The sequence below is a fragment of the Vogesella urethralis genome (assembly GCF_007644045.2).
Classification (GTDB): domain Bacteria; phylum Pseudomonadota; class Gammaproteobacteria; order Burkholderiales; family Chromobacteriaceae; genus Vogesella; species Vogesella urethralis.
Window position 1 is genome coordinate 1 of record NZ_VMDW02000054.1, and the last position, 55,808, is coordinate 55,808.

Sequence of the window (55,808 nt, forward strand, 5' to 3'; positions counted from 1 at the left end):
CAAACGGTCCGCATGGGATAGATCTGCCCGGGGATTGGGGTAGCTCGACCTGCAGCTGATTTGTGCAACAAAGCCCTGCCGTGGCGGCACTGAAGGCGCACATCAGCGGTGTACCCAATGTGCTGGCCGATCCGGGTGTCGAGGTGGAAATCCTCGAGTTCAACCTGGTCGGCCCGGTACTGGCCGTCCGTCCGTACTGCCATAACGACCACTACTGGCAGGTGTACTTCGACACCAACAAGGCCATTCGCGACACGCTAGGCAGCCAGGACTTCCCGGCACCGATGCCAGCCCAGGTGGTCTACGTCAAACAGTAAGCCCCCGTCGCCGGCCTGCCCCGCAGGCCGGCTTTGCAAGCCGGCGCTTTACACGCAAAATGGCAATAAACTGATTGCCATGCTCATGCGCTACCCGACACTGCTCCCGCTTTCCCTCATCATCCTGCTTGGCCTGGCTGGCTGCGCCAGCAACAAGGCCCGCGAAGAAGCCGACCGCGCCCGCGTGCAGCTGTCTGCCGACGGCAAACGCCTGATCTACAACGGCAAGATCAAGGCGGCCACCGTCGACGAGGCGCTGGCGCTGTACAAGGCGGCCAACCCCAAACCCGACACGCTGGACATCTCCAGCCAGGGCGGCAGCCTGTACGACGGCATCCGCCTGGGCACCCTGGTATACAAGCAACAGCTGGACGTGCGCATTTTTGGCGAGTGCGCGTCTTCGTGCGCTAACTACATTTTCCCTGCCGGCAAGCGCAAGTTCCTGCTGCCCAACAGCCGCCTGCTGTGGCACGGCGGCATGCTGCAACCGGACTGGCACGCGCGCATCGATAAGCTCTACGCCAAGCCGGACGAGAAACTGGCGGCGCTGGAAGATCACGAATGGATGCTGCAGCGCGAAGCGGCTTACTTCCGCATGATCGGTGTCGACCCGCTGCTGACGGTGTGCGGCCAACATGAAGCCTTGCGCGAGGCGCACCCGGACACGCACGGTTTCGATTACACGCTGGAAGATCTGGCCCGTTTTGGCGTGACCCAGGTGCAGACCGTGGGCCGCCCGTGGCGCCCCAGCGGTGACGACGGCAAGATCTTCCGCGCCAGCTACTGCACGTCGGCGCCGGCACAAACCCAGCAGTTACTGAAGAACGCCAGCAAGTATTCGTCCGAAGACGACTGATAGCGCCTTGGCGGCAGGGGTTGGCCGCAGGCACACAGCACAAGGCCCGGCTGCTATCGCAGCCGGGCCTTGTGTCATGCGGGCACCCTGCGTCCTCAGTCGTGCGCCTGCGCTACCTGCTGCCCGCTCAGTCTGGCCAGCAAGCGGCGGATACGGCTGCGCAGCCCGTCCATACAGGTGTACACCACCGGCACCACGATCAGCGTCAGCACCGTCGAGGTAATCATGCCGCCGATGATGGCGTGCGCCATCGGCCGCTGCGTCTCCGACCCGGCACCGCTGGCCAGCGCCAGCGGCAGCATGCCGAAAATCATCGCCAGGCTGGTCATCATGATCGGGCGCAGCCGCACGCGGCCCGCCTCCACGATAGCGTCCAGCCGCGACATGCCCTCGCGCCGGCTCTGGTTGATGAAGTCCACCAGCAGAATGCCGTTTTTCGACGCCAGACCCATCAGCATGATGATGCCGATCACCGAGAACATATTCAGCGTGGAGCCGAACGCCAACAGCGCCACGAACACGCCGACAAAGGCCAGCGGCAGCGCCACCATGATGGTGATGGGCAGGGTGAAGCTGCGGAACTGCGCTGCCAGAATCATGTAGATGAAGATCACCCCCATCGCCAGCGCCTGCACCGCGTAGCCCAGCGACTCCTGCATGTCCTGGCGCTCGCCCTGCTGCGACAGCACCACGCCCGGCGGCAACTTCAGCTGCTTCAGTAGCTTGTCCACGTCGGCAAACACCTCGCCCGAACTGCGGCCGCTGATATTGGCGGTAATGCTGATCTCGCGCATCAGGTCGGTGCGCTCGATCTGGCGCGGGCTGGTGGCCGGGCTGATCGCCGCCACCTGCGACAGCGGCACCATCTGCGCCTCGCCACCGTCGGCGCGCTTGCCCGGTACCGTCAGCACGTCCAGCAGCTCGGCGGCGCGTTCGTCACGCGGAACCTGCAGCCGCACGCTGTAGTTTTCGCCGTCCGGTGCCTCCCAGGTGGTGGCGGTACTGCCACCCAGCAGCACCGACAGCGTAGTGCCAACGCGGGCCAGGTCCACCCCCAGGTTGGCCGCAGCATCGCGTTGCAGCTGCACGTTCAGCGCCGGGTCGGCGTCGCTCAGGCTGGACGCCACGTCGCTGACGCCTTTCACCTGGCGCAGCGCGGCCATCAGCTGGTCGGTCGCCTGCTGCAGCTGCTGCAAGTCGCTGCCACGCACGCCCAGGTTCACCGGCTTGCCCGGCGGGCCGTGCTGGCCGGTTTCCTCCACCGAGTCCACCTCGATGCCGGCTACCTGCAATGCGGCCTGGCGGGCCAGCGGCATCAGCGTGAACAGCGTACGCTCGCGCTGCTGCTTGTCGCCCACATTGATGCTCAGCCGGGCCTCGTTGCGACCGGCGCCAAAGCTGCCGCCGCCGATCTTGCTGTCGATGGTTTTCACTTCCGGCATCACGGCACGGATGCGGGCCTCCACCTCGCGCGCCTTGGCCTCGGTGTAGTCCAGCGAGGAGCCGGCCGCGGTTTTGAAGGTCAGCCGGAACTCGCCCTTGTCGGCCGCCGGCATGAATTCGCCACCGATGACCGGCACCAGCATGAAGCTGCCCACCGTCATTGCCAGTGCGCTGGCCACCACCGTTTTGCGGTGCCCCAGCGCCCAGCGGATGGCGCCCACGTAGCGTTCGGCCAGCCGGTCCAGCGACGCCTCGAACCAGTCCAGCAGGCGACCGACCGGGCCGCGGTGCTTGTCGCCGTGGTGATGCGGGTCGTGCCAGATCGACGACAGCATCGGGTCCAGCGTAAACGACACCAGCAGCGAGATCAGCACCGCCACCGTCACGGCCAGGCCGAACTGGTGGAAGAACTTGCCGATGATGCCGCCCATGAAGCCCACCGGCAGGAACACCGCCACGATGGTCAGCGTGGTGGCCAGCACCGCTAGGCCGATCTCGTTGGTGCCGTCCAGCGCCGCCTGGAAGTGGGTCTTGCCCAGGTTGGCGTGGCGCACGATGTTCTCGCGCACCACGATGGCGTCGTCGATCAGCAGGCCCACCGATAGCGACAGTGCCATCAGCGTCATCATATTGAGGGTGAAGCCCATCGCCTGGATGGCAAACAGGGTGCCGATCATCGAAATCGGCAGCGTCAGCCCGGTAATCACCGTACTGCGCCAGCTGCCCAGGAACAGGAACACGATCAGCACCGTCAGCACGGCGCCTTCGATCAGCGTTTTTTGTACTTCGTGCAGCGAACCCTTCACGTCTTCCGACTTGTCGTACGTGAGCCGCAACTCGGTGCCGGCCGGCGCCTGACTGCGGTATTCGTCGATGATGCGTTTGACGCCCTCGGCCACTTTCACCACATTGGCGCCACGCGCGGCGCGGATGTCCAGCCCCACCCCCGGCTTGCCGTCGATCAGCGTCACGCTGTTGCGCTCAGCTTCACTGTCTTCTACCGTGGCCAGGTCAGACAGGCGGATGTCGCGGCCGTCCCGGCTGGCAATCACCAGGTTGCGGAAGTCATCTATCGTCTTGAGCTTGCCGGCCACGCGCACCGCCAGTTCGTTACTCTGGGTGCTGACCTGGCCCGCCGGGTAGTCACGGTTGGCCGCCGCAATAGCGTCCGATACCTCGCTTACCGACAGTCCCAGCGCCTCCAGCCGGTACGGGTCCAGATTGACACGCACTTCGCGCTTGCTGCTGCCCACCAGCTTCACCTCGCCCACGCCGGCCACCGTCTGCAAACGCTTCTTCAGCACGTTGTCGGCCCAGGTGGACAGCTCGCGCTGGCTGCTCTGCGCAGAGCTGAGCGTGTACGACATCAACGGGTCGTCGTTGGGGTTCATCTGCGAAATGGTGGGGGTATCCACCTCGCGCCGCAGGCTGCCCTGCACCGCGCCCACCTTGTCGCGCACTTCCTGCAAGCCCTGCGCGGCGTCAGTGGACAGTTCGAACTCCACCACCACCACCGAGCTGCCTTCAAACGAATAGGAGCGGATGTGCTTGACGCCGTTGATGGTATTCACCGCTTCTTCGATGGGGCGGGTGACGTCACTTTCCACCACCTCGGGCGACGCGCCCTGATAGCTGGTGGAAACCACGGCCACCGGGAAGCGGATATCGGGAAACTCCTCCACCGGCAGATTGCGCCAGGCAAACAGGCCCAGCACCGTCAGCAACAGCATCAGTACGGCGGCGAAGTACGGGTTTTGCACACTGACACGGGTCAGCCACATAGCGGGTTACTCCTCAAGGCTTGGGCAGGGTGACGGCGTCACCCGGCTTCATGCCCAGCAAGGCCGCGGCCAACACGGTCTGGCCAGCGGCCACCCCCTGTACCGCGAAGCGGCGGTCGGTATCGGAACGCAGCACCACCGTCACCGGCTGCTTCACCAGTTTGCCGTTCTGCACCAGCAGCAGCCACGGGTTGGCGCTGTCGGCCTGCTGCACCGCGGCCTGCGGCACGGCGATGGCGTCGGTCACTTCGCGCAGCACGATGCCGCCCTTGGCAAACTGGCCGGCTTTCAGGCGGCCGTCGGCGTTGGCCACGCGGATGTAGGCATTGAAGGTACGGGTAGCGCTGGCAGCAACCGGGTTGATGCGTACCAGCTCGCCACGGAACTCGCCGTCCTGGCCTTCCACCTGGAAGCGGGCTTGCTGGCCGGGCTGCAAGCGCGACACCAGCCGCGCCGGAATGCTGGCACTGCCTTCCAGTACCGACAGATCGGCAATGGCGAACAGCTTCTGGTTCTTGCTGGCCTGCTCACCCGGCTGGGTACGGCGGGCGTACACGGTACCGGCCATCGGCGCGCGTACTTCGGTTTCGCCCAGGCTCTTCCTGGCGCGGGCCAGCTGACTACGGCGAGCGGCCAACTCGCCTTCGCGGATCTGGTAGTCGTTTTCGATTTCATCGAACGCCAGCTTGGAGATGAAGCCCTGCTGGTACAGCTCGCGCTGCTTGTCGCGCTTGAGACGCGCCAGCTTCAGCCGCGCTTCGTCGTTGGTCAGCTGGGCCTGCATTTCCAGCACGTTCTGGCGCAAAGCTTCGCCGTCGATGCGCGCCAGCAGCTGGCCTTTCTGTACCGTTTCGCCCTCGCGCACCAGCACCTCCAGCACGCGGCCTTCGGCCTCGGCGGCCACTTCGGCGCTGTTGAGCGGGTTCAGCGTGGCGGTGAACGGCAGCAGCTCGGCCACCGCGCTCACCTTGGTCAGCAGCAGGTCCGCCGGCGCCAGGGCGCGGCTGGGCGCGGCGGCGGCCGGGCTGCTGGCCGACGCGGCAGCGTCAGCATTCTTGTTGCTGCAGGCAGTAATGCCCAGCGCGGTCGCGGCCAGCAAGGCCAGCCACAGCGGGGCGCGATGCAATGTATGCATGGCAGGTTCGTCCTTGGTCTGGCGCGGCCAACTGTGCCGCGCCGGCGTCAGTCAATCGGTATCAGGGGTTGGCCTGCGGCTGCAGGCCACGCGGCCACAGCAGCCACAAGCGGCCGCTTTGTTTCATGCGGCCGGCGTACAGCCCGGCTTCGGTGCCGAAGCCGAAGAAAAAGTCGGCGCGTACGCCGCCACGAATGGCGCCGCCGGTGTCCTGGGCGTTCACCAGGCGGTTCAGCGGCTTGGCCGGGCCGTCGAGCGGCCAAGTGGTAGACAGGTACACCGGCGCGCCCAGCGGAATGTAGCGCGGGTCAACCGCAATGCTGTACCCGCCCAGCAGCGGCACGCCCAGCGCGCCCAGCGGGCCGTTGTCGTCGGCCGGCAGCGTTTTGAAAAACACGTAGCTGGGGTTGGCGTTGAACAGCTCGTCCTTGCGCCCAGGGTTGGCCGCAATCCATTCCTTGATGCTTTGCATCGACACATCCGACAGCTTCATCTGGCCGTTATCCACCAGCCAGCGGCCGATGGACTTGTAGCCGTGGCCGTTCTGCTCGGCGTAACCGGCCCGCAGATAGCGGCCGTCTTCCAGCTGGATACGGCCGGAGCCCTGCACCTGCAGGAAGAACAGCTCGGTATCGTTTTCCACCCAGGCCAGTACCGGCGCGGTGTTGACGCCCTTGCCGGCGTTGATCTCGGCGCGGGTGTAGTACGGGCGCAGCCGGCCCTGCTCGATGCGGCCTTTCAGCGCGCGGGTGCGGCTATCGATGACGAATTCTTTCGGGTACACCAGCAGCTCGCCGGCATCGGCGCGGGTCTTGCCCGGCACCACTTGCAGGCGGTTGCCGCCAGCGGGCTTGGCCACCACCACCTCGGCACCCAGCTGAGCCGCGCTGGCGTCCAGCACACGCAAGTCGGCCGGCACGCCGTATACCGGGTACGGCGTCTGCGCCGACTGTTGCACGCCGCCAGCCAGCAGCGGCTCGAAGTAACCGGTGATCAGGCCGCTGTCCTTGCCCTGCTCGCTGATTTGCCACGGCGTAAAGCGGGTTTCGTAAAAGCGGGTCACCGTCGGCAGGTTGGCCGCGTCCAGGCTGGCGGCTTCGGCACAGATGTCTTTCCACGCCGGGCGGCCCTGCAGGGTACGGCAGCTGATGCGCAGGCCTTCCAGGCTCTGGGACGCCATGCTGTTGCCCCAATCGGGCAGGTCGCTGAAACGGGCTTGCTGATAGCGCACGTTGCTGCTGGCGGAGGAACCCGATGGTGGCGACACGGTGGAACAGGCGGCCAGCAACAGCAGTGCCGACAGGGGCAGGAAAGTCTTGAGCATGGTGGTATGTGGGTGCGACGACGCCGCAATGCATGGTAAGGATGGTAGCCGGCTGACAATGGCAAAACCGGCAAGTTCAGATGGTACTGAACCGCCGGTCAGGTAGGCAAATGACAGTTGGCTGACTGTGGCAGCTTCTGCCCTGTTATCCAGGCAAGGCTAGCGCGGCAGGGCGGCGCCGACGGCCTTCAGGAACTCGGCCGAATCGGGCCGCGTCAAGGAGCTGAAGGCGGTGACGGTCTTGCCGTCGGCCGAAATCACATACTTATAGAAATTCCACTTCGGCGTGGTGCCGCTGGCCTCGGCCAGCGCTTGGTAAAACGGATGAGCGTCGCTGCCGCGCACTTTTACCCGGCTGGACATCGGAAAGCTGACACCGTAATTGCTCTGGCAGAAGCTGGCCACGTCGGCATCTTTGTCCAGCTCCTGGTTGAAGTCGTCACTGGGGAAGCCCACCACCACCAGGCCTTTGGCGCGGTAATCCTGCCACAGCTTTTGCAGGGTTTTGTACTGCGGGGTAAAGCCGCATTCGCTGGCGGTATTCACCACCACTACCGCCTTGCCGCTGTACTCGCACAGGTTGAGCTTGCCGCCCATCAGTGCCGGCACCTGGTGATTCAGCAACGGCGGACAGGCCGCCACCGCCGCCAGCGGCGCCGCCCACAGCAGGGCAAACAGGGTTCGCTTCATGATATGACTGTCCTTGTTGATCTCGGGTCTGGCTGACACGGCGCCATGTTGGCCGCATCAGGCTCAGACCCGCTGCGGCGGTGCAGGTTCGCGCCGCCACCGGTGCTCAGTCTTGCTGCGCGGCGATCTCGGCGCGCACTTTGTCCATGTCCAGGTCGCGGATGGCCTGGATCAGCTGCTCGAACTGGCCGGCCATCATGGCACCCGCCTGGTGGAACACCACGATGCCGTCTTTCAGCGCCATCAGCGTGGGGATGGAACGGATCTGGAAATGCGCGGCCAGTTCGCGCTCGGCTTCGGTGTCGATCTTGGCGAACACGATGTCCGGGTGCTTCTGCGCTGCCGCCTCGAACACCGGGCCGAACATCTTGCACGGGCCGCACCAGTCGGCCCAGAAGTCCAGCATCACGATGCCTTCACGCTCGGCGTAGTCGTTGAAGGTATCGGCGGTAAGGTTGATATGGCTCATGAGGATTTCCTGATCGGTTAAACGACGGCGCTGCCGTCCATAGCCTGCAAGATGGCTACCTTTGGCGCCGAATACAAGCGCGAAGGGATGGTATTTTTTTATCGAGGTGATAGCGGGCGCTGCGGTGCGACGATGAATGTGCCAGGTTGGCCGCAACGGGTAGGATGGGTGTAGGCACTGACACCGCCACCCATCGATCCATCAACGCACCACGATGGGTTGCGCTGCGCTGCACCCATCCTACGAGCGGCGTTCTTCTGATCAAGTTGGCCGCAACGGTCCATCTGCGGCCAACCTTACCGTGATAGCTAGGCGTAGTATCAGGCGCGGTGGGTAATGCGCCAGCACTGGTGAATTTTCTTGTTGCGGAAGTCTTCCGGCACCGATTGTGCGCTGATGTCGCGCACGGCATAGTCGGCTACCAGTCGTTCATCCAGCGTGAAGCTGCGCAGGTTATTGCTGAAGTACAGCACGCCGTCCGGCGCCAGCAGGCGCATGGCGCCGTCCACCAGTTTCAGCTGGTCGCGCTGCACGTCCAGCTCGTCCATCATCTTCTTGCTGTTGGAAAAGCTGGGCGGGTCCATCACGATCAGGTCGAACTGCTTGCCCGCTACCCAGGCGTCTTCCAGGTACTGGAACACGTCGTCGCGGATCAGCTCATGCTTGGCCAGGTCCAGGCCGTTGAGCTCGAAGTTGCGGCGGCTCCAGGCCTGGTAGGTGTTGGACAGGTCCACCGTCTCGCTGGATACCGCACCGCCGCTGGCGGCGTAGCAGGTAAAGCTGCCGGTGTAGGCAAACAGGTTCAGAAAACGCTTGCCGGCGGCTTCTTCGCGCACGCGGCGGCGGGTGTTGCGGTGGTCGAGAAACAGGCCGGTATCGAGGTAGGCGTCGAGGTTGACCCAGAAGCGCAGGCCTTGCTCTTCCACGATGAAGTCTTCGCCTTCGCGGCCGGTTTTCTCGTACTGGTTTTCGCCTTTCTGGCGGCGGCGGGTTTTCAGCGAGATCTGCCACAGCGGCACACCGGTAACCTCGGTGATCACCTGCTGCACGGCGGCCATCCAGGCCTGGTAGTCGGCGTCTTCGATCTGCCAGCCGGTATCATATTCCTGCAGGTGGATGCGTTCGCCGTACAGGTCGATGATCAGCGGAAACTGCGGCACGTCGCGGTCGTACACACGCCAGGCGTCCAGGCCGTTGCGGCGTGCCCACTTGCTGTAATGCTTGAAGTTCTTGGCCAGGCGGCCGGCAAAGGCCGATACGTCTACCATGTTTTACCTCTCTGAAATGCAGCGCGCCGGAGCGTGTCCGGCGCGACAAAATACGGAATGGCCAGGGTTGGCCGCAGGCCTCAGCCTTGTTGCTGGTAGTAGTTTACCAGCTTGCGGTACACCGGCTCCGGCACGTACTGGCGGATCATCTGTTCCCAGCCATTGGGGCCCATCAGGCCTTTGACCATGGTGGACGATACTTCGGCGTACTCGCGCGGCGGCAGCAGGAAGATGGTGGTGATGTCGGCGTGCAGGTCGGAGTTGATGTAGCGCATGGTGCGCTCGTACTCGTAATCGCTGGCGGTGCGGATGCCGCGAATGATGTAGTTGGCGTCGATGCTTTGCGCGTAGTTCACCAGAAACTGGTTTTCGAACACTTCTACCTTCAGCTTGGAAAAACCGCGCGTCACCGCACGCAGCATGTCCAGCCGCTCGTCCACCGAAAAGGTACAGCGCTTTTCCGGGTTGACGCCGATGGCGACCACCAGTTCGTCGAACAGCTCGACCGCTTCGCGGATCATCCACAGATGACCGTTGGTGACCGGGTCGAAACTACCGGCGTAGACAGCTCGCTTCAATTGGCGCTTTCCTTTGTGGGTATGAGGCATAGCGGAATGTATCCTGCTTGAAGCCGGTGAAACAAGGCATTTATTGCTGCAGTGCAGAAAAAAGCGCCGCAGCGGTGTTTTTCACCACTACGGCGCATTTTAGACCAGCCAGCATCAGGCGTTGATGGTTTCCGCGTGGTGGCAGGCTACCTCACGCCCCAGTACGGTGCGCAGCTCGGGCACGTCCTTGCTGCAACGCTCGCTGGCGTACGGGCAGCGCTTGTGGAAGGCGCAACCGGTAGGCGGGTTAAGCGGGCTGGGCAGCTCGCCCTGGATCTTGATCTTCACGCGGCGGTCTTCTTCGTGAATCGACGGCGTAGCCGACAGCAGCGCTTGCGTGTACGGGTGCAGCGGCTTGTCGTAGATCACTTCCTTGGTGCCCACTTCCACCGCGCGGCCCAGGTACATCACCATCAGGTCGTCAGCCACGTGTTCCACCACCGCCAGGTTGTGCGAGATGAACACGTAGGCGGTCTGGAACTCGTCCTGCAGGTCCATGAACAGGTTCAGCACCTGCGCCTGGATCGACACGTCCAGCGCCGAGGTCGGCTCGTCGGCCACCACGATTTGCGGCTGCAGCATCATGGCGCGCGCGATGGCAATACGCTGGCGCTGGCCGCCGGAGAACATGTGCGGGTAGCGGTAGTAGTGCTCCGGGCGCAGGCCGACGCGCTGCATCATGGCACGCACTTTTTCTTCGCGTTCCTTGGCGTTGAGGGTGGTGTTGATCAGCAGCGGCTCGCCCAGCTGGTCGCCGATTTTCTGGCGCGGGTTCAGCGAGGCGTACGGGTTCTGGAACACCATCTGCACCTTGCTGCGCAGCGCTTTCAGCTCGGCCTTGCTGGCCTTGGCGATATCGACGCCGTCCAGCACCAGCGAACCGGCGGTGGGAGCTTCGATCAGCGTCAGCTGGCGCGCCAGCGTGGACTTGCCGCAGCCGGATTCACCCACCACGGCCAGCGTTTTACCGGCTTTCAGTTCGAACGAGACGCCGTTCAGCGCCTTCACCACGGCCTTGGGTTTCAGAAAGCCCTGCGACACCTCGTAGTGACGGGTCAGATCGCGAGCCTGCATGACGGTCTGGCTCATGAGGCCTCCTTGTCGAACAGCGGGTAGAAGCAGCGCACGGCACCGTGCTGATGCGGGGTAATGGACGGGCGGCTGTCACGACAGGCTTGCTGCACGTGCGGGCAGCGCGGGCTGAGCAGGCAGCCTTTCGGGCGGTCGTACTGGCCGGGCACGATGCCGGGCAGCGTGGACAGGCGGTGTGCGCCTTTGCTGTGCTCGGGAATGGACGACAGCAGCGCCTGGGTGTACGGGTGCACCGGCTGGCGGAACAGCTGCGGCACCACGCCCTCTTCGGCCACCTGGCCGGCGTACATCACCGCCACGCGGTGTGCCACTTCGGCAATCACGGCCAGATCGTGGGTAATCATGATCAGCGCCATATTGCGCTCTTTCTGCAGGTTGACCAGCAGGTCCATGATCTGCGCCTGGATGGTGACGTCCAGCGCGGTGGTGGGTTCGTCAGCGATCAGCAGCTTGGGGTTACAGGCCAGTGCCACGGCGATCATCACGCGCTGGCTCATGCCGCCGGACAGCTGGTGCGGGTAGGCTTCCAGCCGGCTCTTGGGCGCCGGAATCTCCACCAGCTCCATCAGCTCCAGCGCCCGCGCTTTCAGCTCGGCACCGCGCAGCCCCTGGTGCACCTTCAGCACCTCCATGATCTGGTAACCCACGGTGTAGCTGGGGTTCAGCGAGGTCATCGGGTCCTGGAAGATCATGGCGATGTCTTTGCCAACGATCTGGCGACGCGCCTTGGGTGTGATGGTGAGCAGGTCTTTACCGTCAAATTGCAGCTTGTCGGCCACAATGCGGCCCTGCCCTTCCAGCAGGCCCATCATCGCCATCATGGTGACGGATTTGCCGGAGCCGGATTCGCCGACGATGCCGACGATCTCGCCCTGGTTGACGGTGAGGTCCAGGCCTTCCACCGCACGGAACGGGTTGGCCGCATTGCCGAACTCGACCGACAGGTTCTTGATTTCTAGCAGACTCATGATTTCCCCTTACGCAGCGCGCTTCATCTTCGGGTCCAGCGCGTCACGCAGGCCATCACCCATCAGGTTGATCGACAGCACGGCCAGCAGGATGGTGAGGCCAGGCATCAGCACCACCCACCAGGCGCTGGTCATGTAATCGCGGGCGCCGGACAGCATGGTGCCCCACTCCGGCGTCGGCGGCTGTACGCCCATGCCCAGGAAGCCCAAGGCCGAGATTTCCAGAATGGCAGCCGAGAAGCTCATGGTGGCGTGCACGATCAGCGGCGCCATGCAGTTGGGCAGCACGGTGACGAACATCAGGCGCAGCAGGCCGGCGCCCGACACGCGGGCGGCGGTCACGTAGTCGCGGTTCAGCTCGGTCATGGCCGAGGCGCGCGTCAGGCGCACGTAGCCCGGCAGGCCCACCACGGCGATGGCGATCATCGCGTTCACCAAGCCCGGCCCCAGAATGGCCATGATGGCGATGGCCAGCAGCAGCGACGGCAGCGCCATCATGATGTCCATCAGGCGCATGATCAGGCCGCCCATCACCTTGGGGAAAAACGCGGCCAACAGGCCCAGCACCACGCCAGGCAACAGCGACAGCAGCACCGAGATCAGGCTGATCAGCAGCGACATCTGCGCGCCGTAGAACAGGCGCGCCATGATGTCGCGGCCCAGCTCGTCGGTGCCCAGCAGGAACTGGGCGCTACCGCCGGCTACCCACGCCGGCGGCGTCAGCAGGTGGTCGCGGTACTGTTCCAGCGGGTCGTGCGGGGAGATCAGCGGCGCAAACAGCGCACAGAAGATCACGATGGTCATGAACACCAGCCCGGCTACCGCACCCTTGTTCTGGCGGAAGCTCAGCCAGAACTCTTTCAGCGGGGACGGATAGCTCAGCGCCGGATCCTCGTTGGCCGCCACTTGCGGCGAAACATTCACATTAGCCATAGTGCTACCTGCTTATTTGGCGTGACGGATACGCGGGTTGGCGATGCCGTACAGGATGTCGACGATGAAGTTGGTGAGGATCACCAGCGTAGCCACGATCAGGATGCCGTTCTGCACCACCGGGTAGTCGCGGCGGCCGATGGCCTCGATCAGCCACTTGCCGATACCGGGCCACGAGAAGATGGTTTCGGTCAGCACCGCGCCACCCATCAGCGTGCCCACCTGCAGGCCGATCACGGTCAGTACCGGAATCAGCGCATTGCGCAGGGTGTGGATGAAGATCACGCGTGCCGGCGACAGGCCTTTGGCGCGGGCAGTACGGACGTAGTCTTCGCGCAGCACTTCCAGCATCGACGAACGCGTCATCCGTGCGATGGTGGCCAGCGGGATGGTACCCAGCACCACGGTCGGCAGGATCAGGTGCATCACCGCGTCCTTGAAGGCACCGGCGTTGATGTCCGGGTCTGCCACCTGGGCACGCCAAGCGTCAATCAGCATGAAGCCGGTTTGCGGCGCCACGTCAAAAGCCAGGTCGATACGGCCGGATACCGGCGTCCAGCCCAGGTACACAGAGAAGAACATCACCGCCAACAGGCCCCACACGAAAATGGGCATCGAGAAGCCGGTGAGCGACAAGCCCATCACGCCGTGGTCGAAGATGGAGCCGCGCTTGATGGCGGCAATCACCCCGGCCAGCAGCCCGAACACAGTGGCGAACACCAGCGCGCACAGCGCCAGCTCCAGCGTGGCCGGGAACAGGGTGGTGAATTCTTTCCATACGCTTTCCTGGGTCTTGAGCGAGGCGCCCAGGTCACCGTGGAACAGCTTGGACAGGTAATCGAAGTACTGCACGTACAGCGGCTGGTCCAGGCCCAGTCGCTTCATGGCGGCAGCGTGCATGACCGGGTCCAGCGAGCGTTCGCCCACCATGACCTCGATGGGGTCGCCAGGAATCATGCGGATCAGTGCGAACGTAATCAGCGTAATGCCGAAGAAGGTGGGGACGAGTACACCCAGCCTGCGCAGAATGAAGGAAAACATGTTGAATGAGTCTCCCGTGCACGCCCTTGTGGGGCATGACGTGTACAGCCAGAAACGCAGACAAACGGGGAAGTACGACAACAGCAGAAGGGGAAGCGAGGGGTGCCGGGCAGCTTGCAACTGAACCACCCACCTATACCAGCAACAAGGCCGCCACGGCAGAACGCACTTTACGCGCCCCGGCCCTGCCCTGCCTTGATACAGATCAACCCGTCCTAACGCTACCTATCGATAAATTCCCGTTTGCATAAACGGCCAGCCAGTGAGCAAACAAGGAGGCCGAAGCCTCCTTGTCCCAACAGGGGGCCGCAGCCCCGTGCTACCAGCTTACTTGACGCTGACACCCGCGAACGAGTAGTCGCCGAACGGGCTGATCTTGAAGCCGTCCACTTCCTTGCGCATCGGCTGGTTCACAGTCGAGTGGGCAATCGTGGACCACGGCAGGTCTTTCTTGAAGGTTTCCTGGGCTTTCTGGTACAGCGCAGTACGCTCTTTCACGTCGGTGCTCTTACGGGCTTTCAGTACCGCAGCGTCGAAATCCTTGCTGCAGTAGCGCGCGTAGTTGGAACCGCCGATGGCTTCGCAAGTCAGCAGCACGCCCAGGAAGTTATCCGGGCTGGCGTAGTCGCCGGTCCAGCCGATCAGGCCGGTGTCGTGCTCGCCGTTCTTCATGCGCTTCAGGTACTCGCCCCACTCGTAAGTGGTGATCTTGGCTTTCACGCCGATCTTGGCCCAGTCGGCCTGGATCATTTCGGCCATCAGTTTGGCGTTCGGGTTGTACGGACGCTGAACCGGCATCGCCCACAGGGTGATTTCGAAGCCGTTCGGGTAGCCGGCCTTGGCCAGCAGTGCCTTGGCCTTGGCCACGTCTACTGCCGGGTTACGCAGCTTGTTGTTGTACGACCACAGCGAAGCCGGGAACGGGTTGGCCGCTTCCTGGCCCTGGCCTTGGTATACCGCATCGATGATGGCTTTGCGGTTGATGGCCATGTCCAGCGCCTGGCGCACTTCCAGTTTCTTCAGCTGCGGCTTTTCAACGTTGTAAGCCAGGTAGCCGATGTTGAAGCCCGGAGCGGTGGTCACTTTCAGTGCCGGGTCGGACTTCATCGCCGGCAGGTCCTGCGGCTTCGGATAGGACATGATGTGGCACTCGCCAGCCTTCATCTTCTGGGCGCGTACCGAGGCGTCAGTGGTGATGGCGAAAATCAGGTTGTCGACTTTCACATCGCCTTTTTTCCAGTACTGCTTGTTGGCTTTGTAGCGGATCTGCGCGTCTTTCTGGTAGCGCACCAGAATGAACGGGCCGGTACCTACCGGCTGCTGGTTGATCTGGGCAGCTTTGCCTTCTTTGACCAGCTTGTCAGCGTACTCGGCCGACTGGATGGACGCGAACGGCATGGCGATCTTGGCCAGCAGGTCGGCATCCGGGTCTTTCAGGGTGAATTTGACGGTGTTGGCGTCAACTTTCTCTACCTTCACGATATTGCCGTCCAGGCCGGTATCGGAAGCGTACGGGAATTCAACCGGGTAAGCCTTGTTGAACGGGTGGTTCTTGTCGGTCATGCGGCCGAAGGTGAACACCACGTCGTCAGCGGTGAAGTCGCGGCTGGGGGTGAAGTAGTCGGTGGTGTGGAATTTCACGCCCTTGCGCAGCTTGAAGGTGTATTCCTTGCCGTCCGGGGACACGGTCCAGGACTCGGCCAGACCCGGGATGGTCTTGGTGGAGCCTTTTTCGAATTCAACCAGACGGTTGAACATGGCGTGGCCGGCAGCGTCGAAGGTGGAACCACCAGTGTACTGGGCGGAGTCGAAGCCTTCCGGGCTGGCTTCGGAGCAGTAAATCAGTGTGCCGGCTGCGTGAGCGGCGGTGGCAGCGGCGGTCAGGCCGGCTGCAAACAGCAGATGTTTGGCAACTCGCATGGTTTCTCTATTCCCTATTTCTACTTTGATGGAAGTGATGCCTGGGCATCGCACGTCTCGTGATGCAAATGCCGTGCCGGTGTTAGCCCCGGACGTATACATTATGCAACGCACTAGAACGACAACAAGCTCGGCTTGTTATTTTTCACCACAAAGCATGAGCCAGGCAGTGCGCTTGTTGTGTTTTAGGCGCTTTCCTGATGCAGATCACGCCTTTTTATGACGTGATGTTGCAACGGATGTAGACAGACTGCAGCTCAAGCTGTCGGACAGTGTGCCTGTCCGATCGCGGCTGAGTATTTCACAGCTTTTCTTATCACATCCACTGAGTAAAATTGATGTTCTATGTGATTTTGTTATAGGCTGCTGCGCACTGCCGCTTGCGGCCAACCTTGCACGTTGATAGATAAAAATGATTCGTTTTCGCCAGATCGAGGCATTTCGTTGCCTGATGAGCTGCGGCACCACGGTGGCCGCCGCCCGCCGCATGCACATCACCCAGCCCGCGATCAGCCGGCTGATCGCCGATCTGGAAGACGACCTGGGCTTCCGCCTGTTCAACCGCGCCAAAGGCCGGCTGGAACCCACCACCGCCGCCATCCGCTTCCAGCGCGCCGTGGAAGAAAACTTTCTGGGCCTGGAGCGCTTGCGCCAGGTGGCGGAAACCATCCGCAACGAGGAAAACGAAGGTCTGGCCATCGCCTGCATGCCGGTGCTGTCTACCAGCCTGCTGCCGCAGATCCTGAAAGAATTCTTCAAGCTGCGCCCCGAGGTGCCGGTACGCATCGATACCGTCGGCAACGCCGAAGTCACCGTCAAGCTGCAGGATCTGAAAGTGGACGTGGCCATCAGCCTGGCCTTTCCGGCCATCGCCGGTATCGAGGTGGAACCGCTATTGGAGGCCGACGTGCTGTGCGCACTACCGGCCGACCACCCGCTGGCCGAACGCGACTACATCACGCCGCAAGACCTGGCCGAAGAAACCATCATCGGCTGGCTGCCCAACTACCCGCTAAGCCAGAACCAGGAGCAGAAGTACTTCGGACACGCCGGCGTCAGCCCGCGCTACAACATCCGCACCCACGCCTCGCACACCCGCTATGCGATGGTGGCCAACGGCTTTGGGGTATCGATCGTGGAACCGTTTGCCAGCGAACTGTGGGCCACGCAAGGCGTGGTGACGCGGCCGTTCCAGACGCCGGCCAAGCACGAATACGTGCTGGCCTATCCGTCCAGCGGCAGCCGCTCTGCCATCCTGCAAGATTTCCGCCTGGCCACGCTGCGCGTGGTCAATGACCCCGAGCTGGTGCCGTGGGGGCGGGCACTGACGCGGGAATGAAAAAAGGCGCCGCAAGGCGCCTTTTTGATGCCTGCGGCCAACGTTTAACGCTTGCGCAGGATGACCGAGCCTACCGAGTAGCCGGCACCGAACGACGACAGCACGCCGATATCGCCGCTTTGCAGGTCGGCATGGTGCAGGTGCAGCGCAATCACGCTACCGGCGGAGCTGGTATTGGCGTAGCTGTCGAGAATCACCGGGGCTTCGCTGCCTTCGGCGTCGCGGCCCAGCACGCGGCGGGCGATCAGCTGGTTCATCGACAGGTTGGCCTGGTGCAGCCAGAAGCGCTTCACGCCTTGCGGCTCGATGCCGTTGGCCTGCAGGTGCGCCACAATGTGCTCGCCTACCATCGGGCACACTTCTTTGAATACCTTGCGGCCTTGCTGCACGAACAGCTTGTCCAGCTGGCCGATACCGCTTTCGTCGCAACGGTTCAAGAAACCGAAGTTGTTGCGGATGTTATTGGAGAACACAGTAGCCAGCTTGCAGCCCAGCACGTCGAACACGTTGGCCGCAGTGGCGGTATCGGCCGCTTCCAGTACCACGGCGGTGCAGGCATCGCCGAAGATGAAGTGGCTGTCGCGGTCGCGGAAGTTCAGGTGGGCGGAGCAGATTTCCGGGTTCACCATCAGCACCGCGCGCGCCTGGCCGGCGGCGATGGCGTTGACGGCGGTCTGGATGCCGAAGGTCGCCGACGAGCAGGCCACGTTCATGTCGAAGGCGTAGCCATGGATGCCCAGTGCCTGCTGCACTTCGATGGACACCGCCGGGTACGGGCGCTGCATATTGGAGCAGGCCACAATCACCATATCGATATCGGCAGCGCACTTGCCGGCGTTGGCCAGCGCGTCGCGGGCGGCGGCCACAGCCATCTCTGCCTGGATCGACAGTTCATCGTTGCTGCGCTCCGGCAGAAACGGCGTCATGCGTGCCGGGTCCAGCACACCCTCTGCGTTCATCAGGTAGCGCTGCTTGATGCCGGACGCCTTTTCGATGAACTCGGCGCTGGACTCGGCCAGGGCCGCGATGTCGCCACGGGCGATGGCGTCCTGGTTGGCCGCGTTGAAGGCGTTTACGTAACTATTGAAAGCGACTACCAGCGCTTCGTTGCTCACCGCATGCGGCGGCGTGAACAGGCCGGTACCACTGATCACCACGTCTTTCATGGCTTCATCCTTCCTCTGGGCAGAGGGCCTGCCCGCAATTCAAACAAGTGTTTGCGCGAATCATACACCAAGCCACCGGCGCTTCGGGCATTTTGCCTGCCACGCCGGGCGCCGCCAAGGCAAAAAACCCTGTCAAACTAGGTAAATACGGGTAAAATATCCGACCTTTCCGTTTGACCTTTTGGCACCTTCCGCGTGCCTGCCATTCCCCTGCCCTGCGCCGTGAACTTCCGCCTGCAATACTTGACCAAATTACTCGGGATTGAGTTATAATCCGGTCAACCACCCAGGGAGCCCACACGATGCGCCTCACCACCAAAGGCAGATTTGCCGTTACCGCCATGCTTGACCTGGCCCTGCGCGAGGCCAACGGCCCCGTCACGCTGGCCGGCATCAGCGAACGCCAGGGTATTTCCCTGTCCTATCTGGAACAGCTGTTCGGTAAACTGCGCCGCGCCCAGCTGGTAGACAGCGTGCGTGGCCCCGGCGGCGGCTACACGCTGGCCCGCACCATCGAAGAGATTTCCGTGGCCGACATCATTGTTGCCGTGGACGAACCGGTAGACGCCACCCAGTGCGCCGGCCGCGAGAACTGCCACGACAACCACCGCTGCATGACGCACGACCTGTGGACCGACCTGAACGTGACCATCTTCGACTACCTGTCCAAGATCAGTCTGGCCAGCCTGGTCGCCAAGCAGCGCGCCAAAGAAACCACTGTAGTACAAGATCAAAGAACCCTGCGTCGCAACAGTCCCTGTAGCGAGGCTGTCGCCGGCAACGCACTCTGAGCGACACCTGGAGAACCCGATATGAGCGAGCTGAAGCAACCGATCTACCTCGACTACTCTGCCACCACGCCGATCGACCCGCGCGTGGCCGAGGCCATGATCCCGTACCTGACCGAGCTGTTCGGCAACCCGGCCAGCCGCAGCCACAGCTATGGCTGGACAGCCGAGGAAGCGGTAGAGAATGCCCGTGCCAACGTGGCGCAGCTGGTGAACTGCGATCCGAAAGAAATCGTGTGGACTTCCGGCGCCACCGAATCGAACAACCTGGCCATCAAGGGTGCCGCCCAGTTCTACAAGAGCAAGGGCAAACACCTGGTGACCCAGCGTACCGAACACAAGGCCGTACTGGACACCATGCGCGAGCTGGAGCGCCTGGGCTTTGAAGTGACGTACCTGGACGTGCAGGAAAACGGTCTGGTCAGCCTGGCCGACTTTGAAGCTGCACTGCGTCCGGACACCATCCTCGCCTCCATCATGGCGGTGAACAACGAAATCGGCGTGGTACAACCGATCGCCGAGCTGGGCGAGCTGTGCCGTGCCCGCGGCGTGCTGTTCCATGTGGATGCCGCCCAGGCAACCGGCAAGATCGACATCGACCTGTCGGCGCTGAAAGTGGACCTGATGAGCTTCAGTGCCCACAAGACCTACGGCCCGAAAGGCATTGGCGCGCTGTACATCCGCCGCAAGCCGCGTGTGCGCCTGGAAGCGCAAATGCACGGTGGCGGCCACGAGCGCGGTTTCCGCTCCGGCACGCTGGCCACCCACCAGATCGTGGGCATGGGCGAGGCGTTCCGTATTGCCCGCGAGGAAATGGCCAGCGAAAACGTGCGCATCGCCGCGCTGCGTGACCGCCTGTGGGCCGGCCTGCAAACCATCGAGGAAACCTACCTCAACGGCGACATGCAGCAGCGCGTACCGCACAACCTGAACGTCAGCTTCAACTTCGTCGAAGGCGAGAGCCTGATCATGGCCATCCGCGACCTGGCGGTATCGTCCGGATCGGCTTGTACTTCCGCCTCGCTGGAGCCGTCCTACGTGCTGCGCGCCCTGGGCCGCAACGACGAGCTGGCACACAGCTCCATCCGTTTCTCCATCGGCCGCTTCACCACCGAAGCCGACATCGACTACGCCGTGAACCTGCTGCAAGGCAAGATCGGCAAGCTGCGCGAGATGTCCCCGCTGTGGGAAATGTTCAAGGACGGCATCGACCTCAACACCATCGAGTGGGCCGCCCACTAATCACCGTTTAGACGAGGCGGCCAGGGTTGGCCGCACGCAGGAGAACCGATCATGGCATACAGCGACAAGGTAATGGACCACTACGAAAACCCGCGCAACGTGGGGGCTTTCGACAAGGGTGACGACTCGGTAGGTACCGGCATGGTCGGCGCACCGGCCTGTGGCGACGTGATGAAACTGCAGATCAAGGTAGGCGAGAACGGCGTAATCGAAGACGCCAAGTTCAAGACCTACGGCTGTGGCTCCGCCATCGCCTCCAGCTCGCTGATCACCGAATGGGTGAAAGGCAAGTCGCTGGACGAAGCGCTGGCGATCAAGAACACCGACATCGCCGAAGAGCTGGCGCTGCCGCCGGTAAAAATCCACTGCTCCATCCTGGCCGAAGACGCCATCAAGGCCGCAGTGGCCGACTACAAGCAAAAGCACGGTCAATAACAGACGGCGGGCTGTGGCCCGCCAGCAGCACAAGGCAGACGCATCATGGCAATCACGCTCTCTGAAAGCGCAGCAAAACACGTCAGCAACTTCATCGCCAAACGCGGCAAGGGCCTGGGCATCCGCCTGGGGGTGAAAACATCCGGTTGCTCCGGCATGGCCTACAAGCTGGAATTCGTCGATGTCGCCACCGATGACGACATCACCTTCCAGAGCCACGGCGTGACCGTGTTCACCGACGCCAAGAGCCTGGCTTACCTGGACGGCACCGAGCTGGACTACACCAAGGAAGGCTTGAACGAAGGCTTCAAGTTCAATAACCCGAACGTGAAAGACGAGTGCGGCTGCGGCGAAAGCTTCAACGTCTGAGCCCTGCCTGCCACCGGCCCTGCCCGCCAGCGTGCGGGCAGGCCGGTGTTGTCGTTTCATCCTTACCCGGTTTTTGCAGAAAGCGTTCATGAGCACCGACTTCACGCAGGATCACTTTGCGCTGTTCAACCTGCCGCGCCGCTTCGGCATCGACCTGGCGCAACTGGATAGCGCCTGGCGCACCGCCGCCGCCGAAGTGCACCCCGATCGCTACGTCAGCGCGCAGGACGCCGAAAAGCGCGTGGCCCTGATGCGCGCCACCCGCGTGAACGAGGCCTACCAGACGCTGAAATCGCCGGTAGACCGCGCCCGCTACCTGCTGCAGCTGGCTGGCGTGGATACTGCCGAAGAAACCAATACCAGCATGCCGGCCGCTTTCCTGATGGCGCAGATGGAATGGCGCGAAGCCATTGGCGACGCCCGCGCCGCGGCCAACGTGGACGCGCTGGAAAGCCTGTTGCGCCAGCTGCGTACCGACGTGAAGGCGCTGGAAGCCGAGCTGGCCGACGTACTGGATAGCCAGGCCGACCACCAGGCCGCGGCACTGGCGGTACGCAAGCTGCGCTTTCTGGAAAAACTGGATCAGGAAATCGGCGACGCCATCGAAGCGTTGCTGTACTAGAAAACCCAGCCGGCCCGCGCCGGTAAACGCATAGAGTAAGCAAGCAGCCATGGCCCTACTGCAAATTGCCGAACCCGGCATGTTCGCCGCCCCGCACCAGCACCGACTCGCCGTCGGCATCGACCTGGGCACCACCAACTCGCTGGTGGCCACCGTCAAGAGTGGCTCCGCCACCGTGCTGCCCGACGACCACGGCCGCAGCCTGCTGCCGTCCGTGGTGCGTTACGTGGGCGAAGGCGAAGTGGTGGTGGGCTACGACGCCCAGGCCGAACAAAGCCGCGACCCCAACAACACCATCGTATCGGTGAAGCGCTTCATGGGCCGGGGCCTGGCCGACATCCAGGACGTTGGCCGCAGCCCGTACCGTTTTGTGGATGCGCCGGGCATGGTGCAGCTGGTAACCCGCGCTGGCGCCAAAAGCCCGGTAGAAGTCTCGGCCGAGATCCTGCGCACGCTGCGCAGCCGCGCCGAAGCCAGCCTGGGTGGCGAACTGGTCGGTGCTGTCATCACGGTGCCCGCCTACTTTGACGACGCCCAGCGCCAGGCCACCAAGGACGCCGCACGGCTGGCCGGCCTGAACGTGCTGCGCCTGCTGAACGAACCCACCGCCGCCGCCATCGCCTACGGCCTCGATAACGGCGCCGAAGGCACCTACGTGGTGTACGACCTGGGCGGCGGCACCTTCGACGTGTCGGTGCTGGCGCTGAGCCGCGGCGTGTTCGAAGTGCTGTCCACCAGCGGCGATTCTTCGCTGGGCGGCGACGACTTCGACCACCGCATCTACTGCTGGATTCTGGAGCAAGCCGGCCTGCACGGCCTGAGCGCCGGCGATACCCGCCTGCTGCTGACCCGTGCCCGCGAAGCCAAGGAAGCGCTGACCGAACACGTCGAAACACGCATTACCGCGCTGCTGTCCGACGGCCTGACCATCGACCTGGTGCTCAGCCAGGCCACCTTCCACGACATCAGCAAAACGCTGATCGACAAGACGCTGCTGCCGGTCCGCAAGGCGCTGCGCGACGCCAAAATCGGCGCCGAAGACGTGAAGGGCGTGGTGATGGTAGGCGGTGCCACCCGCATGCCGCAGGTACAGAAAGCGGTCGGCCAGTTCTTTGGCCAGACGCCGCTGACCAACCTGGACCCGGACAAGGTGGTGGCGCTGGGCGCCGCCATCCAGGCCAATGTGCTGGCCGGCAACAAGGGCGAAGACGAGTGGCTGCTGCTGGACGTGATTCCGCTGTCGCTGGGCATCGAAACCATGGGCGGCCTCACCGAGAAGATCATTCCGCGCAACAGCACCATTCCGGTAGCGCGCGCGCAGGAATTCACCACCTTCAAGGACGGCCAGACCGCGATGTCGGTACACATCCTGCAGGGCGAACGCGAGCTGGTAAGCGACTGTCGCAGCCTGGCCAAGTTTGTGCTGCGCGGCATTCCGCCGATGGTGGCCGGCGCGGCGCGTATCCGCGTGACCTACCAGGTGGACGCCGACGGCCTGCTGTCGGTCACCGCCCGCGAGCAGACTTCCGGCGTGGAAGCCAGCATCGAGGTGAAGCCCAGCTACGGCCTGTCCGACGACGAGATCAGCCGCATGCTGACCGACTCGCTCACCCACGTGCAGGAAGACATCGCCGCGCGCAAGCTGCGCGAAGCCATCGTGGACGCCGAAGGCCTGATCGCCGCCACCGAGGCGGCACTGGCCAGCGACGGCGACCTGCTGGACAGCGACGAGCGCAGCGCACTGGACGCGGCCATCGCAGCCCTGCACACCGCCATCGCCACGCAGACCACGCGTGACGTGAACGCCGCCACCCAGCGCCTGAGCCAGGCCACGGAAACCTTTGCCGCCCGCCGCATGGACCGCAATATCCAGCAGGCGCTGAAGGGCAAACACATCGGCAACCTGTAACCCCGCGGCGGCCCTGGCCGCCGTGTTGTAAAGTACTGAAAAGGAAACCAACATGCCGCGCATCATCGTGCTGCCCCACGCAGACCTGTGCCCGGAAGGCGCCGTGATCGACGACGTCGCTGCCGGTACCACCGTGTGTGACGCCCTGCTGGGCTGCGATATCGAAATCGAACACGCCTGCGAGATGTCCTGTGCCTGCACTACCTGCCACGTCATCGTGCGCGAAGGCTTCAACTCGCTGCCGCCGTCCGACGAGCTGGAAGACGACATGCTGGACAAGGCCTGGGGGCTGGAAGCGCAATCGCGCCTGTCCTGTCAGGCCATCGTCACCGACGAAGACCTGGTGGTGGAGATTCCGCGCTACACCATCAACCACGCCCGCGAGCATCACTGAGGAGCCTGGCCATGAAGTGGACCGACATCAACCAGATTGCCATCGAACTGTACGACAGCCTGCCGGACGTCGACCCGAAAACCGTGCGCTTCACCGACCTGCACAACTGGGTGGTGAACCTGCCGGAGTTCGACGACGACCACAGCCGCGGCGGCGAAAAGGTGCTGGAAGCCATCCAGCAAGCCTGGATCGACGAAGCAGAATAAGCCCCACGCCCTGCCCGCCGCAGGGCGTTTTGCCGTCTGCCGGCAGCCAAAGGTTGGCCGCAGCACGAATCGTGCACGACAGCCGCATGATGCGCCGCAAAATTGCGGGCTGGTTGACAAAAACAGTGGTCTGACGCGCGCCAAGTCATTAGAATGGCGCGTTTTTTCGCTTTACAGGCAAGGGATTATGTCGACTCCGTTCATCATCGGCGTCGCTGGCGGCAGCGGCAGCGGCAAAACCACGGTGACCCGCAAGGTGCTGGAAACCATCGGCACCGAGATGGCGGCCGTGATCGTGCAGGACTATTACTACCGCGACCAGAGCCACCTCACTTTCGAGCAGCGCCTGGCCACCAACTACGACCACCCGCACGCCTTCGACTGGCCCCTGCTGATCGAACATATCGACGATCTGCGTAACGGCCGCGCCATCGAGATGCCGGTGTACGACTTTGCCAAGCACACCCGCAGCGAAGCTACCGTCACCGTGCAACCGGCACCGGTGATCGTCATCGAAGGGCTGTTCCCGCTGTACGACGCGGCGCTGCGCGAGATGATGTCGCTGAAAATCTTTGTCGATACCGACCCGGACGTGCGTTTCATCCGCCGCCTGAAGCGCGATATCGCCGAACGTGGCCGCACCACCGACAACGTGATCGACCAATACCTGAGCACGGTGCGCCCGATGCACAACCAGTTCATCGAGCCGACCAAACGCTTTGCCGACGTGATCCTGCCGCACGGCGCCAACGACCCGGCGGTAGACATCATTACCACCAAGGTAGCCAGCCTGATTACCCAGGCAGGCTAACCTTGTTTTGCCACGGCAGGCCTCGCGCTTGCCGGGCACCACGGCCGCCTGCGGCCAACCTTGCGGAGTGAGCATGACCACCATCAAACCGCGCAACCCGTTTGCGCACAGCCCGCTGCTGAAGAAAGGCGGCGCCCACCAGCGCAGCGCCAGCAGCGCACGCTTTGCCGGCCGTCAGCAACTGCTGGCCGAGCTGGACGACTGGTATCACGACAGGGACGACGGGGTAGACACCCAGCAGCCCTCCAGCAAGGAGGACGCTGCCGGCAAACCGGGCTGCGGCCCGGTTTTTTTACGTCTAGGCATCCGGTACGGTGGCCGCCCGCTGGTACGGCCGCTGCGGGCTGGCTAAGATACTGGCCCCACCACCTTCCTGCCACATCATCATGCCTACCCGCAAACACGCGCTGCTGTTCGCCCTGTTCATGTCCGGTTACATGGCCTTTTTCATGTCCGGCATTCTCACCGCCATCAATACCGGCCTCGATAACGGCTTTGTCAGCCGCTGGCTGCACGCCTGGCTGCTGGCCTGGAGCTGCGCCTTCCCGCTGGTACTGATCGGCGCACCGCGCGTACGCGCGCTGGTGACCCGCCTGTTCGGTAACTGAGCCCCTCGCCGCCTGCAACCCAGTTTCGCGCCACCTGAATACCGCCCCCTATCCTGCTGTCGGTATGGCCACCACAATGGTTGGCCGCCACCACACCGTTTCATTATCGAACAATTAATTTCAATATCAGCAATCTGGCAAGTTAAATCATTGCTTTTGCTGTCATTTTTTTCATTTTTGAGCGCATACAATCGACAAATAAGCTATTATGGCGCGCCTCGAAAGAGCTTGATTCTCTATCGAATAAAACCAAGACCATCGTAATGGCGTTCAACAACACCTTCATTCTTGAGGAGTCCCGCATGGAAGCTCTCCATAGCCTGATCAACGCAGGCAATGACCTGGTTTGGGGCCAGCTGCTGATCTATATCCTGATCGGCGTCGGCCTGTTCTTCACCGTACGCATGGGTTTCATGCAAATCCGCCTGCTGCCGCGCGGCTGGCAGGAAATGCTGGGTGGCCGTGGCCACAACAGCGAAGGCAGCGACATTTCGTCGTTCCAGGCGTTTGCCACCGGCCTCGCTAGCCGCGTGGGTACCGGTAACGTGGCCGGTGTTGCCACCGCCATCGCCCTGGGTGGCCCGGGTGCCGTGTTCTGGATGTGGATGACCGCGCTGCTGGGCATGGCCAGCGCCTTTGCCGAATCCACGCTGGCACAGCTGTTCAAGGTGAACCATCACGATGGTACCTTCCGTGGCGGTCCGGCTTACTACATCCAGAAGGGCCTGGGCCAGCGCTGGCTGGGCATTGCGTTCTCCATCTCGCTGATCATCGCTTTCGGCCTGGTGTTCAATGCAGTACAAGCCAACTCCATCGTGGCCGCTACCGAAGGGGCCTGGGGCTGGGACAAAAACCTGGTCGCTGTCGGCCTGGTCCTGATCACCGCACCGATCATCTTTGGCGGTATCCGCAAAGTGGCCCAAGTGGCCGAGTGGATGGTACCGGTGATGGCTGCCATCTACCTGGGCATGACGCTGTTCGTCATCTTCACCAATTTGTCTGAAGTACCGGCCATCTTCATGCTGATCGTGAAGAGCGCCTTCGGTCTGGAGCAGGCTGCAGGTGGCTTTGCCGGCTACGCCGTGAGCCAGGCGATGATGATGGGCATCAAGCGCGGTCTGTTCTCCAACGAAGCCGGCATGGGCTCGGCACCGAACGCCGCGGCTGCGGCAACCACCGCTCACCCCGCTAGCCAGGGCATCATCCAGATGTTCGGTGTCTTCATCGACACCATCATCGTGTGCTCCTGCACAGCCTTTATCGTGCTGCTGTCCGGTGCCTATGTACCGGGTGCCGAACTGAAAGGCGTACAACTGACCCAGGCCGCACTGAGCGCCACACTGGGCAGCTGGGGTGGCCACTTCCTGGCCGTTGCGCTGTTCCTGTTCTGCTTCAGCTCCATCATCGGTAACTACGCTTACGCAGAAGGTAACGTCGAGTTCATCAAGAACAACAAGGGCGTGATGCTGGCCTTCCGCCTGCTGGTACTGTTCATGGTGGGCTTTGGTGCTATCGGCAGCTCGCCGCTGGTATGGGACATGGCCGACCTGGCCATGGGCGTGATGGCGCTGATCAACCTGTTTGCCATCGTGATGCTGTCCAAGTACGTGTTCATCCTACTGAAGGATTACCAACAGCAGCTGAAAGCCGGCAAGGACAAACCGGTGTTCGACGTGAAGCAGTACCCGGAAATCCAGGCCAAGATCCACAAGGACGTGTGGAAGTAATCGCTGCCACGTGACCGACATTTGCGCCCTGCCACCCTGGCAGGGCGTTTTTATTTGGCAGCCCGGTTGGCCGCAGGCGTAAAAAAACCGGCCGTAGCCGGTTTTTTTGCTTCAGTACAGCACTCAGGCCGCTTCGATGGCGGCAGCGATACGGCTGGCCCAGTCATTCGCCAGCGCGGCATCGTCCGCCTCCACCATCACCCGTACCACCGGCTCGGTGCCGGACGGGCGCAGTACCACGCGACCACGCCCGTGCAACGCCGCTTCGGCCTCTTGCAGCGGGCCGGCACTGGCGGCCTTCCAGTCCTGACCATTCAGGCGCACATTGATCATCTTTTGCGGGAACGGTGTCCAGTCGGCACAGATGGTAGCCAGATCAGTACCCAGCTCCTGAACCGCGGCCAACACCTGCAGGCAGGAAATGATGCCGTCGCCGGTGGAGTGCTTGTCCAGGCACAGGATATGGCCGGAGGCTTCACCGCCAACCTGCCAGCCATGCTGCCCCAGCAGCTCCAGTACGTAGCGGTCACCTACCTTGGCGCGGGCAAACGGCACGCCTTGGCGCTGCAGCGCCAGTTCCATCGCCATATTGGTCATCACGGTACCCACCACACCACCCGCCAGTTGGCCACGCGCAGCGCGCGCCTTGGCTACCACGTAGATCAGCTGGTCGCCGTCGTACAGATTACCGTCACGGTCAGCCATCATCAGGCGATCACCGTCGCCGTCCAGCGAGATGCCGAAGTCGGCACCGTGCTCGCGAACCGCCTTGGCAACCGCCTCCGGGTGAGTGGCACCGACGCCATCATTGATGTTGTAACCATTCGGCTGGTTACCGATGGCAATCACCTCGGCACCCAGCTCGTGAAATACCTGCGGTGCGATGTGGTAAGTGGCACCGTGGGCGCAATCCACCACCAGTTTCAGGCCTTTGAGGTCCAGCTCGTTGGGGAAGGTGCTCTTGCAGAATTCGATATAACGCAGGTCGGCACCGTCAATGCGCTTGGCGCGGCCCAGCTCGCGCGACGTGCTGGTCTGCATCGGCTGGTCCAGCATGGCTTCGATCTGCAGCTCCAAGGCGTCGTCCAGCTTCTTGCCGCCTTTGGCAAAAAACTTGATACCGTTATCCTGGAACGGGTTGTGCGAGGCGGAAATCATCACCCCGGCAGACAGGCGCAAGGCACGGGTAAGGTAGGCGATACCCGGCGTCGGCAGCGGGCCAGTCAGCAGCACGTTGACACCGGCTGCGGTGAAACCGGCTTGCAGGGCGGCTTCCAGCATATAGCCGGAGATACGGGTGTCCTTGCCGATGATGACGGTAGGATGTTCTTCATGCTCATGGTCGACCAGCACTTTGCCAGCGGCATAGCCTAGACGCAGAGCAAACTCCGGCGTGATCGGAAACTTGCCCACTTCGCCGCGGACACCATCGGTACCAAAATACTTGCGCGTCATCGCACGTCCTTCGATAAAGAAATTTGCCTGATTCTACCGCTATTGCTGCAATGTGTCGTGATGCTATGCAGATAACGCGTCACAAGCGGCCAGTACCTGCATGGCCTGCACCGTGGCTTTCACGTCATGCACGCGTATGATGCGCGCCCCGCCCTGCGCTGCCAGCAACGCGGCAGCCACGCTGGCACCCAGTCGCTGGTCTGCTGCCTGTTCGCCGGTAATGGCACCCAGCATGCTCTTGCGTGACAACCCCGCCAGTAACGGCACCCCGCTACGGGCGATCAACTGCGGCAAGGCACGCAGCAGCGCCAGGTTGTGGGCTAGCGTTTTGCCAAAGCCAAAACCGGGGTCAATCAGCAACCGATCACGCGCCATGCCGGCATCGACACACACTTGCACGCGGCGAGCCAGGTAATCGCCCACTTCATCCACCACGTCCAGGTAATCAGGCCGCAGTTGCATGTTGTCCGGGTTGCCTTGCTTGTGCATCAGGCACACGCCAACGTTGGCCGCCGCCAGCAAGGGCAGAGCCCCCTCGTCTTCCAGTGCCGACACGTCGTTGATCAAGTCCACCAGCCCTTCCGCCAGAGCCGCCTGCATCACAACGGTACGGCGGGTATCCAGCGAAAGCGGCACCTGTAGCGCTACCAGCTCGCGCAAAACCGGCATCACACGCTGCAGCTCTTGCTCCGGGCTGACATAGGCGGCACCTGGGCGCGTGGACTCGCCGCCGATATCCAGAATATCGGCGCCCTCGGCCAACAGCTGCCTCGCGTGTGCCACCGCCGCCGCCACGTCGTCGTGACGACCACCATCCGAAAACGAATCCGGCGTCACATTCACAATCCCCATCACCAGAGGGCGGGACAAATCCAGCGTAAAACGGCCGCAGGCAAAAGCAGACATGGCAGACATCCACACAAACAAAAGAGCCGCAGCTTAAGCTGCGGCTCTCGGGTGCGCAATAGCGCTTACAGTTCCTGGGCCGGTGTGGTGCTGACTTCCGGCGCAGGCGGTGCCGGCGGTTTGGTTTCCGGCGGGGCAAAACCACCACCCGGCTTCGGCGGGCGCGGCGGGCGGTTTTCCATGATGTCGCGAATTTGCTCGCGATCGATGGTTTCCCACTCGATCAGTGCCGCGGTCATCGCTTCTACCTTGTCGCGGTTTTCATCCAGCAACTTGACGGCCAGCGCGTACTGCTCGTCCAGAATGCGGCGGATTTCTTGGTCTACCTGCTGCATGGTGGCTTCGGACAGGTTCTTGTGCGTGGTGACCGAGCGGCCCAGGAACACTTCGCCTTCGTTCTCGCCATACACCATCGGGCCCAGCTTGTCGGACATGCCGTAGCGGGTCACCATGTCGCGGGCAATGCTGGTAGCTCGCTCGAAGTCGTTGGAGGCCCCCGTGGAAATCTGGCCGGTGAACAGGTCTTCGGCTACGCGGCCGCCGAACAGCATGGTGATCTGCGCCAGCATCTGGTCTTTGTACAGCGAGAAGCGGTCTTGCTCCGGCAGCGACCAGGTCACACCCAGTGCACGGCCACGCGGGATGATGGTGACCTTGTGTACCGGGTCGCAGCCGGGCAGCAGCTCGCCGATGATGGCGTGGCCGGACTCATGGTAAGCGGTTTTCTTCTTGTCGTCGGGCTGGATGATCATGGACTTGCGCTCGGCGCCCATGAAGATCTTGTCCTTGGCATCTTCAAAGTCCAGCATATCAACCAGGCGCTTGTTGCGACGGGCAGCAAACAGCGCCGCTTCGTTCACCAGGTTGGCCAGGTCGGCACCGGACATGCCGGGGGTACCGCGTGCCAGAATGCCGGCTTCGACGTCGGCCGCGATCGGCACCTTGCGCATGTGTACGTTCAGGATCTGCTCACGGCCACGGATATCCGGCAGCGGCACCACCACCTGGCGGTCGAAACGGCCAGGACGTTGCAGCGCCGGGTCCAGCACATCCGGACGGTTGGTGGCGGCGATCACGATGACCGTCTGGTTGGTCTCGAAACCGTCCATTTCCACCAGCAACTGGTTCAGTGTCTGTTCGCGCTCGTCGTTGCCGCCGCCCAGGCCGGCGCCACGCTGGCGGCCAACCGCGTCGATCTCGTCAATGAAGATGATGCACGGTGCGTTTTTCTTGGCCTGCTCGAACATGTCGCGTACGCGGGAGGCACCGACACCGACGAACATTTCCACGAAGTCGGAACCGGAGATGCTGAAGAACGGCACCTTGGCTTCGCCGGCGATGGCCTTGGCCAGCAGCGTTTTACCGGTACCCGGGCTGCCTGCCAGCAGGATGCCGCGCGGGATGCGGCCGCCCAGGCTCTGGTAGCGGGTAGGGTCGCGCAGGTAATCGACGATCTCCTTCACCTCTTCCTTGGCCTCGTCACAACCGGCCACGTCGGCGAAGGTGACGGTGTTGGCGTCCTGGTCCAGCATGCGCGCCTTGCTCTTGCCGAACGAGAACGCACCGCCCTTCCCGCCGCCCTGCATCTGGCGCATGAAGAAGAACCACACGCCGATCAGCAGCAGCATCGGGAACCAGCTGATGAAGATGTTCATCAGCATCGACGGTTCTTCTTCCGGTTTGGCCGAGAAGCGCACGTTGTTCTGGATCAGCACGTCTACCAGCTTGGTATCCAGCGGCGCATAGGTGCTGAACTGGGTGCCGTCGGTACGCTTGCCACGAATGATCTGCCCGCGCAGCGGGTTGCCCTCAATGGTCAGCGCTTGCACCTTGCCGGTTTCAACGTCGCTGATGAATTGCGAGTATTCGAGCGCGTTTTGCGGCTCACGGGTCTGGAACTGCTTGAAGACCGTCATCAGTACCAGCCCGATGATGACCCAGATTGCGATGTTTTTACCGATATTGTTCACAAGAGCGTGCTCCTATGTGCCCTGGCTAGATGATGTGGTTGGTTTGATTGTAACCCCCGCATGGCAGGCTGTCAGCGACGGCCCTTGCCTAGCAGGTAAATTTCACTGGAGCGATCACGGGAGGCCTTGGGTTTGCGCGTTACCACATCGGTAAACAACTCGCGCATGGACTTCAGATAAGCCTGGAATTCGCTGCCCTGAAACACCTTGACCAGAAAATGGCCGCCGGGTTTCAGGTGATCACGGGCAAACTCCAGCGCCAGTTCGGTCAGGTGAAAGCTGCGAGCCTGATCCATGGCGCTCATTCCGGAGATATTGGGGGCCATGTCGGAAATTACAAGGTCCAGTTGACGGCCGCCCAGCAAGGTAACAAATTCGTCCAGCACTTCCTGCTCGCGGAAGTCGCCCTGGATGAAAGACACGTCGGCAATCGGGTCCATCGGCAGGATGTCCAGTGCAAACACCTTGCCCTTGTTGCCCACCAGCCGCGCCGCCACTTGCGACCAGCTCCCCGGAGCAGACCCCAGATCGGCCAGCACGGTTCCCGGGCCGATCAATTTATCTTTTTCGTTGATCTCCAGCAGCTTGTAGGCTGCACGGGCACGGTAGCCGTCTTTCTTGGCCATGTGCACGTAGTGATCGTTGACGTGTTCCTGTAGCCAGACATTGCTGGAAGTGCTGCGCGCCATGCTTGTTTCCTGTTTTCTGTCGCTTTCCCTATCGGGAACTATAAATACAATACGCCCGAATGCCAGCTATAACGGCACTCACGGCCAAGCCGGGGCAGGGAATGCGGTTTAACCCTGTGAACCAACCCCGTTTTTTAGTAAAATCGTTTTTTAATCTGAAACTTGAAGCGTTACATGAAAATTGAACTGACAGCCGTCGAGCGTACTTATCTGAAAGGTCTGGCCCATTCGCTGAACCCGGTGGTAATGATCGGCAACAACGGCCTGACCGACTCCGTGATCCGTGAAATCGCCATCAGCCTGGACGCCCACGAGCTGATCAAAGTCCGCGTGCTCGGCGACGACCGCGATGCCCGCGTTGCCATGTACGAACAGATCTGCAACGACCTGAGCGCGGCACCGGTGCAACACATCGGCAAACTGCTGGTGCTGTACCGCCCGTCGGACAAAAAGCTGATCGATCTGCCCAAGAGCAAGAAAGCGCTGAAGGCCCGCCCGTAAGCCGGCCCGGCAACTCAGCAAAAAGCGGTGGCATGCCACCGCTTTTCGTTTGCGCGTCAGTTATCGCTGCGTAGCAGGTACGCGAGGCCCATCAGGCTCTGCACCAGATAGATCAGGCTGGAGATGGCGTGCCAGGTAGCGAAACCGCCGCCAAATAAACCCTCGGCCGCCTGGTTCATCTGCGCCTTCAGCGCCGCAATCATCGGCGTCACACCGAAGTGATTGATGACGATGCAGGCCAACATGCCCAGCAGCAGCCAGAACGGTGCCTGTTTCAGGCCGCGTGCGCCCTGACGCATGACGTAATCCGCCATCAGGAACACGCTGCACACCAGGCCCACCCAGGCGATGGCAGCAAACAGCCTGCCCGCCACCATGCCGGCGGTCACTTTATCCAGTGCGGCAAACAGCACCGGCGTCACGATGATGCCGATGACCCACATGCCCCCGATCCAGAAAGTCCGGGCAATGGCGCGCAAACCGTTCATGCTTTCCCCTTGATCATGCTTGCTCAAGGTTGGCCGCACGCAGCGCGGCCGGCCTCAGGCTCAGATGTACAGTACGTCCAGGATTTCGTATTCGCGGATGCCGCCCGGGGCCATCACTTCGGCCACGTCGCCGGCTTCCTTGCCGATCATGGCGCGCGAAATCGGCGAATTGATCGACACTTTGCCTTCCTTGATGTCGGCTTCGTCGTCGCCCACGATCTGGTAGGTCACTTCTTCGTCGCTTTCCAGATCCAGCAGCTTGACGGTGGCGGCAAACACCACGCGGCCGTCAGCGTTCAGCTCGGTCGGGTCGATGATCTGCGCGTTGGAAACCTTGGCTTCCAGCTCGGCGATGCGGCCTTCCACGAAAGCCTGGCGTTCTTTGGCGGCTTCGTACTCGGCGTTTTCCGACAGGTCGCCCTGGGCACGTGCCTCGGCGATGGCCTCGATCACCGACGGACGCTCTACGCTCTTGAGGCGTTGCAGCTCGGCCTTGAGCATTTCGGCTCCACGTACGGTCAACGGGACTTTGATCATGTGTCTATTCTCCGGGGGCCTCTGGCGGCCCCATGATAAAAGCGTAAGCCGCCGTACGAGACGGCGGCTTGGCAGGACGTTGGTGTCAGCCGGAATTGTAACGGGATTTCACGTGCGGTTCAAAGGTTGGCCGCACGTGACGCCGTATCAACCCTTCAGGCTGGCGTGCAGCTGCTGCACGCTGTACACATCGAAGGCGTCCACGTGGGCCAGACCGGCACACGCGGCCTTGGCACCGGCCAGCGTGGTGTACTGCGGCACACGCATCTGCAGCGCGCTGCGGCGGATGGCATGGCTGTCCTGGATCGCCTGGCGTTTTTCGTCCACGGTGTTCACCACCACGTCGATTTCGCCATTCTTGATCAGGTCCACGATGTGCGGACGGCCTTCGTTCACCTTGTGCACCACTTGTACCACGATGCCGGCATCGGCCAGCGCCTTGGCGGTACCACGGGTAGCACACACGCCGAAGCCGCGCTGTTGCAGTTCACGCGCCACTTCCACGCCGCCTTCCTTGTCGCCTTCACGCAGCGACAGGAATACCTTGCCGGTACGCGGCAGCTTGTCGCCGGCCGCCAGCTGGGCCTTGACGTAGGCTTCCGCGAAGGTGCGGCCAACGCCCATCACTTCGCCGGTGGACTTCATTTCCGGCCCCAGGATGGTATCCACACCCGGGAACTTGATGAACGGGAACACCGCCTCTTTCACCGCGTAGTACGGCGGTACCACTTCCTTGGTGAAGCCCTGCTCTTTCAGGCTGATGCCGGCCATGGCACGGGCAGCAATCATCGCCAGCGGCGCGCCGCTTACCTTGGACACAAACGGCACGGTACGCGACGCACGCGGGTTCACTTCCAGCACGTAGATGGTGGTGCCCTGGATGGCGAACTGCACGTTCATCAGGCCCACCACGTTCAGCGCACGCGCCATCGCTTCAGTCTGGCGGCGAATCTCGTCTTGCAGCTCGGCCGACAGGCTGTACGGCGGCAGCGAGCACGCGGAGTCACCAGAGTGCACACCGGCTTGCTCGATATGCTGCATGATGCCGCCGATGACTACGTCGGTGCCGTCAGACAGGCAGTCCACGTCCACTTCGATGGCGTCGTTCAGGAAGCGGTCCAGCAGTACCGGGCTGTCGTTGGACACTTTTACCGCTTCGCGCATGTAGCGTTCCAGGTCGGCCGGCTCGTGCACGATTTCCATCGCGCGGCCGCCCAGTACGTAGGACGGGCGCACCACCAGCGGGTAGCCGATTTCTTCGGCCAGACGCATGGCGTCCACCGGGTTACGCGCGGTGCGGTTCGGCGGCTGTTTCAGGCCCAGGTCGTTCAGCAGCTGCTGGAAGCGTTCGCGGTCTTCCGCAGCGTCGATCATGTCCGGGCTGGTACCGATGATGGGCACGCCGTTGGCTTCCAGCGCACGCGCCAGCTTCAGCGGGGTCTGACCGCCGTACTGCACGATCACGCCGAACGGTTTTTCGATGCGGCAGATTTCCAGCACGTCTTCCAGCGTCAGCGGCTCGAAGTACAGGCGGTCGGAGGTGTCGTAGTCGGTGGACACGGTTTCCGGGTTGCAGTTGACCATGATGGTCTCGAAACCGGATTCGCGCAGGCTCAGTGCAGCGTGCACGCAGCAGTAGTCAAACTCGATACCCTGGCCGATACGGTTCGGGCCGCCACCCAGTACCATTACCTTCTTGCGATCGGTCGGCTGGGCTTCGCACTCTTCCTCGTAGGTGGAGTACATGTAGGCGGTGTTGGTCGCGAACTCGGCGGCGCAGGTGTCCACGCGCTTGTACACCGGGTGCAGTTTCAGCGCCCAGCGGTGCGCGCGTACGGCGGCCTGGTCGGTGCCCAACAGCTCGCCCAGACGGCGGTCGGAGAAGCCCTTGCGCTTCAGGCGACGCAGCTCGTCGTAGCTCAGGCTGTCTACCTTGCGGCCGGCCAGCGCTTTTTCTTCGCCCATCAGGTCTTCGATCTGCGCCAGGAACCACGGGTCGATCTTGCTGATAGCAAAGATCTCGTCGCGGCTGAGGCCGATACGGAAGGCGTCGGCCACGGCCAGGATGCGGTCCGGGCCAGGGGAGCCCAGCTCGTGGCGGATGGCGGCTTCGTCGGTGCTGCGCGGGTCGAAGCCGGACAGGCCGGTTTCCAGGCCACGCAGGGCTTTCTGCATCGATTCCTGCAGCGTGCGGCCCATGGCCATCACTTCGCCTACCGACTTCATCTGGGTGGTCAGACGGTCGTCAGCCTGCGGGAATTTCTCGAAGGCAAAACGCGGGATCTTGGTCACCACGTAGTCGATGGACGGTTCGAACGAGGCCGGGGTCGCGCCGCCGGTGATGTCGTTCTTCAGTTCGTCCAGGGTAAAACCCACAGCCAGCTTGGCGGCGATCTTGGCGATCGGGAAGCCGGTAGCCTTGGACGCCAGTGCCGACGAACGCGACACGCGCGGGTTCATCTCGATGACGATCATGTCGCCGGTGTCCGGGTTCACCGCAAACTGCACGTTGGAGCCGCCGGTATCCACACCGATTTCACGCAGTACCGCCAGGCTGGCGTTACGCATGATCTGGTATTCCTTGTCGGTCAGCGTTTGCGCCGGGGCCACGGTGATGGAGTCGCCGGTGTGCACGCCCATCGGGTCGAAGTTTTCGATCGAGCAGATGATGATGCAGTTGTCGTTGCGGTCACGCACCACTTCCATCTCGTACTCTTTCCAGCCCAGTACCGACTGCTCGATCAGCAGTTCGTGGGTGGGCGAGGCTTCGAAGCCGCGCTCGCAGATGGCCAGGAATTCTTCCTTGTTGTAGGCGATGCCGCCGCCGGAACCACCCATGGTGAACGACGGGCGGATCAGGGTGGGGAAGCCCACCTTGGCCTGGGCTTCCAGCGATTCTTCCATGGTGTGGCACACGAAAGACAGCGGGCAGGACAGGCCGATCTTGGCCATGGCTTCCTTGAAGCGGCCGCGGTCTTCTGCCTTGTCGATGGCGTCTTCGGTGGCACCGATCAGCTCGACGTTGAATTTTTCCAGCACGCCGTTACGCGCCAGGTCCAGCGCGCAGTTCAGCGCGGTCTGGCCGCCCATGGTCGGCAGGATCGCGTCCGGGCGCTCCTTGGCGATGATCTTCTCTACCACTTGCCAGGTAATCGGCTCGATGTAGGTCACGTCGGCCATGTCCGGGTCGGTCATGATGGTGGCCGGGTTGGAGTTCACCAGGATGACCTTGTAGCCTTCTTCGCGCAGCGCCTTGCACGCCTGGGCGCCGGAGTAGTCAAACTCGCAGGCCTGGCCGATGACGATCGGGCCAGCGCCAATGATGAGAATGCTCTTGATATCAGTACGTTTCGGCATGGTTATCGCTCAATTCAATTCAATTATTCAATTCACAGACTGGCTGCGGCCAACTTGGCGCCAAAGCCGATGAACATCGCCCCGACCGAGCCGCCCATGGCGGCCGACAAGCGGCGGCGGCGGCGGAAGGCGTCGGCCAGATGACTACCGGCCAGGATGATCATCGTCAGGTACAGCAGGCTGAAGCACTGCACGATGGTGCCCAGCACGGCAAACGTCAGCGCCGGGTAGGCATAGGCCGGATCGACGAACTGCACGAAGAACGATACGAAAAACAGGATCGCTTTCGGGTTCATCAGGCTGATCAGCAGCGCCTTGCGGAACGGGTTGGCCGCATCGACCTGCCGCGCTTCGGCCGCCGCCTGCGGCTGCGCAGCACGGCGCCACGCCTGCCAGCCGCCTTTCAGCATGTTCAGGCCGATCCAGGCCAGGTAGCCGCCACCCAGGTACTTCACGATGGCAAACAGCGCCGGGTTGGTCTGCAGCAGGCCGGCAGCACCGGTGGCTGCCAGCGTCATCAGGATCAGGTCGCCGGTAAACACCCCGGCGGCACCGGCAAAGCCGGCGCGCGCACCACGCTGGGCTGCGACGGACAGCACGTACATCGAGTTGGGCCCCGGCAGCAGGATGATGAAAATGGTGCCGAGGATGTAGGTGGTGAGGTCGGTAATGCCCAGCATGATGGTCTCCCGATCAGGCGCGTTCGGCCATGGCGGCGATGAAACGGTCAAACAGGTAGGCGACGTCTTCCGGGCCCGGGCTGGCTTCCGGGTGGCCCTGGAACGAGAACGCCGGGCGGTCGGTCAGCGCAATGCCCTGCACGGTCTGGTCGAACAGCGAACGATGCGTCACGCGCACGTTGGCTGGCAGGCTGGATTCGTCCACCTGGAAGCCGTGGTTCTGGCTGGTGATCATCACGCGGCCGCTGTCGAGGTCCTGCACCGGGTGGTTGGCACCGTGGTGGCCGAACTTCATCTTGGATGTCTTGGCACCACTGGCCAGACCCAGCAGCTGGTGACCCAGGCAAATGCCGAATACCGGCAGCTTGGTGTCGAGGATCTCGCGGATGGCGGTAATCGCGTAGTCACACGGTTCCGGGTCGCCCGGGCCGTTGGACAGGAACACGCCGTTCGGGTTGAGCGCCAGCACGTCCTTGGCCGGGGTTTGGGCCGGCACCACGGTCAGCTTGCAGCCACGCTCGGCCAGCATGCGCAGGATGTTGTGCTTGACGCCGAAGTCGTAGGCCACCACGTGGAACGGGGTGTCGGTCTGTTCGGTGTAGCCCTGGCCCAGGCGCCACTCGCGCAGGTTCCAGCTGTAGCTTTCCTTGCAGCTCACCACCTTGGCCAGATCCTGGCCTGCCATGCTGCCAAAACCGCGGGCCAGTTCAACGGCACGGGCTTCGTCGATGTCACCGGCCATGATGCAACCGGCCTGGGCACCTTTTTCACGCAGGATGCGGGTGAGTTTGCGGGTATCGATGTCGGCAATGGCGACAACGTTGTTCTTCACCAGATAATCGGACAGCGAGTCTTCTGAACGGAAGTTGCTGTGCAACAGCGGCAGATCGCGAATGATCAGGCCGGATGCAAAAACGGCGCCGGACTCGGTATCTTCCGAGTTGGCGCCGACGTTTCCAATATGGGGATAGGTCAGAGTGACGATTTGCCGGGTATAGGACGGATCGGTAAGGATTTCCTGATAACCGGTCATGGCGGTATTGAATACCACCTCTCCGACGGTGTGGCCGCTGGCTCCGATGGCAACGCCTTTGAAAAGGGTGCCGTCAGCCAAGGCTAGAATCGCGGGTACGGTTGTCACTGGCTGGCTCCTGAATAATGGTCTTTTGAATCGCTTTATATAACAAACGGGACACCACGCCGCAGCGCTTGTCCCGTTCGGTTAAACTTTTCGATTATAACCCGATTTTCTGTTTTTTCAATGGTTTTTCCGGAACAATTTTTCGCTTATCAACAAAAACAGGCACTTGCTGCGGCCAACCTGTCCGGCAGGCACAGTTGACGAAAACGTCAACGCAGCTGCCAGGCCACGCTGGTGGGGCCATTCGGCTGACCCAGCATCAGCAATACCGGTTTCAGCGCCTCATAATCGCCAGATTCGCTAGCGGCGGTGCCGGCAAACTGCAGGCCGTTACCACTATAGCTGCCCTGCCCCTGCATTTGCAGCGGGCCGTGCACGGTACGCAGGGTCAGCAGCACCTGGCTGCCCTGCCCTTGCGCGTCCAGCGCATAGCTGCCAAACGGCTGCAGTCGCGACAACGGCGAGCTGGCCGCCTGCCAGCCCAGCATGGCCGCGCCTTGCACCTGACCACCGGCCAGCAGCCACTGCGGTACGTGCAGCTGCAGCACGCCGCCCAGCCGCGCGCTGTGCCAGCGTGGCGAAAAGGCGGTCACCGCCGCCACCGGCACCTGCAGCTGCAGGTTTTCCACCGTCACACCGCCCCACTGCAACCGCGCCTGGGCTATCGTGCCGTCGCTATCGATCTGCCAGCCCAGTGCCAGCTGCCGCAAGGCGGTCGGTTGCCAGCGCCACGCCAGCCGTGACATCGGCAGTACCTCGCCGGAGGCGGCCACGTACATCAACTGCCCCTCGCCCTGCCACACAGTGCCACTGGCCGCCGCCAGCCGCCACCGCTGGCCGGTAGCCGCCGCCAGCCGTGCGTCCAGCAGGCTAGCCGGCAGATGGGCCAGTAAAGAAGCGCTGCCCACCAGCAGCAGCATCAGCCACGCACCACGCCTCATGCTTCCCCCCCGGCGTGCGCCAGCACCGCATCGAGTTTCACCCGCCCCGGGCCGGCGGCATCGGCTTGCAAGCGCAGAATGCGCACCTGTTGTGCCGCCAGCGTGCCGGTGGCTTTCACCCAGTCGTCAAACGCTACCTCGCCGCTGACGCGCACGCCAAAACCGCCCTCTTCCGCCAACTGCAAGTTGCCCAGCCCGGCCTGCTGCAACAGCGGTTGCAGCATCAGCTTGAGCTCGGCGGCGGCCAACGGCGCCACTTCGGCTTGCGGCTTCAGCCCGCGTGCCTCGCTGGCCAGCGTCGCCACCAGCTGTTTCTCGGCCTGCAAGCCGGCGACCGAGGCGGCCAGCCTGGCCGACTGGCGGTGCGCCGGCTCCCATAGCGCCACATAGAACAACGCGCCGCCCAGCACGATGGCCATCAGCAGCAACAGGCGCTGCTCGCGCTGCGACAGCTGCTGCCAGCGCTGCCGGCCTTGATTGATCAGGTTCTGCATTACGGCTTCCTTGTCAGTATCCACTCGCGCTGGCCCTGCTCGGTTTGTGCCGAGCTCAGCAGCCACTGCCGCGCCGCCAGTTGCTCGCGCCAGCGCGCAGCCACCTCGGGTGCCAGCGTCGGCGCCACGAACGCCAGACGGCCGGCCTCATACCGGAGCTGGGCCAGCTGCAGTTGGCCGCCGCTGACGGCAGCCAGCTGCGCCATGGCCGCCACCGCATCGTCGCGCGCCGGCAGGCCGCGGCTGAGCCGGAGGCGGTCGACTGCGCGCAGCATCGGCAAGGCGCTGCTACCGGCCACCGCCTGCGGCGCCCACGGCTGCACCAGCTGACGGATGTCCTGCTGCAGGCTGCGCTTTTGCCACGCGTACCAGCCCCACTGGCCGCACACCAGCGCTGTCTGCGCCAGGATGAGCGCGCCCAGAATCAACCCACTGCGGCGCAACAGCGGCGCCAGTGCACGCCACTGGCGGTCTGCCGCCAGCTCGCCCTGGGCAAAATTGACGCCCTGATGGCGCCCGAGCTGCCACTGCCAGCGCGGCAGCGCTTGCACCTCGACCGCCGGCAAACCGGCCGGCGCCTCGCCCAACAGCGTAATGCTGGCCGGGGCCGGCGCGGCGGCCAACCGGGGCAGCAGCAGGCCGACGCTGGCCGCCGGCAAGAAGCCGGCCTGGCCGTACGGCTGCCGCAGCAAATAGCCGTGCTCGCCCTGCGCCAGCACCCAGCCGTCGGCAGCGGGCACGGGCAGCAGGTGTTCTTCCGGCACGATGCGATCGGCCAGCCGGCCCAGCTGGCGCAGCATGGCCACCGCGCGGCGCACCGGCGCCGCCTCGCACACCCCCACCACCCGTTTGCCATCCGGCAGCCGCTCGCCCGGCGCGTACAGGTTGGCCGCCGGGTCGTTGCCCAGCTGTTCTTCCAGCGCGTAGCCGATCACGGCCGGCTTCAGCTCGCGCCCGGCCGGCAGGCTGGCGGCGATGAACAGCGTGCGGCCAGCCGGCAACACCAGCTCCAGCTGCTCGCTGCGCGGCCACGCCGACGGCGGGCCGTCGCCCTGTTCGCGGCACTGGCCGTGGCGGTCCAGCAAGGCCCACGGCAAGCCGGGCTCGCTATCAGGCCAGCCCGGCCGCCAATACAGTCTCAATACACTCATGGTTCCCCCGCGCCTGCTGCTGCGGCCGGCACGACGCCTTCGTCGCGCCACCACACCTTGCTGGCTTGTTCGTTACGCTGCAGCAGCGCCTGCACCCGCAGCACGCTGCGCGGGTGACGGATGGTGCTGTCCAGCAGGAAGAAATCGCTGCGCACGCCGTAGTCCACCGCCAGCGGGGTCAGCCCGCCGGTGAGACGCAGGCCGAAATCGGCGCGATCCTTGAAATAGTTGCTCTGCCGCTGATTCGCCAGCGCCTGCGCCTGACCGCGCCCCAGGCCCGGCACCAGCGCCATCAGCAGCGGCAGGCTGGCGGTGTTGACGTTGATGGCGGTGCGCTGCGGCAGCACCGCCAGGTGCGGTGCCAGCGTGGCCAGCACCTGCGGCGTATAGCCCTTGACCCAGCGCAGCTGCTCGACGCGGCGCAGGCTGGCCAGCGGCGGAATGGCGTACGGTGCGGGCAGCGCAGCGTACCAGTCGGCCTCGGCGCCTTGGGCGCGGGCGTCGTTATCGTCGTCCAGCCAGTCCAGCAAGGTGTCGGCCAGCGCCGCCGGCAATTGCAGCTGCTGCAACAAGCGGCGGTAGAGCTGGGCTTGCAGCTCGTCCGGCTTGCCGTCCTGTTGCATCAGGTTGCGCACGTTGAAGCGGCCTTGCGCGTCGGACAGTTGGCCGCTGATGCGGGTCTGCTCGGCTTCGGTTTGCGGCAGCGGCTGCGCCCACAACTCGCCCGGGTAATCCACCGCACCGCTGCTGCGCGCGTCGAAGGCCAGGATGTCGCCAGCCCAGCCGGTACCGGCGTCGGCAATCAGGCGGATATCGGCACGGGCACGGTCGTTGTCGGCCTGGCGCCACCACAGGCTTTGCTGCCATAACACCGTCGCCGCCGCAGTAGCGGCCAGCGCCACGATCAGCAGCGCCATGATGATGGCCATGCCCTGTTGCTGCCGCTTCATGGCAAGGCCCAGACGCGGCGCACCGCTTCGTCGCCCGGCAGCGCCACGCGCATTTCCAGCGCCCGCGCCTGCGGCCGCTCGCTGATCACGGCCGGCGGCCACTGCGTGTGCCACTGGCCGTTAGCCGCCAGTACGCGCCAGCTGATGCGGTAATCGCCGGCCAGCAGCGGCAGGCTACCCGCCGCAGGGCTACTGCCGGACGGGCCGGCCAGCCACTGCAAACCGGTGCCGGCGCGGTACCACACGCGTTCCTCGCCGTCCGGGTAGCGCTGCGACGCCAGCTGCAACTGCAGCGCCTGGCCCTGGCCATCGCCCTGCAGTTGCAGCACGGCCTGGGGTTGGCCGCTGTCGTCGGAAGCCGGCTGCCGCGGCAGGCGCTGCAGGTCGGCCTCGACGCGGCGCAACACCCGCGCCAGCTGTATCCAGCGTTCGCCGGTCTGCATGATGTGTTCGCGCGCGTTCAGCAGGTTGCCGAAGGCGCGGTAGCCCATCACGGTGAGGATGGCCAGCAGGCTCATCGCCACCAGAATCTCGATCAGGGTCAGCCCGGCTTGCCGCTTCATGGTTGCACCGCCGGGTTGCGCACAAAGCCGGTCATCTCGGCCAGCACGTAGCGCTGGGCGCCGGGCTGCAGCACGCGAATGATGACTTTGCGGAAGTTGCCGTTGGGGGTGTCGCTGATTTCGCGCTCCCAGCGCAGGCGGCGGCCGTCGCTGTCGGTTTCGCCTTGCTGCAGGCCGGGGCCGGGCCATTCGCGTTGCGCCTGCAGCAGCGCCAGCTGGTTTTGCGCCTCCCAGCTGGCGATCATGCGCTGCTTCATCTGTTCGCTGTTGTCTGCGGCCACGCCGCCGGCGCGCAACAGCGCCGACAAAGCCACCGCCATGATGGCCAGCGCCACCAGCACCTCGAACAGGGTGAAACCGTGCTGACGCCTCATGGCGCAGCCTCCACCGTGACGGTACCCACCGGCGACAGCTGGATGCTGCGCGCGCCGTTTTCGGCACGCAGCTGGATGGCCAGCGCCGGCGGGCGCCCGTCTTGCCACAGCAGGATGGCGCCACTGGCCGGCTTGCCGTCCAGCAGCAGGCCATCACCACGCAAGCCCTCCGGCAACGGGCGGTCGGCAAAGAAGGCGTCGCGGCTGGGCTGCCAGCCGCCCTGGCTGTCGGCCACGCGCCAGTGCGCGCCGTCGGCTTGCCAGTCCAGCGCCAGCGCCTCGCCCATTTCGGCAGCGTCCACGGCTTGTTCCAGAATGCGGGCCAGGCGGTAGCTTTCGTCTTCCAGCTGGCGGTGGCTGTCCGGGCGCAGGCTGAAGCTGACCGTGGTCGCCATCACGCCGATGATGAGCAACACCACCATCACCTCGATCAGCGTGAAGCCGCCTTGCGGCCAACGTTGGCCGCAGCCTGCGCACAGCATGCCGGTTTACAGCGCCCAGGAGCCGATATCGGCGTCGTTACCCTCGCCGCCCGGCTCGCCGTCGGCGCCCAGGCTGAGGATGTCCACCTCGCCGTGGCTACCCGGCGACGCGTACTGGTAGGGGTTGCCCCACGGGTCGTTCGGCAGGCGCTCCAGGTAGCCACCCGGCTTCCAGTTTTTCGGCGCCGGGCCGCTGGCCGGCTTGCTCACCAGCGCTTGCAGGCCCTGTTCGGTGGTGGGGTAGCGGGTATTGTCGAGCCGATAGAGCTTGAGCGCCTGCATCATGGCGCCGATGTCCTGCTTGGCGGCCACGATGCGCGCCTCGTCCGGGCGGCTCATCACCTTGGGGACCACCAGCGCGGCCAGCACGCCGAGGATGACGATAACCACCATGATCTCGATCAGGGTAAAGCCGCGCTGGGCGGCGGGTTTGAGGCGTTTCATGTTAGCTCCCTTGTGCATAGATGGCCGGCAACGGTGGCCGGCCTGATATTAGTTGCGGTGCGCCGCCGTATCCGGCAGCAACACCAGCAAGTCGGTGACGCCCACGTCCACGCCAGCCTGGCTCAGCAGGGTGCTGGCCTGGCCACGATGGTGGGTCTGGTGGTTGAAAAAATGCAGCAGTACGCCGCCCAGCGCCTTGACGCAGGCGTCGCCGCGCATCGAATGGTAGGCCAGGTCTTGCGCCAGCACGCGCTCGTCCAGTGTGGCGGCCCATTGCTCGATATAGCTATCCAGCTGCTGGCGCAGCGCGGCCAGCTCTGCAAGGTTGGCCGCAGGCCGAGCGTCCAGTGCCGCCGGTTGCGGCCACGCCAGCAGCGGCTGCAGCACGTCGGCGCCGAAAGGCAAGCTGGCGAAGCGGCGCAGCCAGACGGTATCGCCCACCACGATGTGGCTGAGCGTGCCGAATAGCGAGCCGAAAAACGCACCACGTTCGGCGTGCAATACCTCGTCCGGCAGGCTGGCGGCAGCCTGGTACAGTTTGTCGTTCATCCAGCGGTTATAGGCGGCCAACTGGCGGGCAGCGGCGGGGGTCAGCATGGCGTGGCTCCGGTATAGCGTTCGGCCAGCTGGCGGCGGCAAGCGGCCAGCTGCGTTTGCTGGCGGGCATAGCGCTGCCAGCGCCACAACCGTAACGACAGCCGCACCGGCAACGGCAACAGCAGGGCCAGCAAGGCAGACAGCGGCACACTTGCCGGCGGCGATACCGCCTCGGCCAGCAGCCGTTGCTCCTCGGCCAGCAAGCGGCCGGTACGTTCAAGGTCTATCGGGTTCATGGCCTTACCTCACCATCTGGTTCATGTCGATGATCGGCATCATGATGGCCATCACGATCAGCAGCACCAGCCCGCCCATCACCAGAATCAGCAGCGGCTCCATCAGCGTGGTGAAGGTGGCCAGCTTGCGTTCCACTTCCTGCTGCTGCTGGACGGCGGCGCGATCCAGCATGTCGGCCAGGCGGCCGCTGGCTTCGCCGCTGCCGATCAAGTGGATCAGCACCGGCGGAAACTGGCGCGTACTGCCCAGCGCCCGCGACAGCGCCGTGCCCTCGCGGACTTTGTTCATGGTGTCGGTCAGCGCGTCCTGCATCGGGATCAGGCTGACAATGCCGCGCGCGGTGTCCAGCGCAGTCAGCAACGGCACGCCGGAGCCCACCAGAATGGACAGCGTGCTGGCCATGCGTGCGGTGTTGAGCGCCTGCAGCAAGCGGCCAAGCACCGGCAGCCGCAGCAGGCGGCCGTGCCAGGCACGGCGCAGGGCGGGCACCTGCAACAGGCGCCAGCTCCCTGCGGCGGCAGCCACCAGCAGCAACAGCAACACCACGCCCCAATCGCGCAGGAAGTGGCTGCTGGCCACCAGCATGCGCGTCAGCAGCGGCAGCGTCTGCTTGCTCTGGGCAAACACGCTCACCACCTGCGGCACCACGTACGCCATCAGCCCGCCCACCACCAGCAGTGCCACCACGGTGACTACCGCCGGGTAAGCCATGGCCAGCGCCACTTTCTGCTGCGTGTGCTGGCGCTGGTCCAGGTAGTGTGCCAGCTTGGCCATCACCTCGCCCAGGTGGCCGGATTGCTCGCCGCCCTGCACCAGCGAGCGGTACAGGCTGTTGAACACGGCTGGCGCGCCGGCCAGCGCCTGCGCCAGCGATTTGCCTTCCAGGATGTCGCTGCGCACCTGGGCCAGCACGGCACGGGTGCGCGGGTGCTCGCTTTGCTCGGTGATGGCGGCCAGCGCGCGTTCCAGCGGCAGGCCGGCGTCCAGCAGCGTGGCCAGCTGCTGGGTGAACATCACCAGCTCGGCACGCGGCAGGCCACGCGCCAGCAGCGAATGGCCGCTACGCGGCGCGGCGACGCTATCCACTTCCAGCGGCAGCAGGCCGCGCTCGCGCAACTGGGCACGGGCGGCGCGGGCGGAGTCGGCCTCCAGCAGGCCGCTGTGCTCCTTGCCGGCGGCGTCGAGGGCGGTGTACTTGAATGCGGCCAACTCAGCTCCTCGTCACGCGCAGGATTTCTTCGAGGCTGGTTTCGCCGCCGCGTACCCAGCGCAGACCGTCGTCGCGCAGGCTGCGCATGCCGCACGACAAAGCGTGGGTGCGCAGTTCGGCTTCGCTGGCGCGGTCGTGGATCAGCTTCTGCAGCGTGTCGTCCACTTGCAGCAGCTCGTACACGCCGTAACGGCCGCGATAGCCGCTATTGCTGCACGCCGGGCAGCCGGCCGGGCGGTAATGCAGCACGCCCGGCGCACCGTCCAACGGCAGCGGGTGCGGCTGCTTGCACTGCGGGCACAGGCGGCGCACCAGCCGTTGCGCCATCACGCCCAGCAGGCTGGACGCCAACAGGAAGGGCTCCACGCCCATGTCGGTCAAGCGCGTAATGGCGCTGGCAGCGTCGTTGGTGTGCAGCGTGGCCAGCACCAGGTGGCCGGTGAGCGAGGCTTGCACGGCGATCTGTGCGGTTTCCAGGTCGCGGATTTCACCGATCATCACCACGTCCGGGTCCTGGCGCAGGATGGCGCGCAGCGCCTTGGCAAAACTCATGTCGATCTTGGCGTTTACCTGCGTCTGGCCGACGCCGTCCAGGTGGTATTCCACCGGGTCTTCTACCGTCATGATGTTGGTGTGACGCGCATCCAGCCGCGATAGCGCGGCGTACAGCGTGGTGGTCTTGCCGGAGCCGGTAGGGCCGGTGACCAGCAAGATGCCGTGCGGCTGGCGGATCAGGCCGTCCACTTGCTGCAAGGTATCGGCGGCCATGCCCAGCGTGGCCAGGTCCAGCCGCGCCGCTTCTTTATCCAGCAGCCGCAACACCACGCGCTCGCCGTGGCTGGTGGGCAGCGTGGATACCCGCACGTCCACCGGGCGCCCGCCCAGCCGCAGCGAGATGCGGCCATCTTGCGGCAGCCGCTTTTCTGCGATGTCCATGCTGGCCATGATCTTCAGCCGCGACACCATGGCGGCGTGCAGCGCGCGGTGCGGCGTCACCACGTCGCGCAGCGTGCCGTCCAGCCGGAAACGCACCAGGCTGCGGTCTTCGAAGGCTTCGATGTGGATGTCGGAGGCGCCGTCGCGCAGCGCCTGCGTCAGCAGCGCGTTGATCATGCGGATGATGGGCGCGTCGCCTTCGGACTCCAGCAGGTCTTCCACCTCGGGTAGGGAGTCCACCATGGCGTTCAGGTCCAGGCTGTCGCCGATATCGTCTACCACGCCGGCGGCGCCGTCGCTGCGGTTGGCATACAGGCTGGACAGGCGACGGTCCAGCTCGTCGGCGGCCAACGTTTCAACCTGATCGGGCGCACCGTGCAGGCGCAGCACCTCGCTGATGGCGGCTGGCGGCGTGGCGTCGTCCAGCAGCAGGACGCGGCCGTCGGGGCCGTCTTCCAGCACGATGCGCTGGCTGCGGGCAAAGGCAAAACCCAGCACCGGGTGGCGGGCCACGCTCATGGCGCTACCGTGCCGCTATTGCCCGGCAGCGGCAGTTGGCCGCGCTGCTGCAGCTGTTGCAGCAGGCCGCCGGCCGGGGTGGACTGGTAGGCATCGGCCGCATTCAGCGGCAGCTTGCCGTCCTGGCGCTGGCGCTCGCCGATCACGTAGTCGTAGCGGTCGCCGGCCACGTTTCGCGCGGCGGCGTCATCGCGCAGGATGGTGGGCTTCAGGAACACCATCAGGTTGGTTTTCTTGCGCTGCTTCTGCTGGTATTTGAACAGCCAGCCCAAGACGGGAAGGTCGCCCAGCAGCGGCACCTTGTTTTCGCCATCGCTGACCGACTCCTGGATCAGGCCGCCGATGGCGACGATGCTGCCGTCGTCTACCGTCACTGTGGTTTCAATGGCGCGCTTGTTGGTGGTCAGCCCGGCCGGGTTGTTGCGGCTGGTTTCGTCCACCGACGACACCTCTTGCAGAATCTTCATTTTCACCAGGCCGCCTTCGGAAATCTGCGGCGTCAGTTTCAGCGTCAGGCCCACGTCCTTGCGTTCGTAGGTCTGGAACGGCGACGACACGCTGCTGTTACCGCCGCTACCGTTGCCGGTATTGCTGTAGCTGCCGGTGAGGAAAGGCACGTTCTGGCCGATGACGATCTTGGCTTCTTCGTTGTCCAGCGTCATCAGGTTCGGCGTGGACAGCACGTTGCCGTCGGCTTCTTTTTCCAGCGCCCGCGCCAGCAAACCTAGGTTCAGTACCTGGCCGACGCCCGGAATATTGACCGTGCCCTTGCTGATGCCGATGGTCATGCCGCTGCTGCCGGCCAGCGCGCTGATGCCGGCAGTACCACCGGTAGCCACGTTGAGGATGCCGGGGTTGCTGGTGCCGGGGAAGTTGGTGCCGCCGATAACGCTGGTGCCGCCATTGCCCAAGCCGGACAGCGACTGCCACTGGATACCCACTTCCTGCGCCCGCTCGGCGGATACCTCCATCACCAGCGCCTCGACGAACACCTGGGCGCGGCGACGGTCCAGCATGTCGATGACGTTGCGCAGGTTCTGGTACATGGCGTCCGGCACGTTCATGATCAACGCGTTGCTGGCGCTGTCGGCCTGGATCATATTGCCCAGCGGGCCGCTATTGTTGTCGGCGGCCTTGCTGGCCTGCGCGGTGTTGTTACCGGCGTTGGCCGCCGGCGTGGTTGGCGCCTGGCTGCTGCCCGCCTCGCTGGACAGCAGGCTGCGCAGCGTCTGCGCTACGCGGCTGGCTTCGGCGTTGCGCAGGTACACCACGCGCACGTTGGCGCCGGCCTGGCTGGGCTGGTCCAGCAGTGTCAGCAGGCTGCGGATCTTGCCCAGCCGCCCGGCGGTATCGGCACGCACCAGCAGGCTGTTGCTGCGCAGGTCGGGCACGATGGTGACACGGCCGCCGTCAGCAGCGTTGGCCGCACCGGTGCTGGCTTCCTGCATCAGCTTGTTCAACTGGCTGGCCATTTCCACTGCCGACGCGTACTTCACCGGCAGCACCACGGTATCGGCGGCGCTGGCGCTTTCAATGCTGTCGATGATGGCTTCGATGCGGCGGATGTTGTCGGCGTAGTCAGTCACCACCACGGCGTTGGCCTGCGGCATGGCCGCCACGGTGTTGTTGGGCGAAATGAGGGGGCGGATTACCGGCACCAGCTGGTTGGCGCTGCCGTGGCGCAGGATGAACACCTTGGTGATCAGGCGGTCGCCGTCACCGCGGCGCGCATTGCCCACGCGGGCGTGCAGCTTGGCGTCGGCCTCCGGCACGATCTTGATCACGCCATCGCCTTCCACCGCCGTAAAGCCCTGCATGCGCAGGCTGGACAGCAGAATCTGGTAAGACAGTTCGCGTGGCACCGGCCGGGCCGACACGATATTGACCGTGCCCTTTACCCGCGGGTCCAGCACGAAGTTTTTACCGGAGATATCGCCGATGGCCTTCACCACGGTGTCGATGTCGACGTTGACGAAGTTCAGCATTACCGGCTCGTCCGGCGCGGCATAGGCTTGGCAAGCAAACACCAGCGCCAGGGCACCGGCCAATCGGGCTATCTGCATCATGAGTGTTGTCGTTGTTGTTTGTGTTGTATCAGTACGGTAAACAGTCACCGCGCCAGCGGAAGCGACAGCCTAACGCCGCACCGGGGTTTCGATAAACCCTCGCGCCGCAGTCAATCCTTGTTGATGGGTTCGGCGCGTGGTGGTGACGCCTGGCTGCCGTCAACCGGCGCTGCCTGCAGGTACTGAGGGGGGACCACCGGCACAGTTTGCTGCGGTGGCGATATCGGCACCATGCTGCTACTGGTAGCAGGCAGCGTCTGCGGTACAGCCGTGGCAGGGGTTCGCTCCAGCGCCACCCTTACCTCTCCGCCCCCCTGCTGCTGAATGACGATGCCGCGGCCATCCACCTTGCGCAGCCACCAGCCGCCGGGCGACTGCTCGCCCATGCGCAAAGGCAGCATCTGGCCGTTTTCCAGCACGATGGCAAAGTCCTGCTGCGAGCCGTGGCCGCCGCCCAGCACGCCCAGTACCTGCAACGGCGGCGCAGCCTGGGCCACGGCCTGCTGACTGCTACCGAACCAGGCTTGCTGTGCCACGCTGCCAGCAGCGGCCTGCGGTTGTGGCATGTCCAGCGTACGCAAAGCAGGCGCAGACGGTGCCAGCAGCTGGGTGGCGGTGGCGACCAGCCACCAACTCGCCAGCGCAGCAGCCAGTAGTGGCAAGCCGGCAGGCAACTGCCGCGCAAGACTGCGAATGTTGTGTATCGGCATCATGTCAGGGCGATCACAAGGGGAAACAAAACAGAAAGAGTAATGAAGACAGCATGGATGGGCAAGCATCCTACACTGGCCGCATTGCCAGCAGATGAAAACGCCGGTGCGCTCGATAGCAATCGACCATGAAAAAGCCCCGCCGGCAAACGGCGGGGCGGTGTCGGTGACGGTGTGGCTGTCGCGGCTTAGAACAGGGCCTCGTCCAGTGCCAGCACGCTATCGGCGCCGTGCAGGATGGCCGCGGCCAAGCCACCGGTTTGCGGCAGCAGGTGCTCGGCGTAGAAACGCGCGGTCACTTGCTTGGCGGCCAGGAAATCGGTATCGGCGTCTTCCTCGCCCTGCTGTGCTTTGGCGATCAGCGCGGCACGGCCCATCATCCAGCCGCCCAGCGTGATACCCATCAGCTTCAGGAACGGTACCGAACCCGCAGCGGCCAGCGCGGGCTGGCTGCCGAAGGTGCCAACGATGAAATCGACGCAACGCTCGGCGTCTTTCGCCGCCGCTTCCAGGTTGGCCGCGATGCTGTCGAAGCCGGCTGCGGCCAGCTTGGCCACGGTGCTGCGTACTTCTTCCAGCAGCCAGCGTGCGGTGGCGCCGTTTTCACTGGCGGTTTTACGGCCGATCAGGTCCAGCGCCTGGATGCCGGTGGTGCCTTCGTAGATGGCGGTAATGCGCGCGTCGCGGCAGTACTGCGCTACGCCGGTTTCCTCGATGTAGCCCATGCCGCCGTGGATCTGCATGCCCAGGCTGGTGATTTCGTTGGCCTGCTCGGTGTTCCAGCCCTTGACGATCGGGATCAGGAAGTTCACCAGCGCCTGGTTGCGCGCGGCTTCGCTGGCCACCGGGTGGCGGGCAGCGCGGTCGAGCGCGGCGGCAGCGTAAAAAGCCAGTGCGCGTTGCGCTTCGATCTGGGCGCGCATGGTCATCAGCATGCGGCGTACGTCGGGGTGGCGGATGATGGCCACACCGGCCGGGTCCGGGCTGCCGACGGCGCGGCTTTGCACGCGGTCGCGGGCGTATTCCACTGCCTTCTGGTAAGCACGCTCGGACACCGCCATGCCTTCGATGCCCACGCCCAGACGAGCGTGGTTCATCATGGTGAACATATAGCCCAGGCCCTTGTTGGCCTCGCCCACCAGGTAGCCGATGGCGCCGCCTTCGTCACCGAAGCTCATCACGGCGGTGGGGCTGCCGTGGATGCCCAGTTTGTGTTCCAGCGACACGCAGCGCACGTCGTTACGTTCCCCCAGGCTGCCCTCGGCATTCACCAGGAACTTGGGCACGATGAACAGCGAGATGCCTTTCACGCCCGCCGGGGCGTCGGGCAGACGGGCCAACACCAGGTGGACGATGTTGTCCGCCATGTCGTGCTCGCCCCAGGTAATGAAGATTTTCTGGCCGCTGATCTTGTAGCTGCCATCGCCTACCGGGATGGCCTTGCTGCGTACCTGGGCCAGGTCGGAGCCCGCTTGCGGCTCGGTCAGGTTCATGGTGCCGGTCCACTCGCCGGTAGACATGCGCGGCAGGTAGACGGCTTTCAGTTCTTCGGAGGCGTGATGATTGATGGCCTCGATGGCGCCCAGCGTCAGCATCGGCGCCAGCGAAAACGCCAGGTTGGCCGAGCACCACATTTCTTCTGCGGCCAACGCCACCAGCGCCGGCAGCCCTTGGCCACCGAATTCGGCCGGGGCACGCAGGCCCACCCAGCCGGCTTCCACGTACTGCTGCCACGCTTCCTTGAAGCCTTCGGCGGCGGTAACGGTAAAGTCCGGCGACCACTTGGCGCCCTTGTCGCCCTGCTTGTTGATCGGGGCCAGCACGCCTTCGGCGAACTTGGCGCCTTCTTCCAGAATGGCGTCGACCAGCTCGACCGAGCAGTCTTCGTAGCCGGGCAGGCTGCACACGGCCGGCAGCTCGGCCAGCTCGTTCAGGGCAAAACGGATTTCCTTGGCGGGGGCCTTGTAGATCATGAGATTACTCCTCGATTAACTCGTCATCGTGCAAAAAAACCGGCAACCGATCCGGCTGATGGCAAGCCCGCGCTGCAAGCAGCGCGCATTTCCCCAGACGAACCGGTACACCGGTTTTCTTGTGTGGCGTGGCACCGTAGCGCCACGCCTTGTTTTATTGATACAGCTTGCTAGTGCGTCTTACTTGGACAGCTCGGCCATCAGTTCCGGCACCACGGTGAACAGGTCACCCACAATGCCGTAGTCGGCGATCTGGAAGATCGGCGCTTCTTCGTCCTTGTTGATCGCCACGATCACCTTGGAGTCTTTCATGCCGGCCAGGTGCTGGATGGCACCGGAGATGCCCACCGCCACGTACAGCTGCGGGGCCACCACTTTGCCGGTCTGGCCAACCTGGTAGTCGTTCGGCGCGTAGCCGGCGTCAACCGCAGCGCGCGAGGCACCCACGGCCGCGCCCAGCTTGTCGGCCAGCGGCTCGATGACGGCTTTGAACTGTTCTTCGGAGCCCAGCGCGCGGCCACCAGACACGATGATCTTGGCAGCGCCCAGTTCCGGGCGGTCGGACTTGGTCAGTTCCTGGCCCACGAAAGCAGACAGCGCGGCGTCGGCAGCGGCGGCCACGCTTTCCACGTTGGCCGCACCGCCTTGTGCCGCCGCTTCGAAAGCGGTGGTACGCACAGTGATGACCTTGATGGCGTCGGCAGACTGGACGGTAGCCAGCACGTTACCGGCGTAGACCGGGCGGACGAAGGTGTCAGCGGACTCGACAGCGATGATGTCGGAGATCTGGGCCACGTCCAGCAGCGCAGCCACGCGCGGCAGCAGGTTCTTGCCGTAGGAGGTAGCCGGGGCCAGCACGTGGCTGTAACCACGGGCCAGGTCCACCACCAGCGGCGCCAGGTTTTCGGCCAGGCCGTGAGCGTAGGCGGCGTTGTCGGCCAGCAGTACCTTGGCCACACCGGCTACCGCCTTGGCTGCGTCGGCGGCGGCAGCGGCGTTGTGGCCGGCTACTAACACGTGTACCTCGCCCAGCTTGGCAGCGGCGGTAACGGTATTGAGGGTGCCTGCTTTCAGGCTCTGGTTGTCGTGTTCAGCGATAACGAGAATAGCCATGGCTTACAGCACCTTTGCGTCGTTTTTCAGTTTGGCTACCAGCTCGGCGGCATTGGCAACCTTGATACCGGCGGAGCGCTTGGCAGGCTCGGCCACTTTCAGGGTTTTCAGACGCGGGGTCACGTCCACGCCCAGGTCGGCCGGGGTGGTTTTGTCCAGCGGCTTTTTCTTGGCGGCCATGATGTTCGGCAGCTTGACGTAGCGCGGCTCGTTCAGGCGCAGGTCGGTGGTCACCACCGCCGGCAGACGCAGCTTGACGGTTTCCAGACCGCCGTCCACTTCGCGGGTCACGTCCACGGTTTCGGCGGACAGGTCCACTTTGGACGCGAAGGTACCCTGACCCCAGCCCAGCAGCGCGGCAGCCATCTGGCCGGTCTGGTTGGCGTCGTCATCGATGGCCTGTTTGCCCACGATCAACAGCTGCGGCTGCTCTTTGTCGGCAACGGCTTTCAGCAGTTTGGCTACCGCCAGCGGCTGCAGCTCGGCGTCGGTTTCCACCAGAATGGCGCGGTCGGCACCCATGGCCAGTGCGGTGCGCAGGGTTTCCTCGCACTGCTTCACGCCCATGGACACGGCGACGATCTCGGTGATCTTGCCGGCTTCTTTCAGACGCACCGCCTCTTCCACGGCGATCTCGTCGAACGGGTTCATCGACATCTTGACGTTGGCCACATCCACGTCGGTGCCATCGGCCTTGACGCGTACTTTCACGTTGTAATCGACAACGCGTTTCACAGCGACTAGAGCTTTCATATTCCTCCAGCAGACTCTTCAGGTTTCAACGACTCGCCCCGAGCGGGCAGCGGTTGCATTGTAGCGCGCCGCCAAGTCAAACGAGCGTTTAATTGGTAAACTGACCACAAAAAAAACATGCAGTACAACAGGGGTGTGCAGATATTACGCCATTTCCCCGCAATTTGCATTTGGGGCAAAGCGTGTCAGAATGCAGCGCAACATTGAGCATGTCATAAGCAGAAAAACAGGCAGGAACACCTTGAAAGTGGCGCCGGCGCTGGGCTGGCGTTGCATACCGCCTTCCGCAAAGGAGTTGTGATGACAGTCTATTTCGAAGACATCCAGATCGGCGATTCTGCCGAGTACGCCAAAACCATTACCGAAGCCGATATCCTGATGTTCAGCGCCGTATCCGGCGACGATAACCCGGTACACATCAACCAGGAATACGCCGAAAGCTCGATGTTCCAGACCCGCATCGCGCACGGCATGCTCACCGCCAGCCTGATCTCCACCGTGGTCGGCACCCGCCTGCCGGGCAACGGCACCATCTACCTGTCGCAATCCACCAAATTCAAAGCCCCGGTCAAAATCGGCGAAACCGTCACCGCCCGCGTCACCGTCACCGAGCTGGACCCGGCCAAAAAGCGCGTGAAGTTTGCCACCGCCTGCCTGGTAAAAGGCAAAGTGGTGCTGGAAGGCGAATCGCTGGTGATTGCCCCGTCGCGCCCGGCCTGATGACCGCGCTGGACATCGTGCCGCTGTGCGACGACAGCGGGCGCATCCTCCGCGCCGACCTGGCCGATACCTTGTGTGTGCTGCATCGGCAATTGCGACCGATGCTGCCGGATAACGGCGCCGCCTACCTGGCCAAGATGCAGCGTGTCTGCCACTACGGCGCGCGCCTGGTGGCCGCGCTGGACAGTGACGGGCGACCGGTCGGCATGGCGCTGTACCGGGTGTACGAAAATACCTACGAGGACCTGCGTCTGTACGTGGACGACCTGGTCAGCGACGAGGCCGCCCGCTCGCAAGGCGTGGGCAGCCAACTGCTGGCGTGGTGCGAGGCGCAAGCGCGCACGGCCGGTTGCCGCTTCATCGTGCTGGACTCCGGCACCTGGCGCACGC

The 55,808-nt window shown here is 63.8% G+C and carries 57 protein-coding genes (1 of these 57 running past the window's edge); 18 read left to right on the forward strand and 39 right to left on the reverse strand.

Annotated elements, in window-relative coordinates; genetic code table 11:
• The first annotated feature begins 62 nt into the window (after positions 1 to 62).
• Entirely contained in the window at positions 63 to 317 is a 255-nt protein-coding gene (locus FLQ03_RS03290; RefSeq protein WP_206210843.1) for a mechanosensitive ion channel family protein, read from the forward strand.
• A 79-nt stretch (positions 318 to 396) separates the two neighbouring features.
• Positions 397 to 1,173: a hypothetical protein gene (locus tag FLQ03_RS03295; protein ID WP_144372892.1), complete on the forward strand. Its 777-nt coding sequence runs from the start codon at positions 397 to 399 to the stop codon at positions 1,171 to 1,173.
• Between the two features lie 95 nt (positions 1,174 to 1,268).
• On the opposite strand, the gene FLQ03_RS03300 is transcribed toward FLQ03_RS03295, so the two are convergent.
• The 12 genes from FLQ03_RS03300 to FLQ03_RS03355 form a co-directional block, all read right to left on the reverse strand.
• Positions 1,269 to 4,397 (reverse strand): efflux RND transporter permease subunit, encoded by a 3,129-nt coding sequence (locus FLQ03_RS03300; RefSeq protein ID WP_144372893.1) that lies wholly within the window; start codon positions 4,395 to 4,397, stop codon positions 1,269 to 1,271.
• Between the two features lie 13 nt (positions 4,398 to 4,410).
• Positions 4,411 to 5,532, reverse strand: coding sequence for an efflux RND transporter periplasmic adaptor subunit (locus FLQ03_RS03305; RefSeq protein WP_144372894.1), 1,122 nt, complete (start codon positions 5,530 to 5,532; stop codon positions 4,411 to 4,413).
• A gap of 61 nt (positions 5,533 to 5,593) precedes the next feature.
• Complete coding sequence (gene mltA, locus FLQ03_RS03310; protein WP_144372895.1) at positions 5,594 to 6,856, reverse strand: murein transglycosylase A; 1,263 nt, start codon at positions 6,854 to 6,856, stop codon at positions 5,594 to 5,596.
• Positions 6,857 to 7,015: 159 nt separating this feature from the next.
• Positions 7,016 to 7,546, reverse strand: coding sequence for a glutathione peroxidase (locus FLQ03_RS03315; RefSeq protein ID WP_144372896.1), 531 nt, complete (start codon positions 7,544 to 7,546; stop codon positions 7,016 to 7,018).
• Positions 7,547 to 7,652: 106 nt separating this feature from the next.
• Positions 7,653 to 8,015 (reverse strand): thioredoxin, encoded by a 363-nt coding sequence (trxA, locus tag FLQ03_RS03320; RefSeq protein ID WP_144372897.1) that lies wholly within the window; start codon positions 8,013 to 8,015, stop codon positions 7,653 to 7,655.
• A gap of 320 nt (positions 8,016 to 8,335) precedes the next feature.
• Positions 8,336 to 9,283, reverse strand: coding sequence for a class I SAM-dependent methyltransferase (locus FLQ03_RS03325; RefSeq protein ID WP_144372898.1), 948 nt, complete (start codon positions 9,281 to 9,283; stop codon positions 8,336 to 8,338).
• An 80-nt stretch (positions 9,284 to 9,363) separates the two neighbouring features.
• The gene (gene coaD / locus FLQ03_RS03330) at positions 9,364 to 9,891 is read right to left on the reverse strand and encodes a pantetheine-phosphate adenylyltransferase (RefSeq protein WP_144372899.1); all 528 of its coding nucleotides are present in this window, start codon (positions 9,889 to 9,891) and stop codon (positions 9,364 to 9,366) included.
• A 114-nt stretch (positions 9,892 to 10,005) separates the two neighbouring features.
• Positions 10,006 to 10,980, reverse strand: a complete 975-nt coding sequence (locus FLQ03_RS03335; protein WP_144372901.1) for a peptide ABC transporter ATP-binding protein — start codon at positions 10,978 to 10,980, stop codon at positions 10,006 to 10,008.
• Positions 10,977 to 11,951, reverse strand: coding sequence for an ABC transporter ATP-binding protein (locus tag FLQ03_RS03340; RefSeq protein ID WP_144372903.1), 975 nt, complete (start codon positions 11,949 to 11,951; stop codon positions 10,977 to 10,979). Before FLQ03_RS03340 ends, FLQ03_RS03335 begins: the two co-directional genes overlap by 4 nt.
• A 9-nt stretch (positions 11,952 to 11,960) precedes the next feature.
• Positions 11,961 to 12,884, reverse strand: a complete 924-nt coding sequence (locus tag FLQ03_RS03345) for an ABC transporter permease subunit (protein ID WP_144372905.1) — start codon at positions 12,882 to 12,884, stop codon at positions 11,961 to 11,963.
• Positions 12,885 to 12,896: 12 nt separating this feature from the next.
• Positions 12,897 to 13,925: an ABC transporter permease subunit gene (locus FLQ03_RS03350; RefSeq protein WP_144372907.1), complete on the reverse strand. Its 1,029-nt coding sequence runs from the start codon at positions 13,923 to 13,925 to the stop codon at positions 12,897 to 12,899.
• A gap of 327 nt (positions 13,926 to 14,252) precedes the next feature.
• Positions 14,253 to 15,845 (reverse strand): ABC transporter substrate-binding protein, encoded by a 1,593-nt coding sequence (locus tag FLQ03_RS03355; protein ID WP_144372909.1) that lies wholly within the window; start codon positions 15,843 to 15,845, stop codon positions 14,253 to 14,255.
• Between the two features lie 412 nt (positions 15,846 to 16,257).
• Between FLQ03_RS03355 and FLQ03_RS03360 the strand changes: the two genes are divergently transcribed.
• Complete coding sequence (locus tag FLQ03_RS03360) at positions 16,258 to 17,184, forward strand: LysR substrate-binding domain-containing protein (RefSeq protein ID WP_144372911.1); 927 nt, start codon at positions 16,258 to 16,260, stop codon at positions 17,182 to 17,184.
• Positions 17,185 to 17,228: 44 nt separating this feature from the next.
• On the opposite strand, the gene FLQ03_RS03365 is transcribed toward FLQ03_RS03360, so the two are convergent.
• Positions 17,229 to 18,350 carry a beta-ketoacyl-ACP synthase III gene (locus FLQ03_RS03365; RefSeq protein ID WP_144372913.1) on the reverse strand — a complete coding sequence of 374 codons (1,122 nt, stop codon included), beginning with the start codon at positions 18,348 to 18,350 and terminating at the stop codon, positions 17,229 to 17,231.
• 302 nt (positions 18,351 to 18,652) lie between these two features.
• Between FLQ03_RS03365 and iscR the strand changes: the two genes are divergently transcribed.
• The 12 genes from iscR (at position 18,653) to FLQ03_RS03425 (ending at position 27,461) form a co-directional block, all read left to right on the forward strand.
• Positions 18,653 to 19,141, forward strand: a complete 489-nt coding sequence (iscR, locus tag FLQ03_RS03370) for a Fe-S cluster assembly transcriptional regulator IscR (RefSeq protein ID WP_144372915.1) — start codon at positions 18,653 to 18,655, stop codon at positions 19,139 to 19,141.
• 21 nt (positions 19,142 to 19,162) lie between these two features.
• Positions 19,163 to 20,380 (forward strand): IscS subfamily cysteine desulfurase, encoded by a 1,218-nt coding sequence (locus tag FLQ03_RS03375; protein WP_144372917.1) that lies wholly within the window; start codon positions 19,163 to 19,165, stop codon positions 20,378 to 20,380.
• A gap of 51 nt (positions 20,381 to 20,431) precedes the next feature.
• Entirely contained in the window at positions 20,432 to 20,815 is a 384-nt protein-coding gene (iscU, locus tag FLQ03_RS03380) for a Fe-S cluster assembly scaffold IscU (RefSeq protein ID WP_144372919.1), read from the forward strand.
• Between the two features lie 45 nt (positions 20,816 to 20,860).
• The gene (iscA, locus tag FLQ03_RS03385; RefSeq protein ID WP_144372921.1) at positions 20,861 to 21,184 is read left to right on the forward strand and encodes an iron-sulfur cluster assembly protein IscA; all 324 of its coding nucleotides are present in this window, start codon (positions 20,861 to 20,863) and stop codon (positions 21,182 to 21,184) included.
• An 88-nt stretch (positions 21,185 to 21,272) separates the two neighbouring features.
• Positions 21,273 to 21,806, forward strand: coding sequence for a Fe-S protein assembly co-chaperone HscB (hscB, locus tag FLQ03_RS03390; protein ID WP_144372923.1), 534 nt, complete (start codon positions 21,273 to 21,275; stop codon positions 21,804 to 21,806).
• 49 nt (positions 21,807 to 21,855) lie between these two features.
• Positions 21,856 to 23,715, forward strand: coding sequence for a Fe-S protein assembly chaperone HscA (gene hscA, locus FLQ03_RS03395; RefSeq protein ID WP_144372925.1), 1,860 nt, complete (start codon positions 21,856 to 21,858; stop codon positions 23,713 to 23,715).
• A 52-nt stretch (positions 23,716 to 23,767) separates the two neighbouring features.
• Positions 23,768 to 24,109 carry an ISC system 2Fe-2S type ferredoxin gene (fdx, locus tag FLQ03_RS03400; RefSeq protein WP_144372927.1) on the forward strand — a complete coding sequence of 114 codons (342 nt, stop codon included), beginning with the start codon at positions 23,768 to 23,770 and terminating at the stop codon, positions 24,107 to 24,109.
• 11 nt (positions 24,110 to 24,120) lie between these two features.
• Positions 24,121 to 24,315 (forward strand): Fe-S cluster assembly protein IscX, encoded by a 195-nt coding sequence (gene iscX, locus FLQ03_RS03405; RefSeq protein WP_144372929.1) that lies wholly within the window; start codon positions 24,121 to 24,123, stop codon positions 24,313 to 24,315.
• A gap of 187 nt (positions 24,316 to 24,502) precedes the next feature.
• Complete coding sequence (gene udk, locus FLQ03_RS03410) at positions 24,503 to 25,126, forward strand: uridine kinase (protein WP_144372932.1); 624 nt, start codon at positions 24,503 to 24,505, stop codon at positions 25,124 to 25,126.
• Between the two features lie 73 nt (positions 25,127 to 25,199).
• Positions 25,200 to 25,478 carry a hypothetical protein gene (locus FLQ03_RS03415; RefSeq protein WP_144372933.1) on the forward strand — a complete coding sequence of 93 codons (279 nt, stop codon included), beginning with the start codon at positions 25,200 to 25,202 and terminating at the stop codon, positions 25,476 to 25,478.
• A 34-nt stretch (positions 25,479 to 25,512) separates the two neighbouring features.
• On the forward strand, positions 25,513 to 25,734 hold the full coding sequence (locus FLQ03_RS03420; protein ID WP_144372935.1) for a DUF2798 domain-containing protein: 222 nt from the start codon (positions 25,513 to 25,515) through the stop codon (positions 25,732 to 25,734).
• Between the two features lie 302 nt (positions 25,735 to 26,036).
• Positions 26,037 to 27,461, forward strand: coding sequence for an alanine/glycine:cation symporter family protein (locus FLQ03_RS03425; protein ID WP_144372937.1), 1,425 nt, complete (start codon positions 26,037 to 26,039; stop codon positions 27,459 to 27,461).
• Positions 27,462 to 27,584: 123 nt separating this feature from the next.
• Here FLQ03_RS03425 and glmM read toward each other — a convergent pair whose 3' ends face one another.
• The 4 genes from glmM to rlmE form a co-directional block, all read right to left on the reverse strand.
• Positions 27,585 to 28,916, reverse strand: a complete 1,332-nt coding sequence (gene glmM, locus FLQ03_RS03430) for a phosphoglucosamine mutase (protein ID WP_144372939.1) — start codon at positions 28,914 to 28,916, stop codon at positions 27,585 to 27,587.
• Positions 28,917 to 28,979: 63 nt separating this feature from the next.
• Positions 28,980 to 29,822: a dihydropteroate synthase gene (gene folP, locus FLQ03_RS03435; RefSeq protein ID WP_144372941.1), complete on the reverse strand. Its 843-nt coding sequence runs from the start codon at positions 29,820 to 29,822 to the stop codon at positions 28,980 to 28,982.
• Positions 29,823 to 29,887: 65 nt separating this feature from the next.
• The gene (gene ftsH / locus FLQ03_RS03440) at positions 29,888 to 31,792 is read right to left on the reverse strand and encodes an ATP-dependent zinc metalloprotease FtsH (RefSeq protein WP_144372942.1); all 1,905 of its coding nucleotides are present in this window, start codon (positions 31,790 to 31,792) and stop codon (positions 29,888 to 29,890) included.
• Positions 31,793 to 31,863: 71 nt separating this feature from the next.
• Positions 31,864 to 32,481, reverse strand: a complete 618-nt coding sequence (gene rlmE / locus FLQ03_RS03445; protein ID WP_144372943.1) for a 23S rRNA (uridine(2552)-2'-O)-methyltransferase RlmE — start codon at positions 32,479 to 32,481, stop codon at positions 31,864 to 31,866.
• A gap of 174 nt (positions 32,482 to 32,655) precedes the next feature.
• Between rlmE and yhbY the strand changes: the two genes are divergently transcribed.
• Complete coding sequence (yhbY, locus tag FLQ03_RS03450; protein ID WP_144372944.1) at positions 32,656 to 32,982, forward strand: ribosome assembly RNA-binding protein YhbY; 327 nt, start codon at positions 32,656 to 32,658, stop codon at positions 32,980 to 32,982.
• A gap of 56 nt (positions 32,983 to 33,038) precedes the next feature.
• Here yhbY and FLQ03_RS03455 read toward each other — a convergent pair whose 3' ends face one another.
• From FLQ03_RS03455 to FLQ03_RS03560, 22 genes are all read right to left on the reverse strand, one after another.
• Positions 33,039 to 33,470, reverse strand: coding sequence for a DUF4149 domain-containing protein (locus tag FLQ03_RS03455; RefSeq protein ID WP_144372947.1), 432 nt, complete (start codon positions 33,468 to 33,470; stop codon positions 33,039 to 33,041).
• 60 nt (positions 33,471 to 33,530) lie between these two features.
• A complete protein-coding gene (gene greA / locus FLQ03_RS03460; protein ID WP_144372948.1) occupies positions 33,531 to 34,007 on the reverse strand; it encodes a transcription elongation factor GreA in 477 nt (158 codons plus the stop codon).
• A 147-nt stretch (positions 34,008 to 34,154) separates the two neighbouring features.
• On the reverse strand, positions 34,155 to 37,364 hold the full coding sequence (gene carB / locus FLQ03_RS03465; RefSeq protein WP_144372950.1) for a carbamoyl-phosphate synthase large subunit: 3,210 nt from the start codon (positions 37,362 to 37,364) through the stop codon (positions 34,155 to 34,157).
• A gap of 32 nt (positions 37,365 to 37,396) precedes the next feature.
• Positions 37,397 to 38,044, reverse strand: a complete 648-nt coding sequence (leuE, locus tag FLQ03_RS03470) for a leucine efflux protein LeuE (protein ID WP_144372952.1) — start codon at positions 38,042 to 38,044, stop codon at positions 37,397 to 37,399.
• A gap of 13 nt (positions 38,045 to 38,057) precedes the next feature.
• Complete coding sequence (gene carA / locus FLQ03_RS03475) at positions 38,058 to 39,185, reverse strand: glutamine-hydrolyzing carbamoyl-phosphate synthase small subunit (protein WP_144372953.1); 1,128 nt, start codon at positions 39,183 to 39,185, stop codon at positions 38,058 to 38,060.
• 209 nt (positions 39,186 to 39,394) lie between these two features.
• Positions 39,395 to 40,126, reverse strand: a complete 732-nt coding sequence (gene gspN, locus FLQ03_RS03480) for a type II secretion system protein N (protein ID WP_144372954.1) — start codon at positions 40,124 to 40,126, stop codon at positions 39,395 to 39,397.
• A complete protein-coding gene (gene gspM, locus FLQ03_RS03485; protein ID WP_144372956.1) occupies positions 40,123 to 40,620 on the reverse strand; it encodes a type II secretion system protein GspM in 498 nt (165 codons plus the stop codon). The genes gspN and gspM overlap by 4 nt, the downstream gene beginning before the upstream one ends.
• Complete coding sequence (gene gspL / locus FLQ03_RS03490) at positions 40,620 to 41,771, reverse strand: type II secretion system protein GspL (RefSeq protein WP_144372957.1); 1,152 nt, start codon at positions 41,769 to 41,771, stop codon at positions 40,620 to 40,622. The genes gspM and gspL overlap by 1 nt, the downstream gene beginning before the upstream one ends.
• Positions 41,768 to 42,721, reverse strand: a complete 954-nt coding sequence (gspK, locus tag FLQ03_RS03495) for a type II secretion system minor pseudopilin GspK (protein ID WP_144372958.1) — start codon at positions 42,719 to 42,721, stop codon at positions 41,768 to 41,770. Before gspK ends, gspL begins: the two co-directional genes overlap by 4 nt.
• On the reverse strand, positions 42,718 to 43,284 hold the full coding sequence (locus FLQ03_RS03500; protein WP_144372960.1) for a type II secretion system protein GspJ: 567 nt from the start codon (positions 43,282 to 43,284) through the stop codon (positions 42,718 to 42,720). Before FLQ03_RS03500 ends, gspK begins: the two co-directional genes overlap by 4 nt.
• A complete protein-coding gene (gene gspI, locus FLQ03_RS03505; protein WP_144372961.1) occupies positions 43,281 to 43,658 on the reverse strand; it encodes a type II secretion system minor pseudopilin GspI in 378 nt (125 codons plus the stop codon). Before gspI ends, FLQ03_RS03500 begins: the two co-directional genes overlap by 4 nt.
• Positions 43,655 to 44,140, reverse strand: a complete 486-nt coding sequence (locus FLQ03_RS03510; protein WP_144372962.1) for a prepilin-type N-terminal cleavage/methylation domain-containing protein — start codon at positions 44,138 to 44,140, stop codon at positions 43,655 to 43,657. The genes gspI and FLQ03_RS03510 overlap by 4 nt, the downstream gene beginning before the upstream one ends.
• A gap of 6 nt (positions 44,141 to 44,146) precedes the next feature.
• Positions 44,147 to 44,584 carry a type II secretion system major pseudopilin GspG gene (gene gspG / locus FLQ03_RS03515; protein ID WP_170252294.1) on the reverse strand — a complete coding sequence of 146 codons (438 nt, stop codon included), beginning with the start codon at positions 44,582 to 44,584 and terminating at the stop codon, positions 44,147 to 44,149.
• A 48-nt stretch (positions 44,585 to 44,632) separates the two neighbouring features.
• Positions 44,633 to 45,181, reverse strand: a complete 549-nt coding sequence (locus FLQ03_RS03520; RefSeq protein ID WP_170252295.1) for a DinB family protein — start codon at positions 45,179 to 45,181, stop codon at positions 44,633 to 44,635.
• Positions 45,175 to 45,417, reverse strand: a complete 243-nt coding sequence (locus FLQ03_RS03525; RefSeq protein ID WP_144372967.1) for a hypothetical protein — start codon at positions 45,415 to 45,417, stop codon at positions 45,175 to 45,177. Before FLQ03_RS03525 ends, FLQ03_RS03520 begins: the two co-directional genes overlap by 7 nt.
• 4 nt (positions 45,418 to 45,421) lie before the next feature.
• Positions 45,422 to 46,627, reverse strand: coding sequence for a type II secretion system inner membrane protein GspF (gene gspF, locus FLQ03_RS03530; RefSeq protein ID WP_144372968.1), 1,206 nt, complete (start codon positions 46,625 to 46,627; stop codon positions 45,422 to 45,424).
• Position 46,628: 1 nt separating this feature from the next.
• Positions 46,629 to 48,083, reverse strand: coding sequence for a type II secretion system ATPase GspE (gene gspE, locus FLQ03_RS03535; RefSeq protein ID WP_144372969.1), 1,455 nt, complete (start codon positions 48,081 to 48,083; stop codon positions 46,629 to 46,631).
• Positions 48,080 to 50,149: a type II secretion system secretin GspD gene (gene gspD / locus FLQ03_RS03540; protein ID WP_240802189.1), complete on the reverse strand. Its 2,070-nt coding sequence runs from the start codon at positions 50,147 to 50,149 to the stop codon at positions 48,080 to 48,082. The genes gspE and gspD overlap by 4 nt, the downstream gene beginning before the upstream one ends.
• Before the next feature lie 110 nt (positions 50,150 to 50,259).
• Entirely contained in the window at positions 50,260 to 50,862 is a 603-nt protein-coding gene (locus FLQ03_RS03545; RefSeq protein WP_144372971.1) for a hypothetical protein, read from the reverse strand.
• A 185-nt stretch (positions 50,863 to 51,047) separates the two neighbouring features.
• On the reverse strand, positions 51,048 to 52,832 hold the full coding sequence (locus tag FLQ03_RS03550) for an acyl-CoA dehydrogenase (protein ID WP_144372972.1): 1,785 nt from the start codon (positions 52,830 to 52,832) through the stop codon (positions 51,048 to 51,050).
• Between the two features lie 180 nt (positions 52,833 to 53,012).
• Positions 53,013 to 53,945: an electron transfer flavoprotein subunit alpha/FixB family protein gene (locus FLQ03_RS03555; RefSeq protein WP_144372974.1), complete on the reverse strand. Its 933-nt coding sequence runs from the start codon at positions 53,943 to 53,945 to the stop codon at positions 53,013 to 53,015.
• 3 nt (positions 53,946 to 53,948) lie between these two features.
• The gene (locus FLQ03_RS03560; protein WP_144372975.1) at positions 53,949 to 54,698 is read right to left on the reverse strand and encodes an electron transfer flavoprotein subunit beta/FixA family protein; all 750 of its coding nucleotides are present in this window, start codon (positions 54,696 to 54,698) and stop codon (positions 53,949 to 53,951) included.
• Between the two features lie 300 nt (positions 54,699 to 54,998).
• Between FLQ03_RS03560 and FLQ03_RS03565 the strand changes: the two genes are divergently transcribed.
• Together FLQ03_RS03565 and FLQ03_RS03570 are read left to right on the forward strand one after the other, a co-directional pair.
• Entirely contained in the window at positions 54,999 to 55,418 is a 420-nt protein-coding gene (locus FLQ03_RS03565) for a MaoC family dehydratase (protein ID WP_206210844.1), read from the forward strand.
• On the forward strand, positions 55,418 to 55,808 hold the 5' portion of the coding sequence (locus FLQ03_RS03570; protein WP_144372978.1) for a GNAT family N-acetyltransferase. It continues 68 nt past the right edge of the window; 391 of the gene's 459 nt are visible here — the first part of the coding sequence; the start codon lies at positions 55,418 to 55,420; its stop codon lies beyond the right edge, outside the window. The genes FLQ03_RS03565 and FLQ03_RS03570 overlap by 1 nt, the downstream gene beginning before the upstream one ends.

Bases quoted from the DNA above. Each gene is read 5' to 3' on its own strand.
- FLQ03_RS03295 (WP_144372892.1), top strand. From the start codon at position 397: ATGCTCATGCGCTACCCGACACTGCTCCCGCTTTCCCTCATCATCCTG.
- FLQ03_RS03300 (WP_144372893.1), bottom strand. From the start codon at position 4,397: ATGTGGCTGACCCGTGTCAGTGTGCAAAACCCGTACTTCGCCGCCGTA.
- FLQ03_RS03305 (WP_144372894.1), bottom strand. From the start codon at position 5,532: ATGCATACATTGCATCGCGCCCCGCTGTGGCTGGCCTTGCTGGCCGCG.
- mltA (WP_144372895.1), bottom strand. From the start codon at position 6,856: ATGCTCAAGACTTTCCTGCCCCTGTCGGCACTGCTGTTGCTGGCCGCC.
- FLQ03_RS03315 (WP_144372896.1), bottom strand. From the start codon at position 7,546: ATGAAGCGAACCCTGTTTGCCCTGCTGTGGGCGGCGCCGCTGGCGGCG.
- trxA (WP_144372897.1), bottom strand. From the start codon at position 8,015: ATGAGCCATATCAACCTTACCGCCGATACCTTCAACGACTACGCCGAG.
- FLQ03_RS03325 (WP_144372898.1), bottom strand. From the start codon at position 9,283: ATGGTAGACGTATCGGCCTTTGCCGGCCGCCTGGCCAAGAACTTCAAG.
- coaD (WP_144372899.1), bottom strand. From the start codon at position 9,891: ATGCCTCATACCCACAAAGGAAAGCGCCAATTGAAGCGAGCTGTCTAC.
- FLQ03_RS03335 (WP_144372901.1), bottom strand. From the start codon at position 10,980: ATGAGCCAGACCGTCATGCAGGCTCGCGATCTGACCCGTCACTACGAG.
- FLQ03_RS03340 (WP_144372903.1), bottom strand. From the start codon at position 11,951: ATGAGTCTGCTAGAAATCAAGAACCTGTCGGTCGAGTTCGGCAATGCG.
- FLQ03_RS03345 (WP_144372905.1), bottom strand. From the start codon at position 12,884: ATGGCTAATGTGAATGTTTCGCCGCAAGTGGCGGCCAACGAGGATCCG.
- FLQ03_RS03350 (WP_144372907.1), bottom strand. From the start codon at position 13,925: ATGTTTTCCTTCATTCTGCGCAGGCTGGGTGTACTCGTCCCCACCTTC.
- FLQ03_RS03355 (WP_144372909.1), bottom strand. From the start codon at position 15,845: ATGCGAGTTGCCAAACATCTGCTGTTTGCAGCCGGCCTGACCGCCGCT.
- FLQ03_RS03360 (WP_144372911.1), top strand. From the start codon at position 16,258: ATGATTCGTTTTCGCCAGATCGAGGCATTTCGTTGCCTGATGAGCTGC.
- FLQ03_RS03365 (WP_144372913.1), bottom strand. From the start codon at position 18,350: ATGAAAGACGTGGTGATCAGTGGTACCGGCCTGTTCACGCCGCCGCAT.
- iscR (WP_144372915.1), top strand. From the start codon at position 18,653: ATGCGCCTCACCACCAAAGGCAGATTTGCCGTTACCGCCATGCTTGAC.
- FLQ03_RS03375 (WP_144372917.1), top strand. From the start codon at position 19,163: ATGAGCGAGCTGAAGCAACCGATCTACCTCGACTACTCTGCCACCACG.
- iscU (WP_144372919.1), top strand. From the start codon at position 20,432: ATGGCATACAGCGACAAGGTAATGGACCACTACGAAAACCCGCGCAAC.
- iscA (WP_144372921.1), top strand. From the start codon at position 20,861: ATGGCAATCACGCTCTCTGAAAGCGCAGCAAAACACGTCAGCAACTTC.
- hscB (WP_144372923.1), top strand. From the start codon at position 21,273: ATGAGCACCGACTTCACGCAGGATCACTTTGCGCTGTTCAACCTGCCG.
- hscA (WP_144372925.1), top strand. From the start codon at position 21,856: ATGGCCCTACTGCAAATTGCCGAACCCGGCATGTTCGCCGCCCCGCAC.
- fdx (WP_144372927.1), top strand. From the start codon at position 23,768: ATGCCGCGCATCATCGTGCTGCCCCACGCAGACCTGTGCCCGGAAGGC.
- iscX (WP_144372929.1), top strand. From the start codon at position 24,121: ATGAAGTGGACCGACATCAACCAGATTGCCATCGAACTGTACGACAGC.
- udk (WP_144372932.1), top strand. From the start codon at position 24,503: ATGTCGACTCCGTTCATCATCGGCGTCGCTGGCGGCAGCGGCAGCGGC.
- FLQ03_RS03415 (WP_144372933.1), top strand. From the start codon at position 25,200: ATGACCACCATCAAACCGCGCAACCCGTTTGCGCACAGCCCGCTGCTG.
- FLQ03_RS03420 (WP_144372935.1), top strand. From the start codon at position 25,513: ATGCCTACCCGCAAACACGCGCTGCTGTTCGCCCTGTTCATGTCCGGT.
- FLQ03_RS03425 (WP_144372937.1), top strand. From the start codon at position 26,037: ATGGAAGCTCTCCATAGCCTGATCAACGCAGGCAATGACCTGGTTTGG.
- glmM (WP_144372939.1), bottom strand. From the start codon at position 28,916: ATGACGCGCAAGTATTTTGGTACCGATGGTGTCCGCGGCGAAGTGGGC.
- folP (WP_144372941.1), bottom strand. From the start codon at position 29,822: ATGTCTGCTTTTGCCTGCGGCCGTTTTACGCTGGATTTGTCCCGCCCT.
- rlmE (WP_144372943.1), bottom strand. From the start codon at position 32,481: ATGGCGCGCAGCACTTCCAGCAATGTCTGGCTACAGGAACACGTCAAC.
- yhbY (WP_144372944.1), top strand. From the start codon at position 32,656: ATGAAAATTGAACTGACAGCCGTCGAGCGTACTTATCTGAAAGGTCTG.
- FLQ03_RS03455 (WP_144372947.1), bottom strand. From the start codon at position 33,470: ATGAACGGTTTGCGCGCCATTGCCCGGACTTTCTGGATCGGGGGCATG.
- greA (WP_144372948.1), bottom strand. From the start codon at position 34,007: ATGATCAAAGTCCCGTTGACCGTACGTGGAGCCGAAATGCTCAAGGCC.
- carB (WP_144372950.1), bottom strand. From the start codon at position 37,364: ATGCCGAAACGTACTGATATCAAGAGCATTCTCATCATTGGCGCTGGC.
- leuE (WP_144372952.1), bottom strand. From the start codon at position 38,044: ATGCTGGGCATTACCGACCTCACCACCTACATCCTCGGCACCATTTTC.
- gspN (WP_144372954.1), bottom strand. From the start codon at position 40,126: ATGAGGCGTGGTGCGTGGCTGATGCTGCTGCTGGTGGGCAGCGCTTCT.
- gspM (WP_144372956.1), bottom strand. From the start codon at position 40,620: ATGCAGAACCTGATCAATCAAGGCCGGCAGCGCTGGCAGCAGCTGTCG.
- gspL (WP_144372957.1), bottom strand. From the start codon at position 41,771: ATGAGTGTATTGAGACTGTATTGGCGGCCGGGCTGGCCTGATAGCGAG.
- gspK (WP_144372958.1), bottom strand. From the start codon at position 42,721: ATGAAGCGGCAGCAACAGGGCATGGCCATCATCATGGCGCTGCTGATC.
- FLQ03_RS03500 (WP_144372960.1), bottom strand. From the start codon at position 43,284: ATGAAGCGGCAAGCCGGGCTGACCCTGATCGAGATTCTGGTGGCGATG.
- gspI (WP_144372961.1), bottom strand. From the start codon at position 43,658: ATGAGGCGTCAGCACGGTTTCACCCTGTTCGAGGTGCTGGTGGCGCTG.
- FLQ03_RS03510 (WP_144372962.1), bottom strand. From the start codon at position 44,140: ATGCTGTGCGCAGGCTGCGGCCAACGTTGGCCGCAAGGCGGCTTCACG.
- gspG (WP_170252294.1), bottom strand. From the start codon at position 44,584: ATGAAACGCCTCAAACCCGCCGCCCAGCGCGGCTTTACCCTGATCGAG.
- FLQ03_RS03520 (WP_170252295.1), bottom strand. From the start codon at position 45,181: ATGCTGACCCCCGCCGCTGCCCGCCAGTTGGCCGCCTATAACCGCTGG.
- FLQ03_RS03525 (WP_144372967.1), bottom strand. From the start codon at position 45,417: ATGAACCCGATAGACCTTGAACGTACCGGCCGCTTGCTGGCCGAGGAG.
- gspE (WP_144372969.1), bottom strand. From the start codon at position 48,083: ATGAGCGTGGCCCGCCACCCGGTGCTGGGTTTTGCCTTTGCCCGCAGC.
- gspD (WP_240802189.1), bottom strand. From the start codon at position 50,149: ATGATGCAGATAGCCCGATTGGCCGGTGCCCTGGCGCTGGTGTTTGCT.
- FLQ03_RS03545 (WP_144372971.1), bottom strand. From the start codon at position 50,862: ATGATGCCGATACACAACATTCGCAGTCTTGCGCGGCAGTTGCCTGCC.
- FLQ03_RS03550 (WP_144372972.1), bottom strand. From the start codon at position 52,832: ATGATCTACAAGGCCCCCGCCAAGGAAATCCGTTTTGCCCTGAACGAG.
- FLQ03_RS03555 (WP_144372974.1), bottom strand. From the start codon at position 53,945: ATGGCTATTCTCGTTATCGCTGAACACGACAACCAGAGCCTGAAAGCA.
- FLQ03_RS03560 (WP_144372975.1), bottom strand. From the start codon at position 54,698: ATGAAAGCTCTAGTCGCTGTGAAACGCGTTGTCGATTACAACGTGAAA.
- FLQ03_RS03565 (WP_206210844.1), top strand. From the start codon at position 54,999: ATGACAGTCTATTTCGAAGACATCCAGATCGGCGATTCTGCCGAGTAC.